The sequence below is a fragment of the Chryseobacterium sp. CFS15 genome, from assembly GCF_031118795.1.
GTDB lineage: Bacteria > Bacteroidota > Bacteroidia > Flavobacteriales > Weeksellaceae > Chryseobacterium > Chryseobacterium indoltheticum.
In genome coordinates this window covers 1-57671 of record NZ_JAVHYL010000003.1, presented here as the reverse complement: position 1 = coordinate 57671, position 57671 = coordinate 1, and the positions used below count along the sequence as shown (strand labels likewise).

56 protein-coding genes and 1 pseudogene (1 of these 57 running past the window's edge) are annotated in these 57671 nt (G+C 34.6%); 30 read left to right on the top strand and 27 right to left on the bottom strand.

All coding sequences use genetic code 11. From position 1 onward, the window contains the following. Positions 1-976, top strand: partial view of a hypothetical protein gene (locus OH814_RS05445; RefSeq protein WP_308827434.1) — the 3' portion only. Its footprint begins 557 nt before the window's first position; only the last 976 of its 1533 coding nucleotides appear in the window; its start codon lies beyond the left edge, outside the window; the stop codon is at positions 974-976. 168 nt (positions 977-1144) lie between these two features. Here OH814_RS05445 and OH814_RS05440 read toward each other — a convergent pair whose 3' ends face one another. The 8 genes from OH814_RS05440 to OH814_RS05405 form a co-directional block, all read right to left on the bottom strand. Further along, positions 1145-2017, bottom strand: a complete 873-nt coding sequence (locus OH814_RS05440) for a hypothetical protein (protein ID WP_308827433.1) — start codon at positions 2015-2017, stop codon at positions 1145-1147. Then, entirely contained in the window at positions 2010-4811 is a 2802-nt protein-coding gene (locus OH814_RS05435; protein WP_308827432.1) for an N-6 DNA methylase, read from the bottom strand. Before OH814_RS05435 ends, OH814_RS05440 begins: the two co-directional genes overlap by 8 nt. 23 nt (positions 4812-4834) lie before the next feature. Further along, entirely contained in the window at positions 4835-5092 is a 258-nt protein-coding gene (locus OH814_RS05430) for a hypothetical protein (RefSeq protein ID WP_308827431.1), read from the bottom strand. Positions 5093-5106: 14 nt separating this feature from the next. Beyond that, positions 5107-6018, bottom strand: coding sequence for a DUF5655 domain-containing protein (locus OH814_RS05425; protein WP_308827430.1), 912 nt, complete (start codon positions 6016-6018; stop codon positions 5107-5109). Positions 6019-6122: 104 nt separating this feature from the next. Further along, a complete protein-coding gene (locus tag OH814_RS05420) occupies positions 6123-9386 on the bottom strand; it encodes a DEAD/DEAH box helicase family protein (RefSeq protein WP_308827429.1) in 3264 nt (1087 codons plus the stop codon). A 7-nt stretch (positions 9387-9393) separates the two neighbouring features. After that, positions 9394-10686 (bottom strand): restriction endonuclease subunit S, encoded by a 1293-nt coding sequence (locus OH814_RS05415; protein ID WP_308827428.1) that lies wholly within the window; start codon positions 10684-10686, stop codon positions 9394-9396. A gap of 5 nt (positions 10687-10691) precedes the next feature. After that, entirely contained in the window at positions 10692-12761 is a 2070-nt protein-coding gene (locus tag OH814_RS05410; protein WP_308827427.1) for an N-6 DNA methylase, read from the bottom strand. 76 nt (positions 12762-12837) lie between these two features. Next, complete coding sequence (locus OH814_RS05405) at positions 12838-13146, bottom strand: helix-turn-helix transcriptional regulator (protein WP_308827426.1); 309 nt, start codon at positions 13144-13146, stop codon at positions 12838-12840. Between the two features lie 700 nt (positions 13147-13846). On the opposite strand from OH814_RS05405, the gene OH814_RS05400 reads away from it, so the two are divergent. Genes OH814_RS05400 through OH814_RS05390 form a run of 3 tightly spaced genes read left to right on the top strand, consistent with a single transcriptional unit; the run spans position 13847 to position 20917 of the window. After that, entirely contained in the window at positions 13847-16987 is a 3141-nt protein-coding gene (locus OH814_RS05400) for a SusC/RagA family TonB-linked outer membrane protein (protein ID WP_308827425.1), read from the top strand. Between the two features lie 18 nt (positions 16988-17005). Next, positions 17006-18388 (top strand): RagB/SusD family nutrient uptake outer membrane protein, encoded by a 1383-nt coding sequence (locus OH814_RS05395; RefSeq protein WP_308827424.1) that lies wholly within the window; start codon positions 17006-17008, stop codon positions 18386-18388. A gap of 48 nt (positions 18389-18436) precedes the next feature. Beyond that, complete coding sequence (locus OH814_RS05390; protein WP_308827423.1) at positions 18437-20917, top strand: prolyl oligopeptidase family serine peptidase; 2481 nt, start codon at positions 18437-18439, stop codon at positions 20915-20917. A 27-nt stretch (positions 20918-20944) separates the two neighbouring features. On the opposite strand, the gene OH814_RS05385 is transcribed toward OH814_RS05390, so the two are convergent. The 3 genes from OH814_RS05385 to OH814_RS05375 form a co-directional block, all read right to left on the bottom strand. Continuing rightward, positions 20945-21217 carry a DUF6520 family protein gene (locus tag OH814_RS05385; protein WP_308827422.1) on the bottom strand — a complete coding sequence of 91 codons (273 nt, stop codon included), beginning with the start codon at positions 21215-21217 and terminating at the stop codon, positions 20945-20947. A gap of 33 nt (positions 21218-21250) precedes the next feature. After that, a complete protein-coding gene (locus OH814_RS05380) occupies positions 21251-22753 on the bottom strand; it encodes a MauE/DoxX family redox-associated membrane protein (RefSeq protein WP_308827421.1) in 1503 nt (500 codons plus the stop codon). A gap of 195 nt (positions 22754-22948) precedes the next feature. Then, the gene (locus tag OH814_RS05375) at positions 22949-23185 is read right to left on the bottom strand and encodes a hypothetical protein (RefSeq protein WP_308827420.1); all 237 of its coding nucleotides are present in this window, start codon (positions 23183-23185) and stop codon (positions 22949-22951) included. Between the two features lie 273 nt (positions 23186-23458). On the opposite strand from OH814_RS05375, the gene OH814_RS05370 reads away from it, so the two are divergent. The 3 genes from OH814_RS05370 to OH814_RS05360 all read left to right on the top strand — a co-directional run bounded on the left by OH814_RS05370 (position 23459) and on the right by OH814_RS05360 (position 26555). Continuing rightward, positions 23459-25165 (top strand): helix-turn-helix domain-containing protein, encoded by a 1707-nt coding sequence (locus tag OH814_RS05370; RefSeq protein WP_308827419.1) that lies wholly within the window; start codon positions 23459-23461, stop codon positions 25163-25165. A 120-nt stretch (positions 25166-25285) separates the two neighbouring features. Next, positions 25286-26137, top strand: coding sequence for an RteC domain-containing protein (locus tag OH814_RS05365; protein WP_308827418.1), 852 nt, complete (start codon positions 25286-25288; stop codon positions 26135-26137). Between the two features lie 136 nt (positions 26138-26273). Further along, complete coding sequence (locus tag OH814_RS05360) at positions 26274-26555, top strand: helix-turn-helix domain-containing protein (RefSeq protein WP_308827417.1); 282 nt, start codon at positions 26274-26276, stop codon at positions 26553-26555. A 150-nt stretch (positions 26556-26705) separates the two neighbouring features. On the opposite strand, the gene OH814_RS05355 is transcribed toward OH814_RS05360, so the two are convergent. Together OH814_RS05355 and OH814_RS05350 are read right to left on the bottom strand one after the other, a co-directional pair. Beyond that, positions 26706-26942: an SDR family oxidoreductase gene (locus tag OH814_RS05355; protein WP_308827416.1), complete on the bottom strand. Its 237-nt coding sequence runs from the start codon at positions 26940-26942 to the stop codon at positions 26706-26708. Between the two features lie 120 nt (positions 26943-27062). Continuing rightward, positions 27063-27485: a PhzA/PhzB family protein gene (locus tag OH814_RS05350; RefSeq protein WP_308827415.1), complete on the bottom strand. Its 423-nt coding sequence runs from the start codon at positions 27483-27485 to the stop codon at positions 27063-27065. A gap of 109 nt (positions 27486-27594) precedes the next feature. On the opposite strand from OH814_RS05350, the gene OH814_RS05345 reads away from it, so the two are divergent. After that, positions 27595-27960 (top strand): helix-turn-helix domain-containing protein, encoded by a 366-nt coding sequence (locus OH814_RS05345; protein ID WP_308827414.1) that lies wholly within the window; start codon positions 27595-27597, stop codon positions 27958-27960. A 63-nt stretch (positions 27961-28023) separates the two neighbouring features. Here OH814_RS05345 and OH814_RS05340 read toward each other — a convergent pair whose 3' ends face one another. Continuing rightward, on the bottom strand, positions 28024-28332 hold the full coding sequence (locus OH814_RS05340; protein WP_308827413.1) for an antibiotic biosynthesis monooxygenase: 309 nt from the start codon (positions 28330-28332) through the stop codon (positions 28024-28026). Positions 28333-28471: 139 nt separating this feature from the next. Between OH814_RS05340 and OH814_RS05335 the strand changes: the two genes are divergently transcribed. The 7 genes from OH814_RS05335 (at position 28472) to OH814_RS05305 (ending at position 36285) form a co-directional block, all read left to right on the top strand. Next, positions 28472-28822 carry a helix-turn-helix domain-containing protein gene (locus OH814_RS05335; protein WP_308827412.1) on the top strand — a complete coding sequence of 117 codons (351 nt, stop codon included), beginning with the start codon at positions 28472-28474 and terminating at the stop codon, positions 28820-28822. A gap of 184 nt (positions 28823-29006) precedes the next feature. Then, a complete protein-coding gene (locus OH814_RS05330) occupies positions 29007-29381 on the top strand; it encodes a hypothetical protein (protein WP_308827411.1) in 375 nt (124 codons plus the stop codon). A 93-nt stretch (positions 29382-29474) separates the two neighbouring features. After that, complete coding sequence (locus OH814_RS05325) at positions 29475-30851, top strand: TolC family protein (RefSeq protein WP_308827410.1); 1377 nt, start codon at positions 29475-29477, stop codon at positions 30849-30851. A gap of 9 nt (positions 30852-30860) precedes the next feature. After that, positions 30861-34031: an efflux RND transporter permease subunit gene (locus OH814_RS05320; RefSeq protein ID WP_308827409.1), complete on the top strand. Its 3171-nt coding sequence runs from the start codon at positions 30861-30863 to the stop codon at positions 34029-34031. A 2-nt stretch (positions 34032-34033) separates the two neighbouring features. Next, positions 34034-35131: an efflux RND transporter periplasmic adaptor subunit gene (locus OH814_RS05315; protein ID WP_308827408.1), complete on the top strand. Its 1098-nt coding sequence runs from the start codon at positions 34034-34036 to the stop codon at positions 35129-35131. A 15-nt stretch (positions 35132-35146) separates the two neighbouring features. After that, on the top strand, positions 35147-35683 hold the full coding sequence (locus OH814_RS05310) for a TlpA disulfide reductase family protein (protein WP_308827407.1): 537 nt from the start codon (positions 35147-35149) through the stop codon (positions 35681-35683). A gap of 5 nt (positions 35684-35688) precedes the next feature. Continuing rightward, the gene (locus tag OH814_RS05305) at positions 35689-36285 is read left to right on the top strand and encodes a TlpA disulfide reductase family protein (protein ID WP_308827406.1); all 597 of its coding nucleotides are present in this window, start codon (positions 35689-35691) and stop codon (positions 36283-36285) included. Positions 36286-36438: 153 nt separating this feature from the next. Here the strand turns inward: OH814_RS05305 and OH814_RS05300 are convergent, their stop codons facing one another. Further along, positions 36439-37506 (bottom strand): NAD(P)/FAD-dependent oxidoreductase, encoded by a 1068-nt coding sequence (locus tag OH814_RS05300; protein ID WP_308827405.1) that lies wholly within the window; start codon positions 37504-37506, stop codon positions 36439-36441. 166 nt (positions 37507-37672) lie between these two features. Here OH814_RS05300 and OH814_RS05295 point away from each other — a divergent pair, with 166 nt between their 5' ends. The 5 genes from OH814_RS05295 (at position 37673) to OH814_RS05275 (ending at position 40833) form a co-directional block, all read left to right on the top strand. Further along, entirely contained in the window at positions 37673-38572 is a 900-nt protein-coding gene (locus OH814_RS05295) for a helix-turn-helix transcriptional regulator (RefSeq protein ID WP_308827404.1), read from the top strand. An 80-nt stretch (positions 38573-38652) separates the two neighbouring features. Then, positions 38653-38940: a hypothetical protein gene (locus tag OH814_RS05290; protein WP_308827403.1), complete on the top strand. Its 288-nt coding sequence runs from the start codon at positions 38653-38655 to the stop codon at positions 38938-38940. A 57-nt stretch (positions 38941-38997) separates the two neighbouring features. After that, complete coding sequence (locus OH814_RS05285) at positions 38998-40038, top strand: NAD(P)-dependent alcohol dehydrogenase (protein ID WP_308827402.1); 1041 nt, start codon at positions 38998-39000, stop codon at positions 40036-40038. Between the two features lie 70 nt (positions 40039-40108). Then, entirely contained in the window at positions 40109-40501 is a 393-nt protein-coding gene (locus OH814_RS05280) for an OsmC family protein (protein ID WP_308827401.1), read from the top strand. Positions 40502-40530: 29 nt separating this feature from the next. Further along, a complete protein-coding gene (locus OH814_RS05275; protein WP_308827400.1) occupies positions 40531-40833 on the top strand; it encodes a thioredoxin family protein in 303 nt (100 codons plus the stop codon). A gap of 78 nt (positions 40834-40911) precedes the next feature. Here the strand turns inward: OH814_RS05275 and OH814_RS05270 are convergent, their stop codons facing one another. Next, on the bottom strand, positions 40912-41877 hold the full coding sequence (locus tag OH814_RS05270) for an aldo/keto reductase (RefSeq protein WP_308827399.1): 966 nt from the start codon (positions 41875-41877) through the stop codon (positions 40912-40914). Between the two features lie 285 nt (positions 41878-42162). Here OH814_RS05270 and OH814_RS05265 point away from each other — a divergent pair, with 285 nt between their 5' ends. After that, positions 42163-42930 (top strand): helix-turn-helix domain-containing protein, encoded by a 768-nt coding sequence (locus OH814_RS05265; RefSeq protein ID WP_308827398.1) that lies wholly within the window; start codon positions 42163-42165, stop codon positions 42928-42930. A 94-nt stretch (positions 42931-43024) separates the two neighbouring features. On the opposite strand, the gene OH814_RS05260 is transcribed toward OH814_RS05265, so the two are convergent. Further along, positions 43025-43969 carry an HPP family protein gene (locus OH814_RS05260; protein WP_308827397.1) on the bottom strand — a complete coding sequence of 315 codons (945 nt, stop codon included), beginning with the start codon at positions 43967-43969 and terminating at the stop codon, positions 43025-43027. Positions 43970-44372: 403 nt separating this feature from the next. On the opposite strand from OH814_RS05260, the gene OH814_RS05255 reads away from it, so the two are divergent. From OH814_RS05255 to OH814_RS05245, 3 genes are all read left to right on the top strand, one after another. After that, positions 44373-44858 (top strand): phosphatidylserine decarboxylase, encoded by a 486-nt coding sequence (locus OH814_RS05255; protein ID WP_308827396.1) that lies wholly within the window; start codon positions 44373-44375, stop codon positions 44856-44858. Beyond that, positions 44815-45252, top strand: a complete 438-nt coding sequence (locus OH814_RS05250; protein ID WP_308827395.1) for a phosphatidylserine decarboxylase — start codon at positions 44815-44817, stop codon at positions 45250-45252. Before OH814_RS05255 ends, OH814_RS05250 begins: the two co-directional genes overlap by 44 nt. Before the next feature lie 205 nt (positions 45253-45457). Next, on the top strand, positions 45458-45844 hold the full coding sequence (locus OH814_RS05245) for a hypothetical protein (RefSeq protein WP_308827394.1): 387 nt from the start codon (positions 45458-45460) through the stop codon (positions 45842-45844). A 112-nt stretch (positions 45845-45956) separates the two neighbouring features. Here OH814_RS05245 and OH814_RS20615 read toward each other — a convergent pair. Together OH814_RS20615 and OH814_RS05240 are read right to left on the bottom strand one after the other, a co-directional pair. Beyond that, positions 45957-46130, bottom strand: a pseudogene (locus OH814_RS20615) (LytTR family transcriptional regulator DNA-binding domain-containing protein); the annotation flags it as partial. A 75-nt stretch (positions 46131-46205) separates the two neighbouring features. Next, the gene (locus tag OH814_RS05240) at positions 46206-46505 is read right to left on the bottom strand and encodes a response regulator (protein ID WP_308827393.1); all 300 of its coding nucleotides are present in this window, start codon (positions 46503-46505) and stop codon (positions 46206-46208) included. 276 nt (positions 46506-46781) lie between these two features. On the opposite strand from OH814_RS05240, the gene OH814_RS05235 reads away from it, so the two are divergent. From OH814_RS05235 to OH814_RS20610, 5 genes are all read left to right on the top strand, one after another. Continuing rightward, positions 46782-46973 carry a DUF3606 domain-containing protein gene (locus OH814_RS05235; RefSeq protein ID WP_308827392.1) on the top strand — a complete coding sequence of 64 codons (192 nt, stop codon included), beginning with the start codon at positions 46782-46784 and terminating at the stop codon, positions 46971-46973. Positions 46974-47062: 89 nt separating this feature from the next. Then, on the top strand, positions 47063-47521 hold the full coding sequence (locus OH814_RS05230; protein ID WP_308827391.1) for a DNA polymerase ligase N-terminal domain-containing protein: 459 nt from the start codon (positions 47063-47065) through the stop codon (positions 47519-47521). Positions 47522-47543: 22 nt separating this feature from the next. Beyond that, the gene (ligD, locus tag OH814_RS05225; protein ID WP_308827390.1) at positions 47544-49406 is read left to right on the top strand and encodes a DNA ligase D; all 1863 of its coding nucleotides are present in this window, start codon (positions 47544-47546) and stop codon (positions 49404-49406) included. A 43-nt stretch (positions 49407-49449) separates the two neighbouring features. Next, on the top strand, positions 49450-49680 hold the full coding sequence (locus OH814_RS05220; protein WP_308827389.1) for a hypothetical protein: 231 nt from the start codon (positions 49450-49452) through the stop codon (positions 49678-49680). Positions 49681-49922: 242 nt separating this feature from the next. Continuing rightward, positions 49923-50075 carry a hypothetical protein gene (locus OH814_RS20610; protein ID WP_374990554.1) on the top strand — a complete coding sequence of 51 codons (153 nt, stop codon included), beginning with the start codon at positions 49923-49925 and terminating at the stop codon, positions 50073-50075. A gap of 86 nt (positions 50076-50161) precedes the next feature. On the opposite strand, the gene OH814_RS20605 is transcribed toward OH814_RS20610, so the two are convergent. The 7 genes from OH814_RS20605 to OH814_RS05185 form a co-directional block, all read right to left on the bottom strand. Continuing rightward, positions 50162-50413, bottom strand: coding sequence for a hypothetical protein (locus OH814_RS20605; protein WP_374990559.1), 252 nt, complete (start codon positions 50411-50413; stop codon positions 50162-50164). A 314-nt stretch (positions 50414-50727) separates the two neighbouring features. Further along, positions 50728-51090: a glycosyltransferase gene (locus tag OH814_RS05210; RefSeq protein WP_308827387.1), complete on the bottom strand. Its 363-nt coding sequence runs from the start codon at positions 51088-51090 to the stop codon at positions 50728-50730. A 394-nt stretch (positions 51091-51484) separates the two neighbouring features. Further along, positions 51485-51955, bottom strand: coding sequence for a GNAT family N-acetyltransferase (locus OH814_RS05205; protein ID WP_308827386.1), 471 nt, complete (start codon positions 51953-51955; stop codon positions 51485-51487). Between the two features lie 416 nt (positions 51956-52371). After that, positions 52372-53025, bottom strand: a complete 654-nt coding sequence (locus OH814_RS05200; RefSeq protein WP_308827385.1) for a GIN domain-containing protein — start codon at positions 53023-53025, stop codon at positions 52372-52374. Between the two features lie 179 nt (positions 53026-53204). Beyond that, complete coding sequence (locus OH814_RS05195) at positions 53205-54158, bottom strand: nitrilase family protein (protein WP_308827384.1); 954 nt, start codon at positions 54156-54158, stop codon at positions 53205-53207. Between the two features lie 17 nt (positions 54159-54175). Beyond that, entirely contained in the window at positions 54176-55009 is an 834-nt protein-coding gene (locus OH814_RS05190; protein WP_308827383.1) for a helix-turn-helix domain-containing protein, read from the bottom strand. A 37-nt stretch (positions 55010-55046) separates the two neighbouring features. Beyond that, the gene (locus tag OH814_RS05185) at positions 55047-55616 is read right to left on the bottom strand and encodes a GrpB family protein (protein ID WP_308827382.1); all 570 of its coding nucleotides are present in this window, start codon (positions 55614-55616) and stop codon (positions 55047-55049) included. A 282-nt stretch (positions 55617-55898) separates the two neighbouring features. On the opposite strand from OH814_RS05185, the gene OH814_RS05180 reads away from it, so the two are divergent. Then, on the top strand, positions 55899-56807 hold the full coding sequence (locus OH814_RS05180; RefSeq protein WP_308827381.1) for an AraC family transcriptional regulator: 909 nt from the start codon (positions 55899-55901) through the stop codon (positions 56805-56807). Between the two features lie 247 nt (positions 56808-57054). Here the strand turns inward: OH814_RS05180 and OH814_RS05175 are convergent. After that, a partial coding sequence (locus OH814_RS05175) for a GEVED domain-containing protein (protein ID WP_308827380.1) occupies positions 57055-57671 on the bottom strand: 617 nt, incomplete at its 5' end.

Sequence of the window (57671 nt, the reverse complement as noted above, 5' to 3'; positions counted from 1 at the left end):
TGCTAATAACCACTCGTCATTTTTTGGAAAGCTAAAGGTCTTGCCTGAAGATTTTATTTTCGAAGGAGATGGATCATTGAAACAGAGTGTTAAGGAGCACATTGAAAAAGTTGCCAAAGTTTTGGTTATTTCTGCTATCTTCGATATTACTGATCTTGCAGGCAATGTATTCTATTATAAACTAAATGGATATAAATCTATAAGTCATACGGAGAAGATTGAGGATATTAGTACCAAAAACTTAGAAGATTTCTACAATATTTACCAATGGATTTATGTAGGTGGAAATATTGTAGATAAAATTGGTTTGGCGCGTAATATTATTTCTCTTCATCTTAAAGATAATGCATTGCTTGAGCTTAAAGGGAATGTATTCGGATCGCTGAAATCAAGTTTCAAAATTTATGAGAAACAAAATATAAAACAATATATTGAGGTAAGAAATAAAATGTCGGATCAGTTGCTGGACTACAGTAAGCGAGTAGTAACAATAACTGATAATTTTGCAAGTGGTTTTCAAAAATCTGCATTGGCGCTTGTTACCTTTTTTTCCTCACTGATCGTAACTAAGGTGTTGGCTGCTCCAAAAAATAATGAAGATTTTATTCTTTATAGTACCCTAATTACTGGTGTTTTTATTGTTGTTACCTTATTATATATGCTTGTTTCAAGAGCTGAATTAATTCAGCAGGAGAAAAGATTCGAAAAAAGTTATGAGGATTTTAAAAAAAGATATACTGATTTACTGACGGATGAAGATATTGAGAGAATCGTTAATAATGATGAGGAGCATAAAGCTGATGTAGCCTTTATTAAATCTAAGCTTCGATGGTACACGAATTTATGGATTGGTGTTTTATGTGCTATTGTTTTGGCAACGTTGATTTATTATTTTGGAGCAAAAAAGATTGAAAGTGATGAGCAACTTCATTTTGCTGGAATTTTTATACAAATTTTACATGATTTTGTACTTTAATTATATCTTTTCTATAAAGTTAAGCTTGCTACAATGAATGCTTTCTATATTTCTATCAATATCTTTGTTAGAAGTGATTTTAGATTTTTGTACTTTTTTAAACATAATATTTGATAAATTAAGTACCACTCTTTATTTAAATTGTTAAAAAGTGATACTTAATAAGCTCTAATATTGCTTTGACCATATAATTATTTCCATCAAACTATTAATCAGGCTCTTTAGTGTATATGAAGAAATACTATATCCTGTACTAGAACTAGCATGTAAAAATTCACTGCATGTACTATGGATAAATTTAGTTTGGCTCTGAACCGTACTATCTTGGTAAACTATTGAAGTTGGTACGAATGTAGGACGTACAGGATTGCCAAGAAGATGTTTGTAAAAATCAGCCGTAAAAGATGGAGAACCATTTGAATTCACAAATCTGTTAGGGACTATATTTTTATTCCTGCTATTTAGCGATTTGTAAACTTCCTCATGTATCTCTCTAATATCTCCTATAAGTCCAGTAAAATTTACAGGATTACTTTCATTATAGTTTTTTAAAATATTTAGCATCTTGATTTCTTTGGCGGCAGGTAATTTATTGTTTTCAAACGCTTCAAAAACTGCGATGTTCTCTCTTCTGAATTTAAATTGATCAAAATTTTGTATGCAAATTTCGAGTTGATCAAGTAATGCTTCTTGATCAGTCGGTTTTTTAATAAAAACAGCTTCTTTCTTAAATAAACTTTTAAATTTATCGTATTCTGACTTATCACCTGTAAACAAGAATCTTTTGAATCCAGGAATAGAAATGTCTAAGTATTGTAAAGCAACCGGAATAAAGGAAGAATCTTCAATTGCTTGATTTTCATCGATTATGCCCTTAATGTCTAGAACTACGGCAGCAAATTTGTGAGCTTGTGAGGGTAAAAGCCCTTGTAGGTCATTAAAATTGTTTCCTGTAGCAACATTTATCCCTCTGGTTTTTGCCATATTTACAAAACTTGTGCAAAAATTTGGATCATCGTCAATTAGAATTATGTTATTCATATTCTTCGTTGTTTTTTATTGGTATTTCTATGGTTAAAAAAAATCCGTTTTTGTATTTCTCATCAATTTTTATAGCTCCATCATGACCCTCAATCACTTTACTAATCAAATTACCTCCAATTCCAAATCCACCACTTTTATTACCTTTTACAAATGGAGTTACAAAATCTTTTTGAGTCAATTTAAATCTCTCTCCATTGTTTGAATATTCAATAATTAGAGTGTTAGTATTTGAATTTTCTTTAATGTTAAAAAGAATCTGATATGATTTATTGTTTTTATTAATAAAACCATGCTTTTCCGCATTAATTAACAAGCTATCCAGCGCTTCTTTAAAAAAAGATTTATCAATATAAGTAATAATAGAATTTCCTTTTACAACTATTTTGTAAGCTTCTCCAATAAGTACTTTTTTTTGCTTAACATACTCGTTTAAGAACTCTTTTATATCTACTTTTTCAAATGCGTCTGGAGAAATGGCCATATTTAATGCTTTATTTACATTATCAATCGTTTCAGCTAAGTATTCCGAATCATTTACAAATGTCAATATTAATTCAGATAGACTATTATTCTCAGCTTCTGTAATAAGATCAAGTAAGTCAGGATCGATATTTTGTATTTCATTATACTCTTTTGTTTCTCCTAATTTGTTGTTCTTAACAATTAGTTCAATCCTTTTTGTAAGGTTCGAAAGAGCAAGAAATTTTGGATTTAATTGATGAGTTAGAGCCTTTATTATAGTGCTTTCAGTATCTTTAATTTCCTCTTCATAACCTAAAGCTTTTTTTCTTTCTTCGAATCTTCTGTTTTCTTCAGCAATTAAATTAATTTTTTGAGTATTAATGAATTTTGCTTGTACTTCTAAGGTATCATAAGGTATAATAACTTTTTCAATATCCGTTTTATTTAAGTATGGTATCGGCGATCCTACTCTTCGTGAGCTGATTTGATTATCAATAAATATTGAATTCAGTTGATAGTACAAGTAATTTAAGTCGATATCCACATTTTCTAGTGGCATTAAAGCAAATACTCCGCTATGAATTAAAATTTTTGGTAATAATTCGGTAGGCTTAAATATTGTCGGTTTTAAATTATCGCCGATTTTAGCTATAAGAATAGACTCCCGATCAATCACTGAAGCTGAAAACTTTTTTTCGGTCCAGACAATATCTAAGTCAGAATAATTTACATTAAGATTAATATCTAGTATATCTTTTGATAAATTTTCAATTTTAATTATTGGTAAGTCACCGCTAGCTACTAATTCCTGCTTAGATGGTTGTTTACCAGAAACTATACGCGCAATATCTTTTAATTGTTTACCGGTTCCATCTTTCAGCATTGAATTTATTATTGAAAATTCAATGTCATATTTTTCCGCCGATAGGCTTAATTCACTGTCTAGGTCCTCAATATCTATAATCTGAGTAAATTTAGGACTCGAAGTTTCACTAAAATATTCGCGAACTATTCTTTCATTATCAAGTAGTAGATATTTCTTAGTTTCTTCTATAGCAGATATTTTAATAAACTTCACCTTATTTTTCAAATAATAAGGTTTGTCTTTATTTATTATTAAAATTGATGCTTTGGCTTCAGTATATGGCCTAAATGTCCCACGTGGTAAGCTTATGATTGCCTCTACTACATCATCATCTATTAGTATTTTTCTTATTTCTTTTTCTTTTCCTCTTTTTGTTAAAAAACTATCAGAAACTGTTACGATTGCTTTGCCAGCAGCAGAAAGCTTATAATAGCTAAAGAGAACCAAGGAGTTAAAACTTTTTCCTGATTTTGCGGGCTGAACATTATATTGATTATAAAGCATAAAATGTTCATAAGAATTTGTTATACCTTTTATAGGTAAATCACCAATGATATATTCATATTTATTCTCATTATTTATTTCAGAAAAGCAATCTTCAGCAACGATAGAAGATAGATAATCTCCGCCATACATCATGATGTTCATATTGCCAAGCTTTGCAATACGTTTATTAATTTCCGAACCTTTAATGCGTATATTTCTGTTTAAATTATATGCCTTAGTAAGTAGTCCTCCTAGTCCAGAAACTGGATCGTATACTGAATCTCCATCGGATAGTCTAAGTAATTTAGAAATAAGAATTCTGATTGATTCAGGTGTTGAGTTTTCATAATTAAAATGTTCTCTAGAGCTTAAATAAAGTAAATATTCATATATATTTCCAAATTCAAAATCTGAAAATGATGAAGTGTTTACTTGTAAAATCACTCTCCTAATAGCTTCTCTTTTTGTTGAATCTAATTTGAGGATATCCTCTGCAAGATCTGTAAAAATTCGATCTGGAGCAATTGACAGATGATCTATCTCTTTTAGAGATGCTATCCATTCTTTTCCTCCGTCTATAAAATGATTTTTAGAAGGTTCTAAATCAATAAAATTAAATGGATATCCTCTACCCGGTCGCTCATTAATATCAATCAATCTTTTATAAAAAAATAAAACAGCAATGATATATTGAATTTGAGATTCAGAGAAAATTCCTCTTAGTATTTCTTTGAGATATAAATAGCTTGTAATGATATTTTTCCAATGGTAATCATCTGATAAAATAATTATTCCATTTATGTTTTCGAATAAGGAAGGATAATTTTTAACACGAATATTGATTTGATTACTATTAAGTGGTTCTCTATCATTTCGTTCATAGTATCTGTTTGAATTAATTGCTAATGCAATATCATCAGCAGACATTGGACGTCCATTTTCTTTTAAAATTCTAACTATAGCTTCATGTAATGTCATTATAGCATTTTTTATTTTAAAGTTTAATTATTATCAAGAACATCATATTTCCACGTATAGTGTGTAGAAATAAATGGCCGTTTATTTTCAGGGTATACGATTTTAGCCTTTATTCTAAATTTTGTACCTACAGGGTAGTCATTTGACATGCTTTTTGAACATTGCACATACATCGTTTCCAAGTAGGGGTCTTGTCCAGCAAGAGGCTTTATGTGGATGGGGCCATGTTTTCCTCTTTCGTTTGTTAAAATACTATGAACAATAATATAGTCGTAATCCATTCTGATCGTATTTTTTATGATAGGGTTTGTTTTACCAAACTCATTATATATTCTAAATGCTGTGTATCTCTAACAATAATTTCATAATCACCGTTTCCATTATGTCCTTTAAGTTCAGAAACATCTCTCATAATATTTTTTGGATCATCTAACTGCCCCTTTTTCAAATTGATCCATATTTTTAATGTATTGGCTTGAACTTCAATATCAACAATATTTGTTTTTGTTTTAAAAGCAATATACCATTTTTTTGGGTGAACTTCAATTTCTGAAGATAGATTCAAAATTGCTCGTCTAAAGTCTTCATACAATTCAATAACTGTGTCATTTTTGCTAGAAAGATATAGCTCTTCAGTATAAACAGTAACTTCCTTTGTCACTTTATTTATAGCGGAGTTTTGCTCTGATTTAACCTCCCTAATATTAGGAGCCGCTTTAGATTTTTTGATAGGATTGATTAATACACTTCCATTTTCATATTGTTTTATTTCCCATAATTCTATGGGTAAATCTTTAAAATTTGAAGCTTGTTTTTGGAAATCTGTAAAGGCAGGGGAGACGAAAACAACTTTAGATTGAGACCAATCAGTATCCGCTCTTTTAATGCTTTCATTTTGGCTTTCATTATATTCTATGATAAAATCTGCTTTATATTCAAGCATTAAATTAAGATAAGAAACTCCTTGGTCAACCACAGAGAAATGTCTTTCTTTTTTATATTCAATGATAATAAAAGAATTGTTTTCTGTATCGTATGCTAATGTATCAATCCTATTAGCTTTAATTGTAAATTCTGATTTGATGAATTTCCATCCAGTCAATATTTCTAAATTGGCTTCGAAAATGTTTTGAATATCTTTTTCCAACTTAAAGTTTTTTTCTTCTAAAGCTTTTAGATTATTTTCGTGTTTTGTAAATAAATGCATCTCTCGTGTATATGATAATATTGAAATTTTAATCAAGGTATTCCAAATAAAACTTTGTGCTGCCTCTATGTCATGTGGGAAATGATAATCAAAAATTATATTTTTTATATAAATTTTTCAAAATCATCATAAAGTTGACTTAATATGTCCTTAGTTTCTCTTTTAAAAAATTCACCAAGGTCCTTGTTTTTAATAATAAACTTTCTATAAAGTTTTGAAAAATCAAATACAATTTCTTCACTAGAAAATGCACCTCCTATATCATTCATTTTAGCAATAAGTCTTTTTCCATCAGATTCGTTTATTATATAATCGAAAAATTGTGAGATTTTCTTTTCAAAATCTTTAATGAGTTCTTCTATTTCTTCTTCTTCTTGGTTGCGTTTCTCAATAACTTTTAGAATATTAAACTTATATTTGTTTTCTTGATCGGAATTAGTCGGATTTGTATTTCTAGTTGTTTTTTCTTTCTCCGTGTATTCTTTCGGAGCAACAATTCCAATTCGATTATCAAAGTATATCTGAACATCATCGATAATTTCGTTACTGATATTTATTTGATTGTAAATAATGTTATATCGATGCCAAAATTCAAGAAATAACGGATTAGAATATTTCTTATCCATTTCGATGACAAACTCAATTAAATTCAGTATTTTGAAAAATCGTAAAATTTTAACTTTTATTGATTTTGCATCTTTTTCATATGCTCGTATGAATGTATCAAAGCAATTCTCCAGATCAAGGATTGATTTAATATCACTTTCTCCTAAAGAGTATTTTTCAAAAGCAGAAAAATATTTCTCATACAAATCGGTAGATTTAAGATCGACGTAAATTGCTTCTAATCGAGCTTCATCACCTAATGGATCAAAATCTGAAACAACAACATTACTAAAATGTTCAAAGGCTTCCTTAATATTTTTTACATTCACATTTTTATATGAAAAATCTACAATTTTACAATCATTTTTATACTTAGTTTTTCTATTTACTCTTGAGATCGTTTGAATTGCATTTATTCCATTAATTTCTTTGTCTAAAAATAGAGTATGTAATTTGGGTTCATCGAATCCCGTCTGTAATTTATCTACGACTATTACTATACCATTTTTTGAAATTTTAAAGTTTTGTAAAACTCTTTCCTCTCCAGCACCATCATTTAGGCTGCTAGAGCTTGGATATGCTTGACTATCAGAATAAATTATTGATACAGGGGCCTCAGCAAAACGCTCATATTTTTGTTCCTTGGTGATTTCACTGTAATATTTAGAAATCGCTTTTTTGTATTTTATTGCTGATGGAATTGAAGAAGCGGCCAACATTGCTTTTGCATTTCCTCGAATATTATGGTATATAGAGGTTACTAAACGTTCAACAATAAATTTTGAGATTGCATCAATACGAGCCGTATTTTCATAGATGTTTTTCTTTCTAATAGCATATTTCTTACCATTTTCATCAATACCCGTGTCAGTATTGTCAGGAATAGCTTCATACTCGTAACCTAAGTCTTTTTCGAATCCTTCTAATTCATTATCTGGAATTTCAAAATACATTTTGGCAGACACAGGAACAATTCCTTTTATAGGATTTATTATGTATTCATCTTCAATAGCTTCTCGCATAGTATAACTATCAAATGGTATCCATAGTTTTTCATTCTCTGCATATTTATTATACTCTCCAAATCGAGCTAATGTATGATCACTTGGTGTAGCAGTAAAACCAATGATCAAATTTTTCTTTGTTCTATTTTTTAAATATTCTACATTATTATCAAAACCTGCTTGTAGTTCATCAAAGACACTTAACATTTCCTCATGTTGTGTACCACTGTTACTGCGGTGAATTTCATCAATTAAAAAAGCAATTCTTAGGGATGATAATTTCTTTATTGCGGTGCTTTCTAAAACAGAGTTAACAGTACCAAATTTTTGAAGATTTACAACTATTATTTTTTTATCAGAACTTAATGCTTCAATAAATGTTTTTTGGCTATCTGCTTCTACAAACATTGATTTTTGAATGTTCATGTTATGCATTTTAGAATCAAGCTGGTCACGTAATTGTAAACGATCCACAATGAGCATTACTTTATCATAAATAAATTCTCCATTTTGCCGCAAATCCTTTAGCTGAAGTGCGGTCCATCCTATAATATTACTTTTACCAAATCCCGCTGCGTACTGTAGCAATAAAGAATAAACATTTTTATTATTTTGATATTTTAACCGTTTACTGATTAGTTCTTCTATTTTCTCAGCACCAACACCCTTAGCAATCAGCTCAGTCGTTAGTTTATTTATGAAGTAATCTGGTTCGGATTCGTGCTCTAAAAATTCTTGTACTTTTGATAAAACTTTATCAGTACCAAACTTTTGCTTTGGTCTTGGTGAAATTAATCTGCCGTCATTGTGTTTGTAATCTTTGTTTTTACTTCCTTCTTTTTTTACTAATTCACGCTCTATAAAATTATAATAAAGGATTTCCTTTTCAATCATTTTCTTATCATATAAAGCTCTAAAAACCTCTTCAAAACGAGTGATTTTATCTGAATCTTTATTTAGAACTGGGTAAGATTTAAAATCTGAGAGGATTTTTTTCTCTGCGTCTGAAAAATCGTAATCAGCTTTATTCTTTACCGCTTTTATTTCATCAAAAAAAGTTGCAATATTTCTTAACACATATGTATTCGAAAGATCTGTGGCAGTAATATGTATTGCTTTTTCAAATATGTGTAAAAAGTTTTTTCTAATAGTTTGTGAAAGGTCATTGTGACCAGCAATTTCTAAATATTCCAGGGTGGCAGCCTGATAGTCTTTTACAACTTTGTTTCTGCCGTTTTTATTTGCGGTTTGACTATTCCAATTGCTTTTGAGTTCTGAATATCCCAAATAAATCCCATTAATAAAAAAAGATAAGTCTGGTCGAAATGAAAATTTAGTTTTTCCATCAAATTTAAAAGTGTAGGGTAATTCTTGAACAACTGTAAATCTATTTTCGTCAAATAATTTATCTTCTTGTAAAACACTACCACTAGGATAGAAGAGGTGTAATTTTATTCCCTCGAAAGTTACCGATTTGTTTTGATTGATAAATAAGGCCATATTCATAGATGATTTTATTTTTTCATCTAAGAAATTTGTAAAAACATCGATTAATTCTTTTTCCGAACCAAACTTTTTTAAAAGCTTCTTGTAATTACTTTTGTTAAGTGAAGTTTCAGATATAAAGTATTTTAAATCTTCTGTAATAAAGAATCTTGGTGATACTGTATTAGCTTTTGATTCATTGTATCTCAAACCGTCTGTTCTTTCGCAAAGAAAATTGATTAAATATTTATCTTGTAAATCTAGTTCTTTCATGATTAGTTTATACTTTGATTTTGCCCGTTATAGCATCATTAATTAAAGTTTTTCGATATTCCTTTAATAAGCCAATTTGCTTTTGAATATTATAGATTATATTGTTTATTTTAGAGGTCTTTTGATCTAAATAATTTGCTATTTCGATTTGCTCTTCTAAAGGTGGTACTAATAATTTTAAAAAAGATATAATTGATTGACTGATATTTGGTTGGGTGCCACCAATACTGAGACTAAGTAAATGTGTTTTAAGGCTTAATAATTGATAGAAGTGAAATTTTGTATTTTGATCTTTTTTAAAAGATATACAACAACAAGCTTGGTTTGTAGTTGAGGGAATCCCCAAAATTCCTAACTTTCCTATCGTAGCGCCATACATTGCTATAACCAAAGTTCCTTTCTCTTGTATTTTAAGGTTAGGGTAATCATTAAATACAATTTTGTTTAGTTTCTTTGATGTCATATTGATGATATCATCATTTAGATCACCTGTATTTAGCCAATTAACAGTTCCACTATTATAGTAATTCTGATTGTTTGATTTAGGAGTTGTACCTGAGCTTAATGATTTGCTAATATCTTTTAATCTTTTAATTTTCCAATTCTGTGGTACTGTTTCATTGATCAATAAATCGCAGATTTTTTTATCAGCAACAAAATTAATACCTTTAGTGACTGCATTATTTATGATAGTTTTCTTATAAAACTGATATATTTTAATTTTTTGTAACAAAATTTCAATTTTTTTATCAATTTTTTTAGTTTCGATATCTAAAAAATTTACAATTTCGGTTTGTTCAAAATATTGAGGAACAACTACTAAAAGGTCATTTAGATATTTTTTTTGTAATTCAGTTTGATTTGTTGAGCCAAGTGCTAATAAATTATTTATTAAATGGAAGTTTATAGAAAAAAAGTAAAAGTAAAATTTTGTATTAATTTTTACTTGTTTACTTCTTATAATGGTAATATGGCTGTCAGCAATGTAATTCACTTTATCTATATCAAAAAAATAAGTTTTACCTAAAACACCACCTCCTGTAGAAGCAATTAAAATATCGTTTTTTCTTAGATAGCTATTTAAGTTTCCAATCTTTGAAGTAAATTTAATCTCATTCTCATTAAAATAACCTCTGCTAAATGTTGCTTGATTAACTACTTTGAAGCTGCTTTGATTTACATAATTAGGACTTGTTCCTCTAGAGATAAAGTCAAAAATGTTTTTACATCGATCAACATGCCATGTTTTGGGAATTTTTCCGATATATTTTAAGCCTGTTTCTTTATGTGTATCATCCATAATATTTAAATATTTCTTTCCAAGTTTTTTAATTCTTTTTCTAAATCATTCAAGTCTTTTTTTAGTTTAGAGATAGGAAAGAATTTTTCAGGGATATAAAACACTTTGTTAAAGTTTATTTCAACTCCTACGGCATTATCACTATATTCATATGGACGAGTAACGTATTTGGTCAGAAAATCAGAAATTAATTTTTTATTTTCTATTTTATCTGGGCTATATGCTATTATTTCAGAATCTTTAGTAATATCTTTCATCAATTCTACTGTGATTTGTATAAATGCATCTTTGGTTTTAGTTTTCTTTTTAAAAACTGCTTTTATAACTACTCTACCGTTACCTAACTGATTTACAATATTCCCTGACTTTTCTAAGATAGTTTCTTTGTCAGAACAATATCTGTATTCAGCTTTCTCAGAAAATACTCGAAGATCAGACTCTTTATAATCGATTAGTGCCACTTTATTTTTTATTTCAGTTACGAAATAATCTTCTAAAGATTTATATAAACTATGATCATACTCAAAAATTTCAAATTCTGAAATCTCAAATTTCTTTCCTTCATTTATATATGTGACTTTTGACGGATGTATTTTAATTGACTTTTCTTCAATCATACCTCCTTCTTTACTAGTTTTTTTTGGCATTGAAATAGCAATTCCATCTTGATCAACATTGGTTAGAATAATTGATTGTTTATTGTAATAAAAATGCCACTTATCAAAAACCTTTGCAAATGTACAGTCTTTAAAATCTGTAAATGCATTTACAATAGACGTGCGATTTTCAAGTGTCATCTCACGACGTTTTTTACCCTTACTTTTTTTTAGTTGCTGCCATAGATTGCTTCCATCAATTAATATGATCTTATCTTTTCTTTCAAAAGGTTTGTTTTTATTAAAAACCCACAGATATGTGTAGATTCCTGTGTTGAAGAATTCATCTTGAGGCATTTGTATTAATGCTTCTACCCAGTCATTATCAAAAAAATACTTACGGATATTACTTTCACCTGAACCTGCATCTCCTGAAAAAAGAGTAGATCCGTTATGAACAATTATACCGAACCCGTCTACTGGGTTTAGTTTGCTTAAAATATGCTGAGTAAATAAAAATTGACCATCAGAAATTGAAGGAAGAGCAACAAAGCGGCCTGTTTCATCTTTATATACATCGGAAGAAAACCCTTTCCAATCAACACCATATGGCGGATTTGCTACTGCAAGATTAAATGTCTTATCAAAAAATTTTCCGGTATCAGTAATTGTATTACCATGTTCAATATAAGTATCCTTTCTAAATCTGCTCTCTATTTTTGCTAAGGCAAATAAAGTGTCATTTAATTCCTGTCCATAGGTTGCCGTAGGGCGACTAGAAATTTCTTGGATTTTATCTTCAACACCAAATAATAGGTTTCCACCACCACATGTAGCATCATAGATCGTTAAAAACTGGCCATTATCTTCAATTTTGGTTGCAATAAGCTCTGATATTAGTGATATGATATCATCTGGAGTATATTGTTCACCTGCAGTTTCAGCTGAGATATCAGCCCACTTACGTTTAATATGTTCCTCTAATGTTGTGATTTCTGAATTACTATAAGGAACTAAATTAATTTTACTCCATGCTTCAACACTATCAAATAAAATACGTTTTTTCTTTAATAAACCACTAATTCCTGAAATATCTAAGAATTTTTCTTCTTCGTTACCTTTTTCAACACCCAATAAATATTTTGTTTCAGGATCAAAAGATTTTAGATATTCATCAAAGTCTGTATCAAAAGTTTTATCATTTTCACAAATATCTTTTAATGTGATCCCCTTACGGATTACATAATCATTATATCCAAGGCCTTCTAACTGAAATATTTCAATAAATTCCTCTAAATTTTCTTTTCCTTCTTCTTCTTCAATTCTATTTGCTTCTCTTATTAGTCTACTTTCTACCATTAGTAGAGCAAAGAATGGCATCATAAATTTAGGAAAATCACTTTGTTTTATACCTGCTCCCAGAAGTAAATCAGCGGTTTTCCAAATATCAGGTTCATGTTTAAGTATGTTTAGCGACATTTTTTTTTATTAATTCGCTAAGATAACTATAATGTAAAAGTAATAAAATAGGAAAAACAAGAAATCCCGACTCTCGTCAGGATTTTTTCTTATTTTTATTTTTAAACTCTTTTTGTAAACGATCAATTTCTAATTCTATTTTTTTCAATTCTTTTGCGTCTAATTTTGTGAAAAGAGAAAATATATCAATGTCTAAAAAGTTGCTAAGTTTTACAATATTTTCAATTGTTGGATTTGTCAATCCTCTCTCAATTCTACCTACATGATCTTTAGAAATATTTAATTCCAATCCTAACTGGAATTGGGATAATTCTCTCCTTAATCTATAGACTTGAATTAATTTACCAATTTGAAACTTTAAATCTTCTACCTGCCATTTATACATGTAGTAAATTTTGATCTTTTAAATACTTTTCATGAAGATATATATGTCGTCTATTGTTTTTTTATTATATTTGTAAGATAAGTTACAGATAATGTAACTTTGCGATACTTCAACGAAATATTAGAAGCTATTGCTTAGAATCTCGAAGCAGAAAACTGGTAATTTTCAAATAACAACGAGATGATAGGCTTGAAGCTCACGACCTAGGCGTGGGCTCTCTTATCTGTTGTTATGGGTATACCAGTGCCTCTGCTCGGATAATGTAGAGTTCCCATGCCATTTTATTTCATGCTGTTCGCTTTATCTCTACATTAAAATCTAAGCCCGCTTAAAACATAAGTATCAGAGTGTACGATACAATAGGAGGGTACAGCCTATTGTGGCTTTTTAAGCTTACATGGGACAAATTTTTCATTCATATGCTTTCCGGTGTCTGAGGTCACTGAGCTCTTTTGGACCACACACCCTTTGTTTATACCATGGGCACCCGGAAAGTTTTAATTTATCCTGATTAAATAGAATCTTAAACGACGAAAATTTACGCTATTGTTTTATAGGAACCCGATCATATTATGACTGGAAAGAAATACTGATAAACGAAATATAAATGAAAATATAAAAAAAGCCCTTTCCCTTACAGTTTGACGACATCGGGAAAGAGCGTGAGAATTTAAAGTTAATTAAAAACCTTTACAAAGCTATGAAAAAATCCTATATCAACATAGGAGGCATTGGTCTTACCCTGATGTTAACAGTAGTGTGCACGCATGTTAATGCTCAGACTCAAGTTATCTCAGGTACGGTCACTGCAGGAAATAAACCTCTTTCCGGGGTGACTGTTTCAGAGAAGAATTTCAATCAAACCACCCTAACCAATTCCAAAGGTGTTTTTATGCTCACTTTGAAGATGAGTGATGCCCGTTACAATAAACAAAAGCCTGTTCTTTTGTTTAAGCATCCGCAATACAAAGAGAGAGCGATTCCTGTTATTTTGGATAAGAGGGATAGTAATAATGGTTCAGCAGGAAAAGGACAAATGGTTCTTGATGTTGACGTGTTGCGTGATGATGTGGATGGTATTAGTGATGGTGATGGTAAGCGTGCTGATTCTGATGTCAGTGCTAATGGTAATATTGATCGTAATGCTGATCAGGATACTAAGATCAAAGGAATTGAGGAAGTGGTCATCAATGCAGGGTATTATAAAGTAAAAGATAAAGAGAGAACGGGAAGTATTGCCAAGGTATCGGCTAAAGATATTGAGAACCAGCCCGTCACCAATGTGCTTTCTGCGGCACAGGGACGTATGGCAGGGGTAAGCATTACACAGAACTCAGGAGTTCCCGGAGGTGGTTTTGATATTCAGATTCGGGGTAAGAACAGCCTGCGAAAGGAAGGAAATGAGCCGCTTTATATTATTGACGGGGTGCCTCTTAGTGCGGAAACGCCTTCTTTATATGCTGTAACCATTCTGCCTTCTGCCTCAATTAATCCGCTGAATGCGATTAATCCTAATGATATCGAAAGTTTTGAAATATTAAAAGATGCCGATGCAACGGCTATCTACGGTTCGCGCGGAGCCAATGGGGTTGTAATTGTGACAACCAAAAAGGGGAGGAAAGGAAGAACGGAACTGAAATTGAACACCGCCTATTCTTTAAGCAGAGTAGCCAATCATATGGAGATGATGAACACCGAGCAGTATCTCAGTATGAGACGTGAAGGTTATGCCAATGATGGAGTGACAACGATTCCTGCTTCTGCATATGATCTTAAAGCATGGGATCAGAATCGATATACGGACTGGCAGAAAACACTGATCGGAAATACTGCCGATGCTTCGGTTGTACAGCTGTCTTTAAGTGGGGGAGCAGAGAATTCGTCATACCTGATCAGTTACGGACATCAGGAGCAGAGCACGGTCTTTCCGGCAGATTTTAAGTATAAAACGAATAATCTGACGGGTAATTTTACTTTTAGGTCGCCTGATAATAAACTGGAGGCTAACATGAACAATACGTTTTCGTTTCAGAAAAATAATGTTCAGAATGATGACATGACCAAAAAAAGTCTTCAGTTAAGTCCCAATGCTCCGGCTTTATATGACAGTAATGGAAATCTGAATTGGGAGAACAATACGTTTACCAATCCGGTCGCATCCTTTAACAGTCAATATCTGAATTCAACAACATTCATCAACAACGGGACAAATATTGCCTACCGCCTGTTTCCGTTCCTATCTCTGAAATTAAATGGCGGGATAACCTATCAGGATTTTGAAGAAAGAAGTTTGAAACCTCACACCATGTATAATCCCGCATCCGGATTGACCAGCGCAAATTCCATTTCATCTCTTAACCGTCAGACCGTGTTTTCTTATCTGTTGGAACCACAGATTAACGCAGATTTTAAATGGAAAGATCACCATTTTGATGTCCTGTTGGGAACAACTTTACAGCAGACTGAAACAAAGCAGGGCTCCATACAGGGAGTGGGTTTTGAAAGCAATGCACTGATTCAGAACCTGGGGGCAGCCAAAACAAAGACGGTATCGGATCAGGTAGTCAACCAGTACTATTATACCGCTGCTTTTGCCCGGTTCAATTATCAGTTCAAGAAGAGGTATATTCTGAATCTTACGGGTAGGAGAGACGGATCCAGCAGGTTCAGTCCTGAAAATCGTTTCGGGAATTTCGGTGCTGTGGGGGCAGCATGGATATTTTCAGATGAGCCATGGATGAAGAAATTCTCATGGCTGAGTTTTGGAAAACTTAGAGGAAGTATCGGAACAACAGGGAATGATAAAATAGGAGATTACCAGTACCTGAATACCTACTCGGTAACAACCAATATCTATAACGGTATTACCGGATTGTCTCCCTCAAGATTGTACAACCGTGATTTTAGCTGGGAAAAGACGATTAAAAAAGAGATTGCCCTTGAATTAGGGTTTCTGAAGAATAGAGTCAATCTGTCAACCGCTTACTACAGCAATACCTCCTCCAATCAATTGGTAGGTATTCCGCTGCCGGCAACAACGGGATTTCCAATGATTCAGTCCAATCTTCCTGCAAAGGTCAGAAATACAGGATGGGAATTTGATCTCTCGGCACAGATACTGAGAGCAGGAGAGCTACGCCTGGAATCATCTTTGAACCTGTCCATACCCCGAAATACGTTGTTAGAATTTCCGAATCTTGAAGGTTCAACCTATGCGAACCAATACGTCATCGGATATCCCATGACTCTGGTTAAAGTATATCAGTTTGAAGGGGTCAACCCTCAGACAGGGCTCTACAGTTTTACGGATTTTAATGCTGACGGAAAGATCAGTTCACCCGATGATAATAAAGTGGTGGAGAAAATCGGTGTGGAGTTTTTCGGAGGATGGACTGCTACTATGAAATATAAGAGGTGGTCTGCATCATTTCTTTTCCAGTTTGTCAAACAAAGAAACTGGAACTACAATAAAAGTATGCTGATTCCGGGAATGATGAGCAATCAGCCTGTGGAAGTGTTAAATGCATGGTCACCGTCAAATCCGAATGGAACGTATATGCAGTACAGTGCAGGAACAAATGCACAGAAAAATGCTTTACATTCCTATTTCCAGAATTCTACGGCAGCCATCAGTGATGCTTCTTTTATACGTCTTAAAAATGTACAGATCAACTACAGTATTCCTGTTCAGAAGATGGGAATCAAGGAAGCCATGATTTATGTACAGGGACAGAATCTTCTTACTCTGACTCATTATTTTGGGATTGATCCCGAGTTTACAGTGGTAGGATACCTTCCTCCGCTGAAGACCTACTCGTTAGGATTTCAACTCACTTTTTAACCTCTATGTTCTATTACAATGAAAACAATAGTAAAACCATATCTTATTATCATTGCTGTTTATGCAGCATTGACCGCTGTTTCCTGTGAACAGTGGATAGAAACAGATTTTCCTTCCAATCAATTACCCACAGAACTGGTATTTGAAGATGAACAGACCGCCGAGGCTGCTTTAGCAGGGCTTTATGCTAACTTATGGAATAATTCTCTGATCTCAGGAGGATCAGACGGTATGGGGCTTCTATTAGGTCTGTATACCGATGATACTGCTTCAGTGTCTTCACCGGGAAGCAACAGCATTATTGATTTGTATTACAATCAGCAAATATCAAGTAATCTGATTGTATCCAATGTGTGGACAAATGCTTATCAGCATATCTATGCAGCAAACAGCATCATTGAAGGGGTACGGAATTCCAAGACCCTTTCTCAAAGCGCCAGAAATCGTATCACCGGAGAAGCTCTCTTCATCCGATCTTTACTGTATTTCTATTTACAGCAGATTTATGGGGAGATACCGTACACCGGCACGACAGATTATCAGATTAACAGCAAACTTTCCAAGCTTTCAGCCGATGATCTTTTAAGCCGTATAGATGCTGATCTGGAGCAGGCAGTGAATCTTTTACCTTCTGCATACCGGAATGCCGAACGGATTTATGTGAATAAGAACATTGCGAATATGCTTTGGGCAAAATTGAAAATGCTGCGTCAACAATGGCCTGAGGCTGAAAATCTTCTGAAATTGGTATTGCAGTCCTCGGACTATACTTTTCAAAATGATATCACCAAGGTCTTTCAGAAAACGGGTACGCACATCATCTGGCAGCTGAAACCCAAAAACAGCGGTGATGCCACAAAGGAAGCAGTGCTTTATAATTTCTCAGGCATTCCGACAACCTATATGCTTAATGTAGATTTAGTGACTAGCTTTTCGGCAAATGATCTGCGCAAACAGAATTACATTGCTGCGGTGACATCTCAAGGACAAACAAATTACAGGTCGGTAAAATATAAAAACCTTGCCGGAGCCAATACTTCTGAAGACTCCGTGATTTTCAGGTTGGAGGAAGTTTATCTCCTGTATGCCGAGGTTCTCATTCAGCAAAATAAAGTTGCTGAAGCAATTCCTTATATCAATAAGACGCGGCAAAGAGCTGCTCTGTCAGCCCTTTCAACAGGATTGAATGCCACTTCTGCTAAAGAAGAATTAAAACAGGAGAAAAGAAAAGAGTTTTTCTCTGAACATGGAACCCGTTTTTTTGATTTGAAAAGATGGGGGCAATTGGATCAGCTGGCGTCGGTAAAAACAAACTGGAAATCTTACCATCGCCAATGGCCTCTTCCTCAGAAAGAACTCCTGCTGAATCCTAATCTGAATCCTCAAAATGAAGGGTACTAAAGAAAAGTGTATGGACGAAATAATTAAAATTAAACAAGAAGTAATACAATGAAAATATTGAATAGGCTTATAGAACTGGTCATCATTATTGTGATGGCGTTGTTACAAAAGCTTCCCGCACAAAGTAATATTGAGATACTAGAGAAAATAGTTCAGCAATCCGAAGAAATTCGTTTGTTGCAAGTATCCAGAGACGGACGGTGGATGATGTGGCAGGGAGTATACGAAACAGAACCTTCGGAAATGAAGGTCATAGATACAAAACATCCTGAAAAGATGATGAAGTTTGATGCTAAAAATATACTGTTTATCCATGATCATAATCTGCTGATCCAAAAGGGAAGTGCAGTAGAGTTTAAAGACCCGGTAAAAGGAACGACAAAAGAGTTTCAAAACGTAAAAGCATTCGGATCCATTGAATCAAATGATCTTTTTTGGATCCATTATGATGCGAAAAAGGCTAACGCGGTTGAAGTGTACAGTAAAGATTTGAAAGTGGTTTATAAAATGTCTGAAGTCGACCGGGTTAAGCCGTTAGATCAGAATTTAGCGTTCTACACAAGTACTGATGAATTGAAGGAAATCTCAATTTTCAGCAGTGTTCAAAAAAAATCAGAAAAAATATACAGCGGAAAAAGTGAGGTGTATTCACTGGCGGAATCCAAAATAGCATCTGGCGGATGGTTGATGACTGTAATGGAAAAACAAGGTTTGATAGCCATCTACGTGGATCACAATCATCAATCGAAAGAATTGGTAGTGAATGGGCAAAAGTACTTTGATGTAATCAGTAATAAGCCGTCGGCTAATGAAGATGGATTGTTTTTGATTTTAGGGAACTACGAAAAAATGAACAATGACGGACTCGATATTTGGTATGGCAATGAAGTCAATCTTACAGGACACTTTCGTAAGGTTTATGAACCTAATCGTGTGATCTGGTTTCCTGAAGAAAATAAAATCCAACAGATAGATAGCCGTTTTATCGACGGTATTGCAGCGGGAAAATCAGGGATGTACCTGTCGATTGAAAAGAATCCTAATCAAGTAGATTACAGGGATACTGAAATCAGTCCTGTCCCTGAAAAGACCTTTTTGTATGATACAAAAACGGGATCAGATATTTATGTTGACGAAATTCTTAAATATATAATGGTTGATCCTTTAGGTAAAATATTGCTGTATAAAAAAGAAGGTCGGTGGATTAGCTACGAAATAGCTACCGGGGAAAAAACAGCCCTGTCGATTGGAATTGATGCTTCTCCGTACTTCTCAGGTGAAACGGTATTATGGACTTTAAACAATGAATTGTGGTCTCAGGATATGAAGAGCTCAAAGTTGCATAAGCTAAAGACTTTTGAGGGGAAACTGGAAGTTCTGAACGCGAGAAAGGATCCTATCTTTAATGATCGTAATATTTCAGGGTTTGTTGTCGATTTGCAAAAGGAACTGCTGTTAAAAGTTATTGCTGAAGATGATGTAAAACATTCGGTTATCAGTTGGAAAAATGGAGTTGTCAAAACGGTTATTAATCAGACGAATCATAAAATTAGTTCACTGTCCGGCAATAATATCTCCAAATCACACTATTGGATTGCTGAAAATTACAATAAAAATCCGATGATCATGAAGAAAGGCTTTGCAAAAAAGACAGCAGAGCAACTGTATGACTCAAAACAGCCGGATACTACGTTAAAAATTGGGATGGAGCGATTACAGTACAAAGGACCTAATAATGAAGACTTAACTGCATTGTTGTATTTACCGCCGAACATACAGCAGAATGAAAAACTGCCTGTAGTAGTATATATCTATGAGGTTCAAAGAAAGTATCACAATGATTATTTGCAGCCCACTTTCAAAAATCAGGATGGATTCAGCATTCGGCTATTGCTGGAAGCAGGCTTTATGGTGATGTTGCCGGATATTACAAAAGGATCTGAAGGTCCGGGAATTTCAGCGCTCTATTGTGTGAATCAGGCAATGGATCAGCTTTCTAAAATTGAGCAGGCTGACATGACAAAGGTAGGACTGATGGGAAGGTCATTTGGAGGGTACGAAACCAATTTTATTGCAACGCAATCGAACCGATTTGCAGCCTATATTTCAGGAACTGGTTTTTCAGACCCTATGCATTCCGCATTTGCGTTTAATTATGGTAGCTATTCTCCTGACTATGCACGCTTGGAACATGGACAGTATTCATTTGGAGATTTTTCAGAAAATAAGGAAAAGTATATTAAAAACAGTCCTCTATTTTATATGGAGCAGGTTACAGCTCCTATGCTGCTATGGTCAGGTCTGAAGGATACAAATGTCAGTCCCGAAGGAAATAAGTCAACCTTCAGTGCTCTTAGGAAATATAGAAAGCCGGTCATCGCATTGTTCTATACTGACGAAAATCACGGTATTATAGATTCCAAACTTCAGAAAGATCTTACAACGAGAATAATAGAGTGGTGGGAGTATTTTTTAAAAGGTAAAAGAAATGTTCCGTGGATATTGAAACAAACGAAGGATGCTGTTTAGCATCCTTCTTGGTTAATTGGTTGATGGTTAAGGTATTTTGAACAATACATTGACACAACCTTGATCAAAGAGATTGTGCTGTCCCGAAGAGTCTGTATAAGTACAGATTTCATCGTTAAATTCTGTGCTGCAAGAATTAGTGGTTTCGACACATTCTTCTCCTACCGGAGCCATTGGATCATAACGGAATCCGTTTTGAATAGCACTTTCTGTTTTGTCTGACGCTGTGGAAGCGTACGCACTTCCGATTCCTAAAGCAAAAATTGCTAGAGGTAGTGCGATTTTTCTCATTTTTCTCATGATGTAAAATTTGTTTTGGTGCCTACTCTTGGATCAGGTTTTCGGCTTCCCCTGAATGAAATGTTGAGTAATGTTTTGCGCTAAACGATATCTGATCAATTCATTTCCGATAATTGTAAATAGGGTATTGTTACTGACCATCAGCCCCGTCATCGACGACTCAGAGATTTTTGGCAGATAAAAACTACCCAGGTATTTTTGCTCACTGATGGCATACATATCAATACTAATAGATTTTTTCCATTGCTTTTTATCTTCGGATTTTCCCATGCGGGGTGATCCGATAAAAAGAACCCCCTTATAAACAAATGCGTTTTTGTTAACAGTCGTTGAAGGATTCTTCATTTTTTTACTTCCGTCTGAGAGGTGGGTGACCTCAAGCTTTTGGAACTGAAGATTGTCAATGGTTTGAAAAGTATGGCTGTGTTCAAGCTGCTGGTCTGCAACGATAAATTGATTCCTATAATTGTAGACATAGACCAACTTCTCCGCAGTCTCATCAAATAACAATTTTCCATCGGTATCAAAGATTCCGTCATTGATTTTCTCCAAGAGATTTGGTTTCAACAGTGATGAAGGGTAGGAGCCTGTTGATAGCAACCCTAAAGACTGAATATCTTCTTTTTTAGAATAACCGATCATTGCGAAATGATCTTTTCTCATCGGTTGAAGCTGCAAAAAATAGCTTTGTTGAAAACTGATGGTACGCATCTTTTCTTTTCCCACAATCCCATGATAAATAACAGGTACTGTTCCATCGAAAAAATAGAAATTTGGGTGGGTAACTTTTATACGTGGACTCTTGAACTCAAAGTTAAATTGATCCGGAATAACGGGGTGCTGTTTTAGATAGTTGAGCTTCGCATCAATGCTGTAGTATACAAACGGTGTGTTGCTGTTACCCAGATAGATTGAATCTTCACTGGAACCTGCAAAATAATAGGAATCGAGTTCAAGGTTATACTTTTTTTCCAAATCAAAAGGATGTTTCAGCAATCGGCGGGTAAAGTTGTTTTCTTTAACAAGCATATACTCGGATCTCTGGTAGAGTAGTACCAATGAAATTCCACATAGCATTGAAATTAGTAACAGCAGGATTGCAGGTTTAATGATGCGATGGCCAGAGATCTTTGTTTTTACAATAAGTACAACACCAGCAATAATCACACAGACGATATTGAAAACCATATGGGTATTCCAGTCCATCTTTTCCAGAATACCACCACATGAACAGGGAACAAACTCACTGTAATGTAAAATAATATAAATGTAAAAGGTGAATAAGACCATTAAAGTAAATGAAGCATATAAACCCAAAAGCCTTGAGCGCTCAAAAATAAGAAGCCCACAGATTACAAGTTCAACGGCTAAAATTCCGTACGATACCAAACCTGAAATAATATTCAATAAAGGCGATTGGGTAATCTGAACCTGAAATGTTTCAAAGTCCATGATCTTGCTGATGGCAGCATAGCAAAATAAAAGGATGAAAAAGAAACAGACCAAAGTATACAACCGTTCAATAAATTGTGTCATAGCATTAGTTTTATTTAGTTAACAGGCTATCAGTAATTTCCAGAGTACCTTTCTGCCACAGTAAGGTGGCATTTCAGCACCCTCCATGAGAGCGATGGTCGTTTTAAAACTCCCCACACTCTCCCAAATACCACTGGTCGGACATGGTGACCCTGTGACAATTGATAAAGAAGTGTGAGGATTCATCACAATTCTTTATTTTGTTGAACTTTGCCGCCAGTCGTCTCCATCGCGAACCGGAGGATCTTTTACAATGACTATTTGTGATCCTGACTTCGTAGAATCTTTGGCGAACGTATGTTCCTTTTTCTGTTTTACAAGTGATCTATCCAATGGTAATTCGGTCTGCTCAAGATTAAGACTACGATCAGTGCATTGATGTACAATCAATGTCAAAAATATTGTGCTGATAAGTAAGGTTAGTTTTTTCATTTTTTCATTTTTTGAGACTTGATCCCGGCCGGATTCAATTGAATTGTTGATCCAAAATTAGTCGGATTACGGACGAGAAAACAGTTACCGGAGGTGTGATTTTAAAATTGAGACGTCTTAATTTTAAAATTGAGACATATAGAAATTGCAGTAATATGGCTACTGTAAACAGTTCTGCAATAAAAGCTCTTTTCTCTGCTGTAATTCTTTGAAATTTGAATTATTACGTTTTAAAATGGCTATTTTTGAGAGGTGTGGTTAATATAAAGAGCTATGAAAAAGTGTAAATACTTCCTGTTTGTATCTTCGCTGTTTTCACTGTGGGTATATTCTCAAAAAAACAGTGCTGAAACATACAGCGATATTCGCAAGAATTATGAAAAAATGTTAAATGACGATCGGAAAGCACTTCCTTTCGTTAAATTGTACATTAATAAGGCTAAAAAAGAGAAAAATCAGGAAAAACTGGTTCAGGGATACCGTGATGCGCGTCAGTATTGCATATCGCTGGATAAAAAATTTAAATATGCCGACAGTACGATTCAGGCAGCTATAGCTTTGAATGATTCTGCCGAAATCAGCAAGGCTTATCTCAGCAAAGGAATCTTATTTTATTTTAATGAAAAAAAGTATAAACCAGCTTTAGATCAGTATCTTAAAGCATACCAGTTTGCTGAATATTCTAAAGATGAACATCATAAATACAAAGTGATCTATCACATGGGAATTGTTAAAAGCCATCTTGGATATTATGAAAAAGCATTGCAGCATTTTTTAGATTGTACGCGCTTTTACCAATCCTCGTTAGAAAAAGATCTGCATGAAAATGAACTGTATAATTACAGTAAAGGGTATTATAACAGTTTGCATCAACTGGCTGTTGTATATCGGTATCTTGGTGAGTTTGATAAAGTGGATAGCTTGGCTGAACTCGGTCTTAAAAATACAGTCAGTAAACCGGACTACTTCCTGGAAAACAGCTATTTTCACAAAAGCAAGGGGCTTGTGTACTTTAATAAGAAGGATTATAAAAATTCAGAGATAAGTTTAAGAAAAGCGTTGCCCGGAATCGTAAAAAGAAATGACTTCGCCACATGTTCCATCATTTACCTGCATCTGGGGAAGATTTATTTTGCACGGAATGAAGTGGACAAATCAATGAATAATTTGATGAAAATCGATTCCATATTTAACAAACAGCAGTTTATTTTGCCGGAAGCAGCCGATTGCTATCGTTATCTTATTAATAATGCTGCAAAAGAAAATAATGTTGAGAAGCAGTTATATTACACCAATCAGCTTTTAAAAGCTGATCATACCATCAATAAAGACTTTTCATATATCGCTTCTAAAATCTGCAGGGAATACGATGTACAATCACTGAAAAAAGAAAAGGAAAATCTGGAAAGAAAGGAAAAGAGGAAATTGCGTAATGCACTTGTTCTCATTGGAATTGCCGCAGCGATTATCATTATTTTCTGCATTCGCTTCTACCGTGATCGTAAGATCAGGATTCAATATGAAACTTTACAAAAAAAACTTAATAGCAATGAGCAAGGAAGCGATAAAGAAACCATTGATGATATTCCTTTACGAAAGACATCTTTATCACCGGAATTAACAGAGGAATTACTTGAAAAACTGAAGATCTTCGAAAAGACTTTATATTTTACAAGGAAAGGGTTAACCCAGAAAAGTGTAGCAACAAAACTGGGAACGAACTCTAATTATTTATCTATTTTAATCAATGAAAATAAAGGAGTGAACTTTACACGGTATATGGCAGAACTCAGAATCAATTATATCACTAATCTTCTCAATACCAATAAAAAATATTTAAACTATACCATTGAAGCTTTGGCAGAGGAATGCGGAATTGCAGCAAGGCAGAATTTTTCGGCGCTGTTTTATGAAATAAACGGAATCCGGCCAAAAGATTATATAAAAAAGAGAAAGGAAGATGTGGGTATGAATATATAATTATCAATTTATTTATTGGCTATAAATCTTAGCATAATAGTAAATATAGGTAATTGATTTTTAGTGTTTTAATTCTTTACTGTTTGAATAAAAGTTTGTAATTTCCTTTAAAAAAGGGACATGGAACATATTGATATCTTTAAACAGATTGCAGAAATGCATGAGAAGCTTAAACAGAGACTCAGTGAAATTGAATTACAGGAGCAGGAAACTATTGAAATTTCAGAACTCAGCCTGATGGAAATAGACGAAGTGACAAGATGGCTGAAAACATTGATATCAGATTATAGTTTTCGAAATATTGCTGAGGAAATCCACTTCTTTAAAGAAATAAAGCCACAGTTTATTTCTCTTTACATCTATCATTCAACGGTACTGAATGTGGAAACATCCCGCCCGATAGCAGGTCAAAAGACATTACGAAAGTATTATGAAAATGAAATTGAAAAACTCAATGTCTTTTATATCGAAAATGCCGAATTTTACAGCTATTTTCGAAGGAAAGCAACTTATATGGATCATAAGTATTTTGTTCGGAATGCTTTTGATATAAAAATAAAAATGCCGCAAACATTTTATAATTACGATGAATCGTTTACCACTTCGCACGATCATCAGGCAGCACAGATTCTTGCATATGAGAAGCTGGAATTATTTTATAAGCGTATGGCATCAAAGACTGTAGATGGTATTGCTGTTAGTCAATTGGAAAATCAAAATATCGAATGGTCCGCAACCAAGGTCGCATTGATTGAGTTGATCTACGGGCTACATAAGATGCGTTGTTTTAACGGAGGTAATATCGAGCTGAGTGAAGTTATGAAGTTTAGTGAAAAGGCGTTCAATATTGATCTTGGAAATTATCATAAAACGATATTTGAAATCAGAAGCCGGAAAAATGGTACAACTAAGTTTCTTCAATTACTGACGGATAATCTTAACCAGCATTTTATTGACAGTGAAAATATTTAATTTTTTTATCGGTATTACGAGAAAGTAGTGATTTTTTTACGATGTACTTCGTCATTTTTGTAAGGTAATATCTAAACCGGATATATGTTAACTTCCGGGTAAACTAGTTTTTGTAACCTTATTAAATAGTAAAAAAATGAATCTTGAAAGAGCAGAATTTGTTAGATGGATGGAGAAAATAATGAATAGATTTGATATTCTTCATGAAAAATTGAACGCCAAACAGAATGACTTAACAACTATTGACGGAGAACAGCTACTAGACAATCAGGATGTTCTTCAATTGCTTAAAATTAGTTCAAGATCCTTACAGCGATATCGGTCTACGAAAAAACTACCTTATTATACAATTAGTGGAAAACTGTACTATAAGCTTTCGGATTTGCATCAGTTAATCAGAGATAGTTTTAATCGTTAGGATAAAATCCGCCCTTCATGGATAGTAAGAATAAAGATAAAAAAGCTGTTGATCAAAATCAGATCAACAGCTTTGTGTGAAATATTTTACTTAAAATTAATTTCTACACGGCATTATACCACCATCAATATCCCAGATAGCTCCTGTTACCTAGCTTGAATCATCGGAAAGTAAGAAAGTAATTGTTTTTGCAATATCTGCAGCAGTACCCACACGACCGATAGGGTGGAAGTCATTAAATCCTTGTAGTGATTCTGTAATTTTATCCTTTTCAATAAATGATTCAAAAATTGGAGTTACTACTACTACTACTACTACTACTACTACTACTACTACAGGGGATACAGCATTCACACTGATTTTAAAATCTGCCAATTCAATAGCCAAATGATGAGTCAGATTGACCCTCTTTTGCCATTGGATAGCGGATGGAAGGGGGAGGCTTTGATAGCCTTTTTAACTCTTTTGCTACTTCATCAAGTTATCACCACCATATTTTAATAAGTATTAATCTACAAACGCATCAATAATCCAAGCAGGATTAAAATACTCTCTGTAATCAGCTATCAAATTATCTTTTAAAGTCAAGCGACTGATGTAAGCTTGTTTATATTTTTTTCCGGTAGAGATAACCGTTGCACTGCCTTCAAATTCTACGAAGAAAATATTTGCATCATCCGTCGCCGAAAATCTGAAATCTTTAAAAGTCCAATCTTCTGCGCCTTGGGTAATATTTAAAATGTAGTCTGCAATTGATTCTCTACTGACAACTTTGTTTGGGTACGGTGCGGGCGCATAAGGAAATTCCAGAACAGCATCTTCAGTAAATAAAGCCGCATAGCTTTCTTTCGTCATCTCAGGATCTGTAAATTTGGAAAGATGCTTGTGAAATAAATCTTTTGCAATATCGATTTTGTTGTTTGAGTCCATAAAAGGTAAATATTAATTGTTAAACTTATTTGATGAGGCAAAATTAGTCTAGCGATATATTATCTTTGCTATGGGTTACAAAAAGGATATTGTTAAAATTGAGATGATAATGAATAAAGATCGCTGCCTTACTCCGGCCACCACTGATGAATGTAGAAAAGCTTGGTTGACACTGCACGACACTTTAGATATTGTGGGCGGCAAATGGAAACTGGTTTTGATTTCTATTTTAAGAGGTGGGAAATTAAAATTTGGTGAATTGTCTGCCGAAGCCGGTATTTCGCCCAGAATTTTATCTAAAGAACTTAAAGAGCTTGAAATAAATGGTCTTGTTTCCAGAACGGTACTTGCTACCAAACCTATTACTGTAGAATATGAACTTACGCCATACAGCCTTTCCCTAAACGAAATGATTGTGGTAATGCACGATTGGGGCAAGAAACACCGTGAGAAAATAATCGGAAATGATTATTGATTCAAATTAATAAGAATTTCCAAAACAAAGCCGTCTCAGATTATTTTCTGAGACGGTTTTCTATTATTTTTTAAATTTAGCAAAAGATTGATAGACAGAAGGTTCTCTTACGATTTCCATATCAACCAGTAATTGTTCCCATTCCAGAACATAAGGTTGCTTAAGGGTTACATTCATAAAATGTTCAACTTCCTCATTCCAGACCTCGTAAACCAAAAATTCTTCAGGTTTCTGAATGTTCTGATGAATTGTTGAGTGTACAAAATTTTCCTGTTGACTTACTATTGCAAAAAGATCGGTAAGGGCTTGCTTAAATTGTTCGTAGTTGTCTTGTTTGGCTATAAATTTAATAGCCAGTGTAAACTTTTCCATTTTCTAGTAGGTTTTGATTATTTTAGTTATCATTAACTAAATCATTTAATTTCTTTTGCAAAGTTAGCGTCTTTATGTTTAGATTTGTAACGAAGTATCAAAAAGTAACTGTTACGTTTAGGTAACAAAGTAACCTATAATGGAAATAAAAACAACAAATAACGAATGTGATGCTCACGTTAGAGCGGTGAATGATGCAATGTATGTGTTGAGTGGAAAATGGAAAATTTCGATTCTGGCATCATTGTGCTTTAATGAAACAAGACGGTTTACCGATTTATTGAACGATGTAAGAGGAATATCCAACAAAATGTTGAGTAAAGAACTCAAAGATTTAGAAATCAATAAATTAACAAGAAGAACGATTCTCGACACACATCCGGTGAGTGTTTTGTACGAACTAACGCCGCACGGCAAAAAGTTGACATCGGTAATCCGCAGTTTGTCAGATTGGGGAACGGAACATCGAAAGGAGATTATTAAAGATTAAAGCATTATTTCATTACTAAGTAACTATTAATTTGAAGTATAATATGTAGATACATTATTTCCCTATATTGAATAGTAGACTTATAATTCGAGATTAAGTAAATCTAGTAATAACTTTGTCAATATAAATAAATACTATATTTTTGTTCTTTATGAATTTCCAGAAATTACATACAAATTTCCGATTGAAAACTATTTTTGCAGTAGTTTTCGCATTTTGTATTATAATTTCTTCTTGTGCGATTAAGAACAGTATTAAACAATTTTTAAATTTTGATACACCGACTCACGCTTATACAAGTTCAGCTTCCAAAGGTAAATTCTATTCACTTTCTTCATCTTTAAAATGTAAATTTTGCAAAGAGAAAGAGGTTTTAGTTAAAGACCATAGCATAAAGGATTTTTCTTTATCAGATGCACAGGAGCTGATAGCCTTTACTTTTATTGTTCTGTCTGGTGCTTTTTTATTAGTAAAAGCCTCAGAACATCCTTTTTACAATACTTCTAAAATTCGGGGAACACTTCCTATCTTCCTCCAATACCGCAAACTTATCATTTGATTCAGCAGTACACGTATTGAGTTACGTGAACTACTGATTTTACAAAAGAAATATTAATACTACCCATGTCTTTGGTAGTCAATAATCTATATAATGATAAGAAAAACATTTTTAGTCACTCTCTACGGATGGCTAATGCTGAGCTGTCTAAATTTATACGGACAGCAGGTATTATTGCTCCGCAATATCTGGTCAGAAACGGAGAAAAACTATTCGGGAGTTCTTGCTTCCAAATCTGCAGTTGAGTCTTCTGAAATTAATGAAGCGGTTGTTAAAAATAATGCTTTGCCGCAGATCAAAGCTCAATTTCAGAATACTTATGGAACGTTCGAAGGAAGTAATGGAGCTTCCTTTCCGCAGCAGGGATTTTTTACTGTAAGTGGAAGCAGGGTAAGTTCTGATGGTTCAGCATTATCGGCAAACACTTTTGTTTCGATGGTCACAGAATATGAGATTTATAATTTCGGAAGACAACAAGCAGATCAAAATGCTGCGTCTTTACTGACATCAAAGGCAAAGAGCAACCAGAGTGCCTATTTGATTCGTCTTCAAAAAACTGTCTTCAAAAAATATGTGGATGCAGTATTCGCAGTTTCAAAATTGCGTTTGGCTGATAAAAATAAAAGCAGAATACAGAAAATCCATGCGATAAATAGCGCTCTTTCACGTTCAGGTCTACGACCTCAGGCAGATAGTGTCCTAACGTATTCTTCCTATCTTCAGGCTTCGGCTGTAAGTTATAATCTTAATGGTATGCTTCTTTCAACGACGGAGAAACTCAAAGAGTTTTATCCAAAAGAGATTGATACGGCGAAATTAGAATCTGCTCATTTTCTTGAGCCGATACCACTATCTGGATTTGAATTGTCACTAAATACTACACATCCACTGACCAAAACTTTAGAATTTGAATCCGCGTATTTTCAAAAGAAAGCTGAAATCCAAAGAAAAGCATCATTACCATCCATTAAAGCTTTGGCGGGATATGCCTATCGAGGATCAGGTATTAATAGTCAAGGTTATTCGTCAGGCAATTGGATAGAAGGATTTTCAAATCCGGCTAATAATTTTTTGATAGGGCTTGGAGTTACCTGGAATATTACCAGTGTATATACCAATGGTAAAAGAGCTGATGCGTTCAGAAAAGAATCTCAGCGGTTCGCTTATCTTGAAGAACAATCTAAAACGGCTATCCAGGTCGAAACCAGTGCTCTGCAGAAAACTATTTCTGCACAATTTGATGAGCTTGGCAAGCAGGCAGAAGCAGTTAAAAAAGCAGAATCAGCTTTTGAAATGTATTTTGCCCGATATAAAAGCGGACTCATTGGTTTAACAGAACTTCTTCAGATTCAGCAGATTGTTGAAACAGCTGAAAATAACCAGCTTAATGCTGTCAAAGAGTATTGGAAACAGGTGATTAACCTTGCAGAAATGACTACTGATTTTGATTATCTATTTAATAATCTCTAAAAAATAAATATGAATCTAATACGCTTTGCTTTAAGAAAACCGATAGCGATAATGGTACTGGTACTGGCTATTGGGATTATTTCTTTCAGTGCAATTAAAAAAATAAAAGTTGATATTTTCCCTGAGGTCGAATTACCTTCAATGTATATCGCAATGCCTTATGGTGGATTATCCCCTCAATATATGGATGGCTTTATGGCCAATGAATTCCAAAAAGTTCTCTTATTCGTTGGAGGCGTTAAAAATATTGACTTCAAAAGTGTTCAGGGATTAACGTTGATGAAGCTTACTTTTTATCCCGGCACCAATATGGCACAGGCGGCAGGAGAAGTATCGACCCAGGTGTCCAGGGCAATGGGCTTCCTTCCACCGGGGGCAGTTCCTCCAATGGTCGTACGTTTTGATGGAAATTCATTGCCTGTTGGTCAATTGGTATTTGAGAGCGACAATCATTCCGTTACGGAACTGCAAACAATGGTTTTGACCAAGATCAGGCCTATGTTTGTTGAAATTCCCGGTATTACGGCTCCTGCGCCTTTTGGAGGAAATATCAGATCTATTGTTATCAACATTGATCCTCAGACAATGCAGAGTAACGGCTTGAGCCCGGAGGAAATCACAATGGCAATAACTAAAAATAATCATCCTTCGCCAGCAGGAAATATCAGAATCGGAGAGACCAACTATATGGCGCCTGTCAATTCTATTGCAAAAGATCCTTCTGAATTTCTGAATATTCCTATTAAAACCGAAAATGGAAGAACGCTATATGTGGGCGATGTTGCGAATGTTCAGGACGCAGCAGATCAGACTGTAGGATACGCACTAATCAATGGAAAGCGATCTGTATATCTCCCGATTATCAAAAAGTCGGATGCATCAACATTATCCGCGGTCGAAAATCTTAAAAATGCACTTCCAAAACTCAAAGATCAGCTTCCGGATGACGTGAACATCAGATACGAATTCGACCAGTCAAAGTATATCGAGAGGTCACTTTCGAATCTTATTCACGAAGGGATTCTGGGAGCATTGTTTACAGGTTTGGTTATTATTCTGTTTCTTGGCGACTTAAGAGGTGCTTTAATTGTTGTTTTTACCATTCCGATTGCTGTATTGGCTGCCGTTAGTGTTCTCTATTTTTCAGGCTATACAATTAATATTATGACATTGAGTGGTTTAGCCTTGTCGATTGGAATTCTTGTAGATGAAGCAACGGTTACCATTGAAAATATTCACCAGCATATGGAAATGCGGAAATCCAAACCACAGGCTATTTTAGATGCAGTTCTTGAAATATCCGTTCCGAAGCTACTAATCCTGTTATGTATCCTGGCTGTACTAACGCCTGCATTTATAATGACCGGAATCCCAAAAGATATGTTTCTGCCTCTTTCCCTTGCAGTTGCTTTTGCGATGATAGCTTCTTTTCTCGCTTCACAGACCTTTGTTCCTATTCTGGCTAACTGGATGATGAAAAATACGCATTTAAAAAAGCACGTTGGCAAAAACGGAAGCTTTTTCTATAAATTCAGAACCGGTTATAGTAATTCTATGAGAAAATGGTCTTCAAAAAGTTTAATGCTGTTTTCAGGATATATTTTGGTGAGTGGAATGGTGGTTTTCTTATTAATGAAATCAACGGGAACCGATATTATGCCTGTCTCTGAATCGGGTGATTTCCAAATCAGAATTGACACACCGGAAGGGAGCAGGCTGGAAAAAACCGAAGATTTGGTTAAAAATATATTAGCAGACATCACGGAAATAGTTCCTAAAGATGCAATCGACATCAGTTCAGCTTATGTAGGTATGCAACCTGCAGGTTCTCCCATCAATCCCATCTTTTTGTTTACCAATGCAACGCATCAGGCCGTCTTACAAGTGGCTATTAAAAGGGAATTGTATGATGGCTCTATGGAAGATCTCAAAGAACAGATCCGAAAAAGTATTGCCAAAAAATATCCTGAAGCTAAAATAAATTTTGAACCAATGGAACTGACAGAGAAAATCATAGGACAGGGTTCTATGACTCCATTGGAAATAAAAGTGGGTGCTGCCAATCTTAAGCTTGCAGCTCAGCACGCCAATAAAATCAAACAAAATCTTAGTGAAGTTGCTTTTTTAAGAGATGTCAGAATCGCTGAACCACTTCAATATCCAACCTTACAGATCAATGTAGACCGTAATTTAGCAGCTCAATTTGGAATCAGTATGCAGGATGTAACCAGAAGCCTTGTGGCGGCGACATCATCGACGCGATATACAGATAAAAATCTGTGGGTTGATCCGAAGTCAGGTTTGGTATTTCAGACGCAGGTTCAGATTCCTGAAGGGATTATGAATTCTGAAGAAATGCTAAAATCATTGCCTCTGAAAAAAGACAGTCCAAGACCGGTGCTTGAAGATATTGCAACCATCAAAAAAATTACGGCTCCTGCTCAGGTCAATCGTAAAGGACCGATGCGGTATGTAACAATTCTGGGGAATACTTACAAAAAAGATTTGGGATCAGCTTCTAAAGCAGTCAAAGAAGCCATTGAAAAAGTAGGAAAGCCACAGAAAGGCGTATCAGTATGGACGGAAGGAAATCTTCAATTGCTGGATGATACTTTATCGAGTTTAGGAATTGGTTTGGTCGCGGCAGTAATGGCTATTTACCTGATGCTGGCAGCATTTTATCAGTCATTTAAAGTTCCGTTGGTGATTTTGTCAGTAATTCCATCTGTACTTGCGGGAAGTATGATTCTGATATTTGTAACAGGCAGTACTTTAAACCTTCAGTCTTATATGGGAATTATTATGTCTATCGGTGTATCGGTTTCCAATGCCGTTCTGCTGATCAATCAGGCAGAATTCTACAGAAAGCAGTACAAACTAAGTTCTGTACATTCTGCACAGATGGCTGCAGCATCAAGACTCAGACCTGTTCTGATGACCGCATTGGCAATGTTAGCCGGAATGATTCCGATGGCGATAGGTATGGGTGAAGGTTCTGAGCAGGTTGCTCCGTTAGGCAGAGCGGTAATTGGGGGAATCATCGCTTCAACGATTACTATTCTCTTGTTTCTGCCTCACTTTTTCTCAGGTCTCATGTCGAAGGCATCGCTTGTCAATCCGTCACTTGATCCGGAAGATCAGGACAGCAGATATTATGTACAATCAAACTCCTCATTATAATTATGAATTCAAACGAAATCAAATATTTAAAGTATATAAAACTAAGTTGCTTAACCACTGTTTTTCTAGTATCAATAGCATGCTCAAAACAGGAAATAGAAAAGCAGACTAAACCATCAGGAAAATCTACAGTATCCTATGAAACTGTCAATGTCAAAGAAATGAATCCTGATTTTACAGTTTCTGTTCCGGGTGAACTGAAACCTTATGAATCGGCTCAGCTATTTGCAAAAGTTCAGGGTTTTATAAAGAAAATCTATGTGGATAGAGGATCAATGGTAAAGAAAGGTCAATTGTTAGCAGTTCTTGAAGCTCCCGAAATGAATCAGGATTATCTTGCCGATAAATCTTCCCAGCAGAAGATGTACACGGATTTTCTTTATAACAAACAGGCTTATGAGAGATTAATGGATGCGGCAAAAACAAAAGGGGCTGTTGCTGATATTGAGTTGGATCGAGCTAAAAGTTTAATGGAAAGTTCCAGGTCAGCTTATGAATCATCCAAAGCAGGAGCGGGAAGGAGCTCCCAAATGAACGAATACCTGCGCATTACAGCTCCGTTTAATGGAGTGATCACAGAAAGAAATCTTTCAGCTGGAGCTTTAACCGGACCCAATACAGGTATTCCTATTTTTAAAATTGCACAAAAAGAAAGACTTCGTTTGACCGTCTCCGTGCCGGAAAAATATGCTTCATCTCTCAGTAAGTCAACAAAAGTAAATTTTACAGTTAATTCAATTCCTGCGCAATCATTTACAGCAAATCTTTCTCGTGATTCGCATTTGATTGATGATAAAAACAGAGCATTAACTGTAGAATTTGATGTTGAAAACAATCCATTGCTTAAAGGTGGAGAATACGCGCAGGTAAAGTTGCATCTTAAAAGAAATGCTCCAACACTTTTTGTTCCTCAAAAGAGTATTATTCAGTCACAGCAGGGCGTTTTTGTAATGTCAATAAATAATAACGAAATCAAAAAGATTCATGTAAAAGAAGGAATTACCTCCGAAAATATGACAGAAGTTTTCGGTGACCTAACAGTTAATGATAAAATACTTAAAAAACCTTCAGAAGAAATTAAAGAAGGAAAAATTAATTAATAAAAATCTCTCAAAATGAAACAGACAATAAAATTAAATACATTCTTAATCCTTGGTTTTATATTCTTTCAGAATTTTATTTTTGCGAAAGAAAAGAAATTGAACGGTAATGATGGAAATTCAGAATTGGTATCGTCCTTAACAGGCGATGATCTTATTTTTGTTAATGAAAAAAGAGAAAAGATAGCATTAAGTGATTTGAAAGGTAAGGTCGTTTTTGTCAATTTTTGGGCAACCTGGTGCAGACCCTGTGTTGAAGAAATGGCATCAATTAATGAACTAAAGAAGAAATTTAAAGATAAAGACATCGTTTTTGTAATGCTGAATATTGAAGCCGATTTGGAAAAAGCCAAAAAATTTATGGTGCAACGAAAACTGGATCTACCCGTTTATGTTGTTGGAAAGACTGTTTCGCCAGACTTGTTTAAAAATGTTGTGCCTACAACTTTGATTTATAATAAAGAGGGTCAATTGGAGGGAAATATTCAGGGAATGATGGATTTTAATGATCCTAAGATTTATGAAGCCATAAAACAATTGTTAGAAAAGTAGAACATATGGGAAATTTTAAAATATGGATCAGAAAAAACTGGTCGACTGCTTTAATGGTTCTACTATTTGCTGTACTTCTTGTCAATACAGATGCAAAAGCATGGCTAATGCGCCAGATAGCCACTACAGGAATTTTGAACTCACAGTTTCCTGATCCTAAAGTAGAAACATCAGATGTAAATAAATCAGAAACGATCAATTTTAGAGTAAGAAAACAGGATGGACTAGTCGTTAATACTGCAGATCTTAAGGGGAAAGTAATTTTTATCAATTTCTGGGCATCTTGGTGCCCGCCGTGCAGGGCTGAATTTCCATCTATTCAGACTTTTTATGAAAAGTATAAAACCAATCCTGATATTGTGTTTCTGACTGTCAATCTGGATGATAATCCTGAATTGGGCAAAGTCTATCTTGAAGATAAGGGCTTCACTGTTCCTTTTCTTATTCCTGATGGTGAAATTCCAACACCCTACTTTAGCGGATCACTTCCTACAACAGTGGTGCTCGACAAAAATGGACAAATCCAGCTTCATCATCAGGGGCTTGCTGATTATAGTAAGGAATCATTTTACGAAACAATTGATGCGTTGTTAAAGAGGTAAAGATGAGTGCTCCTGTGCATGTATTCTTTGCTGTCTTTATTTAAGTATTGTTTTAAATACTTATTAAAATAAACGAGGTTGTCTGTATACAGACAACCTCGCTTACTTAATAGAAATCAATTACAATCTATGAATATTAAAATTTAGATCAATCTATAAACATAATTTTTTCAGCGTTGAAACAATGTTTTTTGCAGAAATAACGGCTCCTTCCATATAACCTGAAAACTCCGCAGATGTTTCTGTATTGGAAAAGAACAGTTTATCATTAAGATATCCGAACTGTAAAAGCGGATGCCCATTGTTTTGATGAGGTCTGCTGATCATCTGAGGCCCTCCTGAAATATATTCATCCGTCCAAACTTTATCATAGTAACTGACCGGTTCCAATGCTTTTTCGCCCAGAAGTTCGGCTAATTGTTTTAATGCATATTCTTTACGGACCTCTTGTGAGTAACCGGCAGCGCCTCCGTTTAGGAAACCTGTAAAACCAAATTTTGTTTCCTCAAAATTCGTATGATCATACATCTCAACAACGATTCCAGCATGGCTGTAAAGCATTCCGGAAAACCCTTCCTGACGCCAGAATGGCTCTGAATATTCAATGGTAAACTTAATAGCTCCTGACATCCAGGTTTGTACGGTTGGCAGTAAGCTTTGTAATTCCTTTGGTAGCTCAGGAGTAAAAGAGATTTTGTTTGCGGCAAGATGCGGAGGTATACATACCACTACGTGATCTGCAGTAAACCGTTTTCCGCTTTCTGTTTTCACTAAAAGCCCGTCTCCGGCTTCTTCAATATCAGTAACCTTGCAATTCAGATATATCTGCTCACGACGTAACGTCTCTTCTAAAGTATCAATCAGTTTTTGTGTTCCGCCTGTAATTCTGTAAGACGGCGTTTGAGATTCCGGAACAAAAAATCTCTGTGGCGGTTCAAAAGATTTTGTCTGAAACAATGAAATACCATCAGAAAATTGCGGATATTTCTTTAGTCCCAACTCTTCAGTTAATGAAAAAAGATGGGTGTGTATTCCTGAAAACCAGGTGGCTCCGAGTTCCAACGGAGTGCCCAGCCCTCCTTTAACCGTTTGGATTCTTCCGCCTAACCTTGGTGAAGCTTCTAAAATTACAGAATCTATATTGTGCTTTGATAAGTAATAAGCTGTCGTTAATGCGGATAAACCACCGCCGATAATAACAATTTTTTTGTCTTTTTGCATGACTGCAAAATTCGAAATATCCTCTTTTTTACTGAATGTAAAAATGTGAAAAAAAATGGTAATATTGAGAAGTTGCTTATTATTATTTATTTTAAATACCTATTTTTAATAGTTAAAACTCCATGTTAGAAGATCATCGCGCTTTAGACAAAATATCAGAAGTTATATGAGGATAAAAGCAATTAAGGAAATTAATGAGTATCATTTGAGTGGCCTGGAAGAGGGTAAACCACAATTCACCGTATATGATTTGAATGAATACCAGAAAGTAAACAATCAACATAATACCAAGCCCCATATCCATAGTTTTTACCAGATCATTTGGTTTAAGAAAGGGGTCGGGAAGCATTTTGTAGACTTTAAATCGTATGACGTTCATGACAATGCCATATTTTTCATTGCCAAAAATCAAGTTCATTATTTTGATGAAAATCCCGACTATGAGGGAGTACTTCTGCATTTTAATGAATCTTTCCTCGTGCAGAATGATGATGAAGTCGAATTTTTCTTAAAATGCAATATGTTTAACAGTCCTTTTCAGCAACCGTCATGCTGTATTGGAAATGCGATCACTCCTGATCTTGAAATGTATCTTTCGATTATAAAGAAAGAATTACAAAACATCAATTCATTCGGAAAAAATGAATTGTTAAGATCCGTTCTTAAAATGTTTCTGATACAGGTTCAACGATGTAAAAATGATTTCGGGAAAGAGCAAATGGATTTGGATGCTACACAGAATGAGAAAAGGTTGCAGCTGTTAAAGTTTGTGACCATTCTTGACGAAAATTTTAAAAAAGGTTTTACTGTTGCCGAATATGCCGGAATGATGTCCATATCAACCCGCACTCTGCTTGATATCACCAATCAGTTTTTAGGAAAAACTCCTTCCCAAATGATTCAGGAGAAGATTATTCTTGAAGCAAAACGCCTTTTATTGCATTCGAGTCTGAATGTTGCTCAGGTTGGATATCGGCTTGGTTTTGAAGATCCCTCTTATTTTGTAAAGTATTTTAAAAGACATAGTCATCAGTCACCATTGGAGTTCAGGAAGTCTATTTCGTAAAATTACCATTTCTATTCGTTAACGGTCACCGCTTGTAAATGCCAGTTTATTGAACTTTGTCATACAAAATACAATTCATTATGGCTAATGCATATTTAGAGATCACGTTAAAGATCGACGACGCAGACAGAGCAAGTGCTGCAGGGGTATACAATCAGTATAAAGCTCCATTTTTAGATACTGTGAAAGGAGCAAAATCTAAAGAACTTTTGGTAAGTGAAGAAAAAGTTCAGGTTCTTCACGGATTTGATTCGGTAGAAGATGCCAAAGATTATCTTTCTACTGACCTTTTCAACAATGATGTGGTCGTAGCTTTGAAACCTTACCTGAAGGCGGATCCTGTGATAGATATCTACAGTGTTGTTTAATAATTAGATTGATTAACAAATGCTGTCATTCGTGACAGCATTTTTATCTCGAATTTTATGATTTCAGCAAAATGTTATGCTGCACACAACCAAGATGCAGCTTTGGAATTATATTCCTTTGAGCGCAAAGATCCTGGCGACTATGATGTTCTAATTGATATTATATACTGTGGAATCTGTCATGCCGATGTTCATCAGAGTAAAAATGAGTATGGCAATACAAAATATCCGCTCGTTCCCGGTCACGAGATTATAGGCCGCATCCGTTCTATCGGAGAAAAGGTCTCAAAATTTAAAGAAGATGAACTGGTAGGAGTAGGGTACTTTATTTTGTCCTGTGGACACTGCCCCAGCTGTATTACCCAGGAACAGCAGTTCTGCGACAATGGGATAACCCCCACTCAGAACGGAAAACTATCAGATGGAACAGTTACAAAAGGAGGCTATTCAGATTGCATTGTTGTTAATGAAAACTATGTACTGAGCGTACCGGAGATTTTAAATCACCCCGGTGCAGCCCCTCTTCTCTGTGCCGGAATCACAACATATTCCTCTTTGAAGTATAATAAAGTTGGTAAAGGACATAAAATAGCTATTTTGGGATTAGGCGGCCTGGGACATATGGCAGTTAAATTCGCAGCCTCATTCAGCGCAGAAGTTACCGTATTAAGCAGTTCTGCCGCAAAGGAAGATGATGCACAAAGGCTGGGAGCTCATCATTTTGTCAATACATCTGATAAAGAGCGGTTTGCCTTGCTGGCCAATCATTTCGACTTTATTGTTGATACGGTCTCGGCAAAACACGATTATAATACCTATCTAAATCTGCTGAAGAAGGATGGAACGATGATTCTACTTGGGCTTCCTCCTGAACCTTCGACGCTTCACGCGCACGCATTAACAGGTAAACGGAGAAAAGTTACCGGGTCTTTCATCGGCGGTATAGAAGAAACGCAGGAAATGTTGTATTACTGCGCAAAACATAAGATTACAGCTGATGTGGAATTAATCAGGCCCGATGAAATTAACGAAGCTTTTGAAAGAATGCTTAAGGGAGACGTAAAGTATCGCTTTGCTATTGATATGCAAAAACTTTAAAATAGACAAAATGCTCTTAACATAATCTTCCAATGGAAGAAGAAATATAATTAAAAATAATTAAAACAAAATGGAAACATTTATAGAAACAAAATATTTTGGTAACAACCAATCTGCAATTGTATCACCATTAAATACAGAATTACTTAATGCAGATTCAGAAAAATTCAGACCTATTGACTTTTTGATTGGCGGATACGGAAGCTGTATGATGAATGTAATGGATAAAATTGCCGGTGAGTCAGGCTTTAGCCTTTCCGAAGCAAGAACCGAAATCAGCTATGAACCGCTGCCAGATATGAGCAGACTGGATAAAATTAATATAACGTGCTACATCCATAAAGAAGACTATTCTGATGAGCAGAAACAAGTGCTAGAAACTGCCGCAACGAAAATGTGCCCTGTAGGAAACAGTTTAAATCCGGAAATCAAAAGAACTTACCATTTTATTTACGGAAAGTAAAACAATATAAAAATTATAAACTGTTAGAGATGAATTTAGATGAAATTATAAAATCCGATAAACCAACATTGGTTAATTTTCATGCGACATGGTGTATGCCCTGTGTTATGATGAAACCTCAATTAGAAGAAGTTGTTGAATCCATGGGAGATCAGATTCAGTATGAGAGAATCGATATAGACCAAAATCATGAATTAGCTTCTCATTTACAGATCAGAAGTGTTCCGACAACCATGATATTTCAAAGTAATGAATTGAAGTGGCGTGAATCCGGTATTTATTCTTCAGAATCGTTAATTAAGATTTTAAGTGATTTGCTAAAATCGAAATAATTTTGCCTTTATGATGATTCTGCAAGGCTGCTGATTAGGCAGCCTTTTTTGATTTTAAAACTTAATTCAGTTTAGTATTTATTCAATGACAGGAATTCTCGATCCTTGAGTCTGAATTGTTGAAAGAGCTGAATGCATTTGTTGCAGATCATTTGCACTAAGTGTGATATCAAGCGCTTTTATATTTTCTTCCAAACGATTGATCTTTGTTGTGCCGGGAATGGGAACAGTCCAGTCATTTTGAGCCATTACCCACGCCAACGCTACCTGAGCTTTTGTTGCGTTTTTATCCCTCGCCATTTTCTCAAGTAGTTCAATAAAAGTTTGATTAGCGATTCGGTTTTCCTTTGAGAAACGAGGAACAATATTTCTGTAATCATTCTTGTCAAATTCATGATTTTCAGAAATGTTACCTGTTAGAAAACCTCCTCCCAAAGGACTGAACGGAACAAATCCTATTCCCAGTTCCTCCAGCGTCGGAAAGATTTCTTTTTCCGGTTCACGAAACCATAAAGAATATTCGCTCTGCAACGCTGTAACAGGATGTGTTGCGTGAGCTCTTCGAATGGTTTCTGCATCTGCCTCACTTAATCCGAAATACTTCACCTTGCCTTCTGTTATCAGATCCTTAATGGTTCCTGCGACTTCTTCAATCGGGATATTGGGATCAACACGGTGTTGATACAACAGATCAATGACATCAGTCTCTAAAAAACGTAAAGAATTTTCAACAACCGTTCTGATGTTTTTTGGGCTGCTGTCGAATCCCTGATAGCCGTCAGAATTCTTAAATCCAAATTTGGTTGCAATGACGACTTTTTCCCGAAATGGTTTTAACGCTTTTCCTAATAATTTTTCATTTTCTCCCCATCCGTATGCTTCTGCTGTATCAAAAAAGGTAATACCTAAATCTACCGCTTTTTTTATCAGGCTGACTGCTTCGCTTTCATTAGTTGCCGGTCCGTAAAACGAGGTAAGTCCCATACATCCCAGCCCAAGCGCTGAAACTTCAAGCCCACTGTTTCCTAATTTTCTTTTTTGCATATTTTTAAATTTTAGTAATACGAAATTCAGCATTATAACACGAAATTCTGTTATGCAGATTACGGTATTACTTATCATTATTACAGTATGAGTTATATGTGAGACTGAATGAGAAAAAAAGTATTAATTTTGATTAAAACTTTCAGTTCAGTGGAAAATATCATTCGATTCGAGACTGTAGACCAGTATAGTAGTTATAATAACCATCCAACGCTTCATCCGCTCATTAATATAATAGATTATTCAAAGTCCAAGCCGGGAAATGAAAAAAGGACGTATCTTGGTTTGTACAGTATTGTTCTAAAAGATGTAGTGTGTGGAGACATTCTTTATGGAAAGGAAACGTATGATTATGAGAGCGGTACTCTGGTTTTTTTTGCACCAGGTCAGATCGTTGGTTATGAAGGCTCATCAGAGTATTATCAACCAATGGGAAGAGGATTAATTTTCCATCCGGATTTACTTCACGGAACAAATCTGGCCGAACAGATTAAAGAATGCCATTATTTTACTTACCAATCAAGAGAGGCATTACATCTCGCTGATAATGAGAGGGAGATTGTGACTGATATTTTTCTTAACATTCAAACTGAACTTAAAAATGGGCATGATCAATACAGTAATAAACTTATTATCGCCCATCTGGAATTGCTGTTAAATTATATTCTTCGGTTTTACGATCGCCAGTTTGAAACCAGAAAAGAGATTAATAGCGGTATTTTATCTGATTTTGAAGCGCTGCTTGATCAATATTTCGATTCAGAAAGACCACAAACCATTGGGCTTCCATCCGTAGGTTGGTGCGCTGATGCAATGAATTTATCTGCCAACTACTTTGGCGATCTTATAAAGAAGAAAACGAGCTATTCAGCTCAGGAGTATATACATAGGAAAATTATTTCAGTTGCTAAGAATAAAATTTTTGATCCCCGAAAACGACTGAATGAGATTGCATTTGAGATGGGATTTGGATATCCTGCCAACTTTACCCGATTTTTTAAACATCATACGGGGTTGAGTCCTAATGAGTTTCGAAAGACATTCATGCAGTAGGTTTAATCGGTGAGATTTGTAAATATCGCAGTTAATCCATTTTCTATGATGACACTCACATTTTTGCTCTGCTATACACAGCCTGTTAATGATTTTAAAAAATCCTTTTAAACAAGCGAGTCTCCGACAACCTTTTTATAATATAAATCGCACTGAATAGCGTTAACGACATAATAAACAATCTGGTCGTAAAATAAACAGGCGTCTGCCTGTCCAGAATCATTGGAAGAATTGCCATTGCGTAGGCAGGCGGTAATTTTGCCTTTAAAGTATATAGTAGCAGAGTGATAAGACTAAAACTCACTGCTGCACTTATTACAATGTGCTGATTAAAAAAACTGTAACAATAAAAACCAATCATGGATGCAATTGACATAGCAACAATTTGAGTAACCAGTGCAGTAATAGTGTAGGAAGTCTTAGTCATATTTTCAAATGCAATGACTATCACCGGAGGGATAGCAGCCATTTCCATATGTTCGTACATATCACAAATTATAAACCATACAATGGAAATCAATAGATAGGTAAACAGATGAAAAGATTTACCTGAAGACGATTTGTTGATAGAATTTACAGGAATATTTTTTTTATTGATAAAAATAGAAAAACCCAAAATAAAAGTAAAAAAGAAAATGGAGGCTAAAAATTCCCATGATGAACAATTGGTGATAATTGGTAGAAGGCCTGTTGCAATTGCAGGAGCCAAGAAGTTTTCTGCAATTTTTAAAACGGCTAATACCAATATTAGAGAGATGGTAAGCTTCATTACCATTGAAATATCTAACATATTGATGCCAAAACCAATTATAGCGGTAATAGATGGTAGGTAGAATAGATGCAACGGCTTTCTTCGCCAATCGTCTTTTAGGTAGATGAAAGAGCCGATAGATAGTGCTGCCATTTCTGGAAGTATAATTTCTCTGTTTTTGACAAAAAATGATGTCCCCAGCATTAAAAATATCAAACTAAAGGCCTTTACATGTTTCGTCACATACTCTTTGTAAGTATCCGGAATTTTATATGTGGTAAATAACATTATATTAATTTTAAGATATTTCAACACTTTCAGTAAACGAAAAGTATAATTTCCTTGTTCACTATTTTGTTGGAGCAAAATTATTGAATAATGCTGTTTTCATCTTGTTACGGAACATCTCACAGGTAACAATCTAATATTGGATTTTGGAGTAAGTGCTTGTAAAACAAGTTGTTGTTTTGTGATGTTAATGTTCGGAAGTGATTAAGTTTACCACAAGTATTCATAATATTACCATAATTTGAATTCCGGATAAAAATTGACTATTTATAACGTATTTGTAAATCTCGCTTAATCAGTGTTTTAATTTGCATGTTGGGTCTGTCTGTTTAGTGTCAACTTATAATTATTGCTACTTTTACCAAGAGGAATTCAGATTTTCAAATAAAAAGAATACCTAAATATGGAAATAAAATATATTGTAAGAAAAACAGGACAAATTCAAAGAGAAGTGCCGCCAGCGGAACGTATGCTTAAATTTTTGTACCATCATCCTTTCGGAAAAACGGCTATTCTTCCGTTGGTTAAGCAAAAAATTGTTTCGGATTGGTATGGCAGAAAAATGTATAAAAAATCATCTGTAAAGAGGATTAAAAGTTTTGTAGATACTCTGAAAATTGATATGTCTGAGTCCGAAAAAAATATGGGCGACTTTTCCTCGTTTAATGACTTTATTTTCAGAAAGCTGAAGACAGGGGCAAGAACTATAGAGGACGGACTTGTCTCGCCCGGCGATGGAAAAATAATCGCTTTCGAAAACGTGGCAGATGTACATGAGTTCTATGTCAAAGGACAACGTTTTACATTGGAAGGCTTTCTTAGAAATAAGGAATTAGCACGCTCTTTTGAAAATTCATCAATTTTTTATTTTAAGGCTTGCTCCCAATGATTATCATCGCTTTCATTTTCCCTATAACGGAATACCATCGGAACCTGTAAAGATAAAGGGACATTATTTGTCGGTATCACCTTATGCCTTGATTAAAGATTTTGGAAGAGTGTTTTGCGAGAATAAAAGAGAATATACCATTTTATCAACAGACCAGAAAGGTGAAATATTGATTTCTGCTGTGGGAGCGACCATGTTTGGAAGTATTATCAACACTTTTAACCCATATACAGAAATCTCAAAAGGGCAGGAGATGGGATATTTTGCATTTGGTGGCTCGACAATCGTGATGCTTATCGAAAAAGGCCATCTAACAATCGATCGTGATATTATCGAAAATACAAAGAAAGGATTTGAGACCTATGTGAAAATGGGTGAAAGAATCGCTTTTTAGTAGTTAAAAATTATACCTTAACTATAAATGTGCTAAAATAAAAAGAAGATTCATTATGTTCAAACCATACCCTACAAGAAATTGATGACAGAATAAAGGAGATCGAAAATGATAAAGGTGCTCCAATAAAGTTTTTAAAAAGGTTATCAAGCCGCCACGAGATTACATCAAATACTAAGGATTGGTTTGAGTCCGCCGAGAACTATTGGGAAAAAAAGCAAGGAAGAAATTAATTGTACCCATAGCAGTAGATAAGAAGTATTTAGCTAGAACACTGCTTATTGTGGATTTTCTGGTAAAACTAATTGAATTCAGAAGGCATCATTTCGGTTTTGACATTAATGATCAAAACATTATTAAAATTTTAGATCGAGAAATTCATATTAGTATTCCAAAGGTGGCAAATTATGTGACGATTGACGATAGTAAGTATAGCTCAAGAGATTTTGTGATGACAGAATTGTTGTGTGTACAAACGTTTGAAGATACTTGGAACCGTAATGAACGGAAAAAACACTCGGTATTCTGCCATAGAAGAAAAATTAATTCGTATGGTGGCTTACCTAGAGCTTTATGGCAAATATTCAAATGAATATCATTTAGAACTTAAAGAAGTTGGAGAAAACAAGCGATTATCAGAGAGCAGCAAAAATACGGTTTACAAATTGTTCAGATCCAGTTGGTACTTCAAACAAAAACAATAGTTATATAAAAACTATTACCACTAATATATTTAATAGAGAATCCTTGTAATTTGGGGCAATAGTAATTTGCTGGTCACCAATTACGATGTGGTTGCACTCAAATGCTTCAATTTTATCAAGAGCAATGATAAAGGAACGGTGAATTCTCCTAAAATTTTCTGACGGTAGTTCTTTTTCAAGTTTTTTTTAAACTCATCAAAATTAAAATAGGCTTCGGAAAACCTTTCAGAAAAATTTTCAAGTAATCTTTTAACCCTTCAATAAAGAGTATTTCGGAAAATTGATTTTGATTTGCTTATATTTAGATTTTACGAAAAAGAATTCATGTTTTTTTTCCAGTTTTTCGGAAACAGTTTGTTGATTTACAAAATAATTTCTAACTTTTGTAGCTGCATTCAGAAATTCCGTATAATCAAATGGTTTTAACAGATAATCCACTGCATTGACTTTATAGCCAGCAATTGCATATTGATCAAAAGCTGTGGTAAAAATGACTTTGCTTTTTTGTGGAAGAAGTTTAGAAAATTCCAGACCATTCAAATCAGGCATCTGAATAACGGTGGAGCCAGTGCCGTATTGATGACATAATGTCTTTACTTTTAAAGAGTTGTAATGCTAAATCCTATAACGTTAGCAAAGGAACGAAAATATCTAATTTCATGGTATCATCAATCTACTTTTCTTCTTACCATTGCAATTAATCAAAGCACTGCTTTTACCGTAGGATCCAATCATATGTCTTCAGCCACGCCCCGGATAAAAAAGTTGTTGATTTTGAATGGTTTGCTGGCATTTTATTTGTTCATCTAAACGTAAAATTATACTATGGCAGATAACAAGTCAAAAAAAGATCAGCGTGACCGCAACAAAGTAAGCGGTTCGGAAAATTATGAAATCCAGTATTTCAAAGATAAAATGAATGTCAGTTCTCAAGCAGTTGCAGGAGCTATTCGTGCGACTGGGTCAAATGACCGTAAGGTGCTTGAAGCTTATCTTAAAGAAAAGCATAAAAAATAAATTGATTACAGCTTTATAAAATTAAGCTTATCATTACCACTTATCTTTCTGGCATAGGTCAGAAAGATTTTTTATCCAAATCCATCAGTATGAAATTATCTGATTACCATAAAAAAAGATCGGAAGATAAAACTCCTGAACCCTTTGGAGGTCAGCCTTCAGGAACGGAGCTTCGATTTGTTGTTCAGAAGCATGATGCTTCACATCTTCACTATGATTTTCGTTTAGAAATGGATGGTGTTTTGAAAAGCTGGGCCGTTCCAAAAGGCCCATCGCTTGATCCTGAAATTAAAAGACTTGCGATGATGGTTGAAGACCACCCGTATGATTACAAGGATTTTGAAGGGATAATTCCGAAGGGACAATATGGTGGAGGTACCGTAATTGTATGGGATGAAGGTACCTATGAAGCTGTTGAACCAGTGGAAGGTGATTTGAAAAAACAGGAAAAAAACCTTTTGCATCAATTGTATTCAGGCAAACTTAAAATTAAGCTGAAGGGTAAAAAAACTCAAAGGGGAATTTGCATTGGTAAAAGCCTATGGTAGAGGAGAAAATGGATGGCTTTTAATGAAACTTGAAGATCGGTATGCAACAAAAACCGATATTACTTTAAAAGATAAATCTGTTCTTTCAAAAAAAACCATTGCCCAAATGGAGAAATCTCCAGATAAGGTATATGGTGAAAATATTATAAAACGTGATAGCACAATAAAAGATCAGAACGCCACTACGGACAAAGCTGTTGAAATCGTTCAGTCCCAGCTGGATGCAGAGCCAAATGATAAAAGAAACTCAACCCGAAAAGTAAATGCACTTCTTAAAAATGTACCTGAGGAAAAGTTTTATCACGAGGTTAAACCTATGCTAGCTACGTTAGTTGATGAGCCATTCGACAGTGAAGATTGGCTGTATGAAATAAAATGGGATGGTTACCGTGCGGTCGCATTCATGAACGGCAAAAATGTAGAGCTGAAATCAAGAAACAACAAAAGCTTTTCTGAAAAATTTTATCCGATACAACAGGAATTGGAAAAGATGAATTTAAAAGCGATTATCGATGGGGAAGTGGTCGTTTTAGGTAAGAAAGGAACCGCTGATTTCGGATCGCTGCAAAACTGGCGAAGTGAAGCCGATGGTGACCTGGTATATTATGTATTTGACATTCTTTGGTATAGGGGAAAAGACTTAAAGGATTTGCCACTTACAGAACGAAAAATGATCTTGGAACAAATATTACCGCAGAGTAATTCTATTCTGTTGAGCCAGGACTTTCATACTTCTGGCATTGAATTTCTTGAAGCCGCCAAAAAGATGGGACTGGAAGGCATTATGGCCAAAAAAAAAGACAGTTTATACCACACTAAGAATCGAACAAAAGACTGGCTTAAAATCAAAGCCAATAAACGGCAGGAGGTCGTCATAGGTGGCTATACGCTGAATGATGATTCCAGCAAATTATTCAGCAGCCTGCTGGTTGGAGTTTATGACAATAAAAAGTTAATTTATACAGGTAAAGTTGGGACAGGTTTTAATGCAAAAATGCAAAAAGAGATGATGGAGCTCTTTACACCGCTGATTACTAAAACAGTGCCTTTTGCTGAGGAACCGGATGTCAATAAACCATCCCGCTTTAGACCCAATCCGCCTCATGCCAGTGTTACGTGGTTGAAACCTGAGTTAATCGGCGAGGTCAGTTATACTGAGTTAACCAGTGACGGAGTGATGCGACATCCATCATTTGAAGGGATGCGCGCTGACAAGAAGGCAAAGACGGTAGTGTTGGAAACTGAGAAACAGACCGGCAAAATTGTCGATTCCTCTCAAACGCTGGTCAAGCCAAGATCCAAGTCTGAACGCAAAACCCTGCTTAATCCTACAGAAAGCACGCAGGTCAAGAAAATTAACCGGCATGAACAGAAATTTACCAATCTCAATAAGATCTTTTGGCCTGCAGATAAAATCACAAAACGCGACCTGATTAATTACTATTATCAGATAGCGCCATATATTCTGCCATATCTTAAAGGAAGACCACAGAGTATGAACAGATTCCCGAACGGTATTGCGGAAGAAGGGTTTTATTTCAAGGATATTACCGGTAAAGCACCTGAATGGATTGAACGATACCTATATAAAAGCGAGACTGATAACAAAGAAAAACAATATTTAGTCGGCAGTGATGAAGCTACCTTACTGTATATGGCAAATCTTGCCTGTATCGAGATGAACCCCTGGAACAGTACCTTACAGAAACCTGATCATCCTACATATTGTATTATTGATCTTGACCCCGATAAAAATACGTTCGATGATGTCATTAACACTGCGCTTGTAACTAAACGGATTTTAGATGACCTAGGCGTACCGAGTTATTGCAAGACCAGCGGTTCCACAGGTCTTCATATCTATATTCCATTGGGCAATAAATAATACGTATGAACAGAGCAAGGAATTTGCGAGGATTATTGTAAAGATGGTCCATCAGGAACTGCCAAAAATAACAAGCATTGAAAGACAGATATCCGATCGAAAAGGAAAGATGTATCTGGATTTTCTACAAAACCGTCCACATGCAACCATTGCTTCAGTGTATTCTGTCCGACCGAAACCGGGAGCAACTGTGTCTATGCCACTTCATTGGGATGAGGTAAAAAGTGGACTAAAAATGTCTGATTTTACCATTTTTATGCTGTCGATCGCTTGAAAGAAGTAGTAGACTTATTCAAACCTGTACTTAGAAAAGGTATCGATATGATAAAAGTGCTGTCTAATTTTTATGATAAATAATAAAGTATGGAATTAGTGGTAGTTGATATTTTAATATTAAGCTACTTATCATAAACAAACAGATATTTCAGAAAAGATTACGGAGTTAGCTGACCAAGCCCACGGTGAACAAATGAGAAATATAGTCCTGAGCGTTATATTGTGCATCCACGACGAGTGATGAAAACCTGCAGCCAATATACAGAAAATCTCACTGTTTTGTCAGCGGCATTACTCCACGATGTTGTTGAAGACATAAAAACATCATTAGACGATATTGTTAGTGTCCCGGAGACTTCTCCTTCAAGAATTTTGGCTCCAGTATTACCGTAGCTTATATTTCTCCAACCGAAATCGTTCAGATGAAATAAAAGGGTTTTCTTCTTCAATATCAAAGACAATTTTTTGCATTACTTTTGTCATTTACTTTTTACCAGTTCCTTTAAAAGGTAATATTCCAATAAGTCGAAGAACTGAACATCCGAAAATTTATTATTTTTCACTTCATAGCTCAAATTATACAAAACCTGGCTATTAATTGTATTATTCACCAATGCTTTTGCATCTATACCAAATGCTGCGTACAGACCCCATGGTTTAAAAATTACACCGGCGGTTATATGTTTGCCATGAGTTTTTATCGTTAATGACTTTGTTTGAAGACCGCTAATCCAATTTTTTCGGAAGTCCTATGTCCAAATGAATTTGTAAGTTCGAAACAGTCTCCCAAATTAAAGAATAATTCCTGATTTATTGTTGGTGTAGCATGTCCTGAATATTCAAAATTATCACTGATATTAAAATAAAAGCAATTGACAAACTCTTCCAAAAGGGACGTAGGCTTATGTGTAGTTGTTCTAATCATGTATTTGAGTATTAATTGCTTAATGAGTTGAAGAACAATAAATAACTAAAAAAAAATGTCTTCAAATGAATGATGGCTGGCTATATAAAATGACTTTATAAATTTTGCAAGGATCGAAATTTATTTATTCATTTTTTCATCTTTAAAAACAGGATGTCCTACGCAAAGTTTTAAAGAATGTGAAATCGAACACAAACTTAACATCTGTCGTAAGGCAAACTCATCTCTTAGATCACGAATATCAATAAACATATTTAAATCACCTGTACATAAATTAATAGCCCATTGTTTCACCTGTTCGACAGGCGCAATGTGTTTTTTAACAAGATGAACTTTTGAGTAAGTCTGACATATTTGTGTTGTCATATCAGTTGAGAAGTGATCTATGATAATTACCTCATCAGCTATTGAAAACGCCGTTTCAAGAAAAGAACTGATCTTTGTTTCATTGTTATAAACTGACGTAGCGATTGAAATTCTCATAAATTGTTATGTATTGTATTATTACTATTATAATATTCTTAGATCTTATATATAAATAAGCAAGAACTTCATAATTCTGCGGTGGAATTTACAACGAGGATCAGGTGTTTCCTTTAATCCTGACGAATAGTTTTGCAACGCAGAGGATTTATGAAATAGCTTATTTCTTAATCTATAGTTGTGATAAGTTAGAGCTGATGTCCAGATTGCAGTGTTCTTATTTTATGCGATAATAGCAAATGAAGTTATTCCACCACTACTATACAAGCATATTTTAAAGGCAAACCGTTATCTAACTCATATGGGTTAACCTAAACAGGTCTCCAACCGAACGAGGTTTAAATCATTATTAGCAAGGATTATGTCGTATATTGTAATATTTGTGCTAATGTTATTATGAAAGCTTAGAGAAATATTGAAGGTGTAAAATTGGATAGGATTTTCCAGTACTATCGATTTCAGATTTATTCACTATTATGAAACCGTTTTTTTTATAAAAATTAGCTGCTTGGGTATTTTGCTCATTAACATCAACTTCAGTACAATGATAAGTTGATATTACGTATTTTAAAAGTGTTTCTCCGATTCCTTTTCCGAATCGTTCGGGAGATACAAATAACATTTCGATTTTATTATTGGCTATACCGGCAAATCCTGCAATACTGGAGTTGATTTTTATACCGTACAGCTGTACATTTGGGAGATATTCTGTTATAATAAGAGTTCTAAAAAATAAAATATCCTCTTCTTTAAGAAAATTGTGAGTAGCTCTCACCGATGCTTCCCATATTGTTGCAATTTCCTCATAATTCTTCAATTTTAATGGAATAACATTGTATATTTTTCTGTCTTTTATTTCTTTCATTTATAATTTTTTATGTCGTTAATTATTTAAAAACACTCTCTATAAACGGCAAGGAAATTTCTAGAGACTTTGCCTTCATTTAGGTTGTATTTCTACACATCTTAAAACAAGTAGATCCATATTAATTATTAATACAAAGAGAGTATCTAGTTTATGATTGCTATTTTGGAATTTAATCCTTACATCAAATAACCAGCGAAAATATCACATTTAATAGTATTACTTAAATATTTGTTGAGAAAGTAATAAATTGTAGATCATTATCAATCTCATTAAGCAATAAGATTTCTATTCATCGAAACTGCAATTTCTTAAATGTGATATTGTTAGGGAGAGCAAGCAATATTTCAGGAGTGCTTCTATTATTTAGTAATTGTTAAATCTGCCACTCTCATTGGCTTATAAATTTATTGCTATTAAAGTGATAAGATGGATCCGTTGCCTTTAATGTCTGACGTAATCTGCGGATTACCGGAATAGTAAATATGGCCGTCACCTTTAATTTTTCCTACCAAAGCATTTGTCGTTTGAAGGTATATATGTCCATTACCAGTAATTGATGCTTTGGCATCCTGAGAGGACAATGTTCTGAAATCTACTTTTCCATTACCTATAAGGTCTATATCTACGTGGCTTGTTGTGAATGGATCAGTACATGTCATAATGTTTTCGCCATGACTGACAATATTGACATAATTGGTGTGATTAAATTTACCGTGTGTACTTAAAGTACGTTTACCGTTCAAGGTTAAATTATTGAAGTAGGGTACTGTAATAACAATTTCTACATCCTCAGAGTAAATCTGATCTTGGTCATAGTCCAAGATTAGCTCACCATCACTAACGCGTGACCTGATATGTTTCACTAGATTGTCGCTACCTGTGATAGTCACGCCTGCATGTTCCGAATATGCGATCCGAACGTTCTTGCCCGCACTGATATTTAATCTATTAAAGTCCGTAACGTTGCGTATTTCGTGGGTATTATTTCCACTTGCGTGTAATTCATCGTCGGTATTGCAGCTTGTAAAAAGTAAGGCTAAAATCAGCACATAAAAAAAATGTTTCATAAAATTAAGTTTAAGTAAATAGTAAAGTTTTTTGTTAGATATTTTAATTGATATCTGTAAGCTATGCGTATGTAATTGTAAAAAGATAATTGTAAATTAATTTTTTCGTTACAAAAATGTAATCTTCAATTGGGGTGAATAGTTATACCCCTGTATATGTTACAATGACTAATGAAAAATCAATTTTGAGAATCCAGCCAAGCAACTTTCTGTTCCGCATTATGCTGCTTTCCAATAATATCTCGATATAGCTCGGGACGCCTTGCTCTTAGATACCTAGTTCCACCAGCGGCATTAATTTTATCTTGCGAGATGCTGGCAATTGCAACGTCTGCGCCTAAAACCGTGCACTCCGCAATAATATCACCAAAGGGATCCAAGATCATTGAACAACCATTTTTCAGCTGATCATCATCCATTCCGATCGGATTAGAAAAAATACAATATATGGCATTGTCAAATGCTCGGGAAGGAAGCCATTTCATTAGCCACTCTCGACCTTTCGGACCTGAAAACTCTCGTAAAAGCTGCTGATTTTCATGCTCTCTGTTATACCACAAGTCTGGGCTAACGAAACCGGCACCCGGTCTTGGCGAAGGTGTACACATGGTAACATGCGGCATTAATAAAATATCAGCACCTAGTAGTTTTGTAGCTCTGACATTTTCGATAATGTTATTGTCGTAACAAATCAGTATTCCGAAATTCCACCCGTAAAGATTAAATACACAGTAACGATCACCAGGACTTAAGTGCGGATTGATAAATGGGTGAAGTTTACGGTATTTGGCGACTATACCTGATTTATTTACACAGACGTAAGCTTTGAAAAGATTGTCATCGTCATCTTTCTCAAAAAGACCAGCGCAAATGGCTATATCATGTACTGCTGCAATTTGAATTAGGGCTCTGATGCTTTCGCTATCCGTTAAGTTCTCAGCTATGTCCAACATTCTTTTTTTATCAAGGTGACGGGCAAAAGTATAACCGGTAATAGAACACTCGTGAAAAACGACAATTTTAGCACCTTTCGATGCTGATTGTGCAGACAGCTCTGCGATACGCATTAAATTATCCGCTTTGTCTGCACTTTTGTTTTCAAATTGTGCAGTTGCAATAATTAAGTCTTTCATAATTTTTTTTTGCAAATTTACTTCCTGTTTTTTACCTGTGATTGTATATTTTCGACAGGTAAATCCACAACATTGACTGCAAGTTTACCGTGCTTTAATTGATAAGCAGACGGCGTTAGTCCAACAAACTTGTGGAAATCCCGTATCAGATGTGCTTGGTCATAGTACCCAGCATCATAAACTATTTCTGTTAAATTATTCTCAGACTTTGTGTTGTGCATTTTCCCAAGAAAATGATGGAGCCGTATAATTCCTGCTAACTTCTTCGGAGATAATCCGACCGCAGATTTAAAAATTCTTTCAATTGTCCGCTGTTGGTAGCCTGTGTAATTAACTAATTCCTCCGCTTTAAAAATTCCTTTTTTTTCAAGAATCCAATTAGTAGCTGCGGGTATCATCGGATGTAATTGCATTTCATTATTATTTATCAAAATCGAAAAATAACTATTAAGATTTTCCACAATATTATATTTTCCTTTTGACAAGGAAAGTTGCTCATGAAGATCAGTAGCAGCAGATCCGCATATGACCTCATAATCAATTAACATATTAGTCATGGCTGTAGCCGGAATATCTAAAATACGGCTCAAACCAAAAGGTCGAAAGACTGTTATGACAAGAGAAACGGAACCACGCACTTCAAGATTTTTGTATTCAGGTATCTGCCCGTATATAAAAACTTGTGGAAGTTTCTCTCCGTTATAAAACAACATTCCGTCACCCAAGCAAAAAACAATTCCTGTATTGCCGTCAGCGAAAATGCGTAACTGATTATGCTTGAAATGACAAATTTCAATAAAAAGGTAATGCTTAATATATGGGTATAAAACGGCGGAGGGAAATATTTGCATGTTGATTGGATGCTTAGTGTTGCTGTAACAAAAACTTCTATACTAATTTATTGGAGTCTCTTATCGCTTGAATAGCTGATGAAGGTAGACCGCATTCTTTCAGTATTGTAGTTATAAATGCCGTTTTTTGAGCAACATATTCGTTGATATCTTCCGTTGAGGCTGCAATACGATATTTTAGATCGGCATATTCTTTAACTGCTGTCGGATGATTTCGTAAATAATTTCTAAATTGTAAATGATTTTCCAAAGCAACGCAGCCTGATTCACAGACATACAGATTATGAGTTATTGCTTCCTTGGATTCTTTGTTAAACGGCGCAAAGGGATGTTTTTGTGAAAATGAATATCTTCCGGGTATGCCTAATGTTCCTTGATAGCAATATCCCATTGCTGTTAGTTTTTCAGTAATAAAATCCCGCACTGTCAAATTTTGTATAATGATGTCTATGTCAATTATTGGTTTAGCTGCTAAACCTTTCACAGAGGTACTGCCAACATGTTGTATGTCAGAATATAATCCATCAAGATAATGTTTTAGAATATATTCTATTTTTTCATACTTAAGTTTCCAGTCATCTGAATATGGCTCGATAATTATTTTCATTTTATTTAGCAGATTTTTTATGGTCTATTATCTTTTCAGCTAATGTTATCAAAGTATTTCGCTCAACAAAATTATGCTAAATCATCATTTGAAGATTTGAAAATGTAATACTTATTTGTAGATTTACACAAAAATAAGAAGCTTTTAAGATGATCATCTTGTTAACTGCTGTTCACTAATAGACTACTAAACAGCTTTGCAAATTTAGAATGATTACATCTATGAAGTTTACTTTTAAAGTATTATTACATACGCAATACGTATTGAACAAAATCTGACGATATGTTAAGTAATCTCAATCGATTTGACACAATATACAAATCAGAAATTATCCAATTGCCGCAATTTAAAATTGTATACAGCAATACCAAAACTGAACAAAATGCGACATTATACGAGAATGAAGAAACATCACCTTTTCATCGTAAGGATGATGCTGTACTTACCTGTGTCATTGAGGGGAAAATTGATTCATATCATCAAGGTATTGAGAATTCATGTCATTTAAAACCACAAAGTTGTGCATTGGTTTACGGACCACAGGACAATGAACATTTTATATGTGAAAATCAGTACATCGAAAGCATAGCTATTGGAATTAATAAGAAATTTTTTATTGATCTATTACAGAACGAAGATCCCTGGTTGCATGAAATTATAAATAAAATGGAAAAAAATCAACCTTTCAGCTTTTCAAAAAATGTTTATAAACTCACTCCCCACATGTATGCAATTCTTCGAAAGATTAAGGAAACAAAATATAAGGATAGCTTTAAAGTTCTTTATCTACAAAGCTTAATGAATGAACTTCTTTTACTGCAGTTTAAAGAAATCTGTTCTGAAGAAATAAACTTATCTAAAAACAACGTAAATCAGGTTGACCTTAGAAAACTAAAGGACATCAAAGCTTATATTGAAACCAATATTCTTGAAGACTTTTCGTTAGATTCATTAGCTCGCATATCAGGACTTAACACTTTCAAATTGAAAACAGGATTTAAAGAAGTCTATGGCAGCAGTGTTTTTGAACACATAAGAAGCTTAAGAATGCAACTTGCATCAGATATGCTATTGAATGGTTCTAATAACGTCAGCGAAGTTGCTTATATTTTAGGGTATTCTCATGTTCAACATTTTTCTACGGCATTTAAGAAGTACTATGGAAAAACTCCTGGCCAGTTTAAATGTTGAATTAAAAATTTTACAACGAAATTTAAGTTTGAAATAGAACCCTTTTTAAATAATCGAAGCCGGTTTTTGTTAATATTTCCAATTGTTAAATTACCATGAAATTACAACTGTAAAATAGATCCCAGACTTATCCTGTATGTATGCAGCTATTTACAAGATTCTTAGCATCGTCAAGATTTGAAGTGTTTGATTAAATAGCAATTTTACTTGCAAGCAGAACAAATGCGAAAGAAGTTGCTGTTACTTGCTAAAATTTTATTTTTTGACTGGCCGGGCTATCATTTGTAAAATCCAAAGCTACAATAATTATCTGATTTGTGTAGTGCAACGGCTCTGAAATGAAATCTTTATGATTAACATTCTCATATTTCTTCAAAAGCCTTCCTGATACATCAAACAAGCTTATGGTTGATATTATATTTTTGGTGTTATTAACAACAATGCTGTTTTGTGTGTTTTTATAAATCGAAGTTTTTTCTCTTTCAACATCTGCGACTGAGAGAGAGGATACAATGGTCACCGCATAATCCTCCACCTGGCCGAAAACAGGATTTGAACATCCGTTATAAGTAAATGCCTGAAGATCCATATCGCCAATGATACGCATACGCAGAGGAATATTCAAAACAGCATTAGCAGGGGGCAACACGTTTGACGTAACGACTGTTTGCTGTGCAACATTGGTCATATTCATGACCACTTCCGAACTTTCCTCAAAAATTCCGTTGTTGTTAAAATCTATATATGCTTTAACAATGTGAGGATAATTATATCCTACTTGAACTGAGAGCGGTGTCGCTGTATTTAGAGGAATAGCAGTTGTAGTTTTTCCTAAACAGTAGCCGCTGATGTAATTAATATAAA

Bases quoted from the DNA above. Each gene is read 5' to 3' on its own strand.
- OH814_RS05255 (WP_308827396.1), top strand. From the start codon at position 44,373: ATGGAAATAAAATATATTGTAAGAAAAACAGGACAAATTCAAAGAGAA.
- OH814_RS05180 (WP_308827381.1), top strand. From the start codon at position 55,899: ATGTTAAGTAATCTCAATCGATTTGACACAATATACAAATCAGAAATT.
- OH814_RS05240 (WP_308827393.1), bottom strand. From the start codon at position 46,505: ATGCCTGATTTGAATGGTCTGGAATTTTCTAAACTTCTTCCACAAAAA.
- OH814_RS05280 (WP_308827401.1), top strand. From the start codon at position 40,109: ATGGAAACATTTATAGAAACAAAATATTTTGGTAACAACCAATCTGCA.
- OH814_RS05350 (WP_308827415.1), bottom strand. From the start codon at position 27,485: ATGGACTCAAACAACAAAATCGATATTGCAAAAGATTTATTTCACAAG.
- OH814_RS05390 (WP_308827423.1), top strand. From the start codon at position 18,437: ATGAAAATATTGAATAGGCTTATAGAACTGGTCATCATTATTGTGATG.
- OH814_RS05400 (WP_308827425.1), top strand. From the start codon at position 13,847: ATGAAAAAATCCTATATCAACATAGGAGGCATTGGTCTTACCCTGATG.
- OH814_RS05260 (WP_308827397.1), bottom strand. From the start codon at position 43,969: ATGTTATTTACCACATATAAAATTCCGGATACTTACAAAGAGTATGTG.
- OH814_RS05275 (WP_308827400.1), top strand. From the start codon at position 40,531: ATGAATTTAGATGAAATTATAAAATCCGATAAACCAACATTGGTTAAT.
- ligD (WP_308827390.1), top strand. From the start codon at position 47,544: ATGAAACTTGAAGATCGGTATGCAACAAAAACCGATATTACTTTAAAA.
- OH814_RS05230 (WP_308827391.1), top strand. From the start codon at position 47,063: ATGAAATTATCTGATTACCATAAAAAAAGATCGGAAGATAAAACTCCT.
- OH814_RS05200 (WP_308827385.1), bottom strand. From the start codon at position 53,025: ATGAAACATTTTTTTTATGTGCTGATTTTAGCCTTACTTTTTACAAGC.
- OH814_RS05185 (WP_308827382.1), bottom strand. From the start codon at position 55,616: ATGAAAATAATTATCGAGCCATATTCAGATGACTGGAAACTTAAGTAT.
- OH814_RS05300 (WP_308827405.1), bottom strand. From the start codon at position 37,506: ATGCAAAAAGACAAAAAAATTGTTATTATCGGCGGTGGTTTATCCGCA.
- OH814_RS05375 (WP_308827420.1), bottom strand. From the start codon at position 23,185: ATGAAAAAACTAACCTTACTTATCAGCACAATATTTTTGACATTGATT.
- OH814_RS05430 (WP_308827431.1), bottom strand. From the start codon at position 5,092: ATGGATTACGACTATATTATTGTTCATAGTATTTTAACAAACGAAAGA.
- OH814_RS05305 (WP_308827406.1), top strand. From the start codon at position 35,689: ATGGGAAATTTTAAAATATGGATCAGAAAAAACTGGTCGACTGCTTTA.
- OH814_RS05235 (WP_308827392.1), top strand. From the start codon at position 46,782: ATGGCAGATAACAAGTCAAAAAAAGATCAGCGTGACCGCAACAAAGTA.
- OH814_RS05340 (WP_308827413.1), bottom strand. From the start codon at position 28,332: ATGGAAAAGTTTACACTGGCTATTAAATTTATAGCCAAACAAGACAAC.
- OH814_RS05380 (WP_308827421.1), bottom strand. From the start codon at position 22,753: ATGACACAATTTATTGAACGGTTGTATACTTTGGTCTGTTTCTTTTTC.
- OH814_RS05435 (WP_308827432.1), bottom strand. From the start codon at position 4,811: ATGACATTACATGAAGCTATAGTTAGAATTTTAAAAGAAAATGGACGT.
- OH814_RS05220 (WP_308827389.1), top strand. From the start codon at position 49,450: ATGGTCCATCAGGAACTGCCAAAAATAACAAGCATTGAAAGACAGATA.
- OH814_RS05285 (WP_308827402.1), top strand. From the start codon at position 38,998: ATGATTTCAGCAAAATGTTATGCTGCACACAACCAAGATGCAGCTTTG.
- OH814_RS05370 (WP_308827419.1), top strand. From the start codon at position 23,459: ATGAAAAAGTGTAAATACTTCCTGTTTGTATCTTCGCTGTTTTCACTG.
- OH814_RS05210 (WP_308827387.1), bottom strand. From the start codon at position 51,090: ATGAGAATTTCAATCGCTACGTCAGTTTATAACAATGAAACAAAGATC.
- OH814_RS05415 (WP_308827428.1), bottom strand. From the start codon at position 10,686: ATGGATGATACACATAAAGAAACAGGCTTAAAATATATCGGAAAAATT.
- OH814_RS05315 (WP_308827408.1), top strand. From the start codon at position 34,034: ATGAATTCAAACGAAATCAAATATTTAAAGTATATAAAACTAAGTTGC.
- OH814_RS05440 (WP_308827433.1), bottom strand. From the start codon at position 2,017: ATGAATAACATAATTCTAATTGACGATGATCCAAATTTTTGCACAAGT.
- OH814_RS05205 (WP_308827386.1), bottom strand. From the start codon at position 51,955: ATGAAAGAAATAAAAGACAGAAAAATATACAATGTTATTCCATTAAAA.
- OH814_RS05270 (WP_308827399.1), bottom strand. From the start codon at position 41,877: ATGCAAAAAAGAAAATTAGGAAACAGTGGGCTTGAAGTTTCAGCGCTT.
- OH814_RS05295 (WP_308827404.1), top strand. From the start codon at position 37,673: ATGAGGATAAAAGCAATTAAGGAAATTAATGAGTATCATTTGAGTGGC.
- OH814_RS05195 (WP_308827384.1), bottom strand. From the start codon at position 54,158: ATGAAAGACTTAATTATTGCAACTGCACAATTTGAAAACAAAAGTGCA.
- OH814_RS05395 (WP_308827424.1), top strand. From the start codon at position 17,006: ATGAAAACAATAGTAAAACCATATCTTATTATCATTGCTGTTTATGCA.
- OH814_RS05310 (WP_308827407.1), top strand. From the start codon at position 35,147: ATGAAACAGACAATAAAATTAAATACATTCTTAATCCTTGGTTTTATA.
- OH814_RS05290 (WP_308827403.1), top strand. From the start codon at position 38,653: ATGGCTAATGCATATTTAGAGATCACGTTAAAGATCGACGACGCAGAC.
- OH814_RS05365 (WP_308827418.1), top strand. From the start codon at position 25,286: ATGGAACATATTGATATCTTTAAACAGATTGCAGAAATGCATGAGAAG.
- OH814_RS05425 (WP_308827430.1), bottom strand. From the start codon at position 6,018: ATGCATTTATTTACAAAACACGAAAATAATCTAAAAGCTTTAGAAGAA.
- OH814_RS05410 (WP_308827427.1), bottom strand. From the start codon at position 12,761: ATGTCGCTAAACATACTTAAACATGAACCTGATATTTGGAAAACCGCT.
- OH814_RS05385 (WP_308827422.1), bottom strand. From the start codon at position 21,217: ATGAGAAAAATGAGAAAAATCGCACTACCTCTAGCAATTTTTGCTTTA.
- OH814_RS05325 (WP_308827410.1), top strand. From the start codon at position 29,475: ATGATAAGAAAAACATTTTTAGTCACTCTCTACGGATGGCTAATGCTG.
- OH814_RS05190 (WP_308827383.1), bottom strand. From the start codon at position 55,009: ATGCAAATATTTCCCTCCGCCGTTTTATACCCATATATTAAGCATTAC.
- OH814_RS05335 (WP_308827412.1), top strand. From the start codon at position 28,472: ATGGAAATAAAAACAACAAATAACGAATGTGATGCTCACGTTAGAGCG.
- OH814_RS05360 (WP_308827417.1), top strand. From the start codon at position 26,274: ATGAATCTTGAAAGAGCAGAATTTGTTAGATGGATGGAGAAAATAATG.
- OH814_RS05405 (WP_308827426.1), bottom strand. From the start codon at position 13,146: ATGTATAAATGGCAGGTAGAAGATTTAAAGTTTCAAATTGGTAAATTA.
- OH814_RS20610 (WP_374990554.1), top strand. From the start codon at position 49,923: ATGAAAACCTGCAGCCAATATACAGAAAATCTCACTGTTTTGTCAGCG.
- OH814_RS05345 (WP_308827414.1), top strand. From the start codon at position 27,595: ATGAATAAAGATCGCTGCCTTACTCCGGCCACCACTGATGAATGTAGA.
- OH814_RS05420 (WP_308827429.1), bottom strand. From the start codon at position 9,386: ATGAAAGAACTAGATTTACAAGATAAATATTTAATCAATTTTCTTTGC.
- OH814_RS05320 (WP_308827409.1), top strand. From the start codon at position 30,861: ATGAATCTAATACGCTTTGCTTTAAGAAAACCGATAGCGATAATGGTA.